The following is a 57,671-nucleotide window of genomic DNA, read 5'->3' as shown; positions in this document are numbered from 1 at the left end:
TACTCATGTATAGATTTTTCAGGCAGATTTTTTAGGTCTCGTCGTTCGTTTACGATTCCGTCAAGGGACGAATGTCAGCAATATCAAAGAGATTGCCCAATGATCTTTTCTGAACCTGAACGTATCTAAAAATTGATCTCAATTACCTCTGAAGAATAGGTTGTCCTGGAGACCTGTGTTTCCTCTTCGCCCATACTATCCGGATCGTTGATCGGGTCATACTTTTCGAGAGGAAGAAAGAACGAATTCACAACCTTTTCAGGAACGACTGCTGCTCCATTGATCGTCAGGGTACGAACAGTTTCAAATCCATGCAAAACCAACCGGAGATCTTTTAAATGAGTCTTGTATTTTCCTTCACTTTTATCAAGTGTAATCTTCCGTTGGGAAGGGGAGTAATGGACGTTTCGTCTTGCATATGAACCCGATTCATATTCAAATGTTGAACCGTCATCTTCATAGAATTCGAAAGTATTATCAGAAGTTCCATGATAAATATGCAGCACTAATTCGTCTACAATTTCTTTTGTGCTCTGAACCGGCTTTTGCATCGCTATGATCGCACTGCCTTTAATGAAAATTGGAAGTTTGTGAATCGGACTCTCAAGAATTACTTCCTGGTCTCCTTCATATTTCTTTCCATCAAACAAATAATACCATTCTCCTTTCGGAAAGAATACTTTAACGAAGTCCTGATTGCTTTCAACAGGTGCTACCATGATGGAAGGACCAAATAAATACTGATGCTGAAACTGCTTGTCGTATACACGCGGGTCATAGGAATGATCCAGAGCAAGTGACCGTTGCACCGGCATGCCTGTCTGTGACGCTTCATAAAACAAAGAGTATAAGTAGGGCATGAGTTGATAACGGAACCTGATGTAGTTTCTGGAAATTCCTTCTACCTCTTCACCATAAGACCACGGCTCTGAGTCTTTCGTGTTGATCATTGTATGTCCACGGAAGAATGGAGACAAGGCTCCGATGGAGATCCATCTGGCGAAAAGCTTTGTGCTTGCTTCACCAACAAATCCACCAACATCGTAACCGGTAAAAGCTACTCCAGTCAGTCCAAGACTATTCACCATCCGGATGCCCAGCATCATATGCTCATCGTAGGAGACATTATCTCCCGTCCATACCGCTGCATAGCGCTGAACCCCAGAATAACCTGAGCGGGTAAGATTGAATGGTCTGGTGCCCTTTAACAGGCCTTTGGTGGCCTCGTAAGTGCTCCTGGCCATCTGAAACCCATAGAGATTCCTTGCTTTGCGTGTGGTGGCCTTTTTTCCATCATAATCGAACTCCAGGTTTTCAGGAAGCATGTGACCCCAGGTGGCGATCTCATTCATGTCATTCCAATACCCCTGGACACCTAATTTTGAGTAGATTTTGAGCTTTTCTGCCCACCAGCTGCGGGTTTTTGGATTGGTAAAGTCAGGGAAGTGGCACCAGCCTGGCCATACCTGTCCTGAGTAGTTTTCTCCATCAGGATATTTGACAAAAACATCTTTCTTCAAACCGTCTTCATAAGGTTCATAACCCTTCTCGGACTTTATACCAGGATCGCACATGAGTACGACATCGAAGTTCTGATCTTTCAAAGTGTTGATGAGCTCTTGCGGATTTGAAAAGTTCTTTTCATCCCATGTGAAGATCTTGTACTTGTCCATGTAGTGGATATCCAATACGATGGCATCAGCAGGAATTTGTTTTTCACGAAAAGTGCGGGCAACACCTGACACTTCTTTATCAGGATAATAGCTGTAACGACACTGCTGATATCCAAGACTCCATTTGGGTGGGAGAGGGATACGACCAGTCAGCCATGTATAGTGTTGAACGATCTCAGCAACAGATGCGCCACCGATAAAATAATAATTCATCTCACCTGCATCAGCAGAGAAACTTGAGAAGCGATTAGTGGAAGCACCGAAGTTGAAGAATGATTTGTGAGAATTGTCAAGGAATATTCCATACTGAAGATTGCTATGAATACCAATGTAAAATGGCATTGTACAATATAACGGATCAGTACCTGAATTATATCCATATGAATCTGTATTCCAATTCTGATAACCGTGCCCTTTTCTGTCCAAAGGGCCTGTTTTCTCTCCTAAACCAATAAATCTCTCACCAGGCTGAAGACTCTTATAGGCTGTACATTGTTCTCCAATCCAGGAAGTCCCAAGACCCGGATCATCCTGGTTGAGAACTCTTCCTTCCTTGTCTTTGAATGTAAATGCAACAGGATTTTTTGTGATCGTTAATTCAAGTTCAGAGCTTTTTATCTGAATGCGATCTGTTGAATCATCAGTTGAAAGTGCTACAGCTTTGGGCTTTGCTGAAACAGCATATGAGAAGTCTTCAAATGCATCATCGGAAGAGATAGTGATTTGAAAAATTGATTCACTCCATGCTGTTACTTTGAAATTTCCGGTATCTGTTTTACCCAGAAAATAATTCTCTTTTTTGTTGAAAGACTTGAGAACTCCAAGGCGGCGACTTAAACTGGAATGCATGATGTTAGCTTAGAAAGTGCTGATTAAACACTGGCTTGAAAAACTTGTTTGAAAATTCAGAAAACGATTGCATCATTTCTTCTTCGCTGCTTTGCGAATAGAAGATTCTCTGATGATAAGCTTCGTCTTAAGGATCTTGGTTTCAGGTTGTGGGTCTCCCTGATCCTTGTCGCCAACTTCTATCTGACGAATGAGCAAGCGTGCTGCCTCCTGGCCCATTTCAAAGCCTGGCTGATCTACTGTCGTCAAGGATGGTTCGATAAGAGAGCCGTAAGACCAGTTGCTGAAGCCCACCAAACCTATGTCCTGAGGTATTTTTAGGCCTTTTTCCTTAATCGCCATCATTGCTCCTGTTGCAATAGGGTCACTGTGGGCAAAAATCGCATCAGGCGGATTTGGCAGAGAAAGAAGCTTTAAAGTAGCCGTTTTTCCATCTTCCTGGCTTCCTGAAGAGCATTCTTCGATGTAAGCCTCTTTTATTTCCATTTTGTGCTCTTTCAGGGCATCAATGTAGCCACGTTTCCTGTCCGCAGTGATCAAAAGGCCGGATGTGCCCTCTAAATGGGCTATTTGCTTGTAACCTTGTTCGATAAGGTGATCTACAGCCTCTTTTGCGCCTGTATAGTCATCCACGATCACCTTGCTGGTGTTGGGATTGTTGTACATCCGGTCGTAAAAAACCACTGGAACCCCCTTGGAAATGATGGATTCTATGTGATCGAAGTTTTTTGTTTCACGTGACAGCGAGATGAGCATACCGTCCACACGACTGTTAAAAAGGGCTTTAATGTCGGTTTTCTCCCTTTCATACGACTCGTTTGATTGCGCCAGAATGACGCTATAGCCAGCCTGATACGCAACATCTTCAATTCCACTGATAACGGTGGAGAAGAAGAAATGGACCAGTTCAGGGATGATTACACCGATTGTGTTGGTTTTCTTTTGGCGCAAGCTCAATGCAACAATGTTAGGTTGATAATTGAGCTTTTCAGCAAGTGCATGAACAGCCTTTTTTGTTTCCGAACTGATGTCTGGATGGTCTTTAAGTGCTCTCGAAACCGTTGACGGTGAAATGCCCAGTTCGCGGGCAATATCTTTGATGGTAACTTGGTTAAATCTCATTTTATTGACGCTGAAAGATTGAATTGTGACACATTTTTAGAGGCATTTGAACCATCGCAAACGATTGCGACTTCGATTCCATTAAAATTTATCGAATTAAATGGCCTAATCGCGTTGCTTAATCTTAATTTCAAAGTAATATTGATTCAAATATGTCCGTAAAATAGTTCTTTACACACGTTAAACCCAATTAGTAAACCCAAACTAAAACCTGTATGACCAAATTTTACTTGTTAGTGAAAAAGGTTCTGCCAGTTTTGTTCCTCGTTGCATGCTACGGCATGTCGATGGCTCAAGGCAGGACCGTTTCTGGTAAGGTGACATCATCTGATGATGGATCATCTGTACCTGGAGTAAACATCCTCGAAAAAGGAACCAGCAATGGTACTGTTTCGGATTCGGATGGTAATTATAAGATAAGCGTTGGCGAAAATGCTACGCTTGTATTCTCGTTTGTAGGTTATGCATCACAAGAAGTAGCTGTGGGAAGCCAGGCTGTCGTGAATGCAACACTACAATCAGATGTAACAGCCCTTTCAGAAGTGGTTGTTGTGGGTTACGGGTCTCAGGACAAGAAGGAGATCACTGGTTCTGTTGTGGCATTGAGCACAAAGGACTTTAACAGAGGAAATATCAACGATCCTACTCAGTTATTGCAAGGTAAAGTTGCAGGTTTGAGTATTTACAACAGAGGAGGTGACCCAAATACAAGCGCTATTGTTCGTTTGAGAGGTATCTCGACTGTAGGTGCTAACTCATCACCACTGGTTGTTATTGACGGAGTATTGGGAGCATCACTTGATAACGTGGACCCTAATGATATCGAGTCTATAAACGTATTGAAAGACGGATCTGCGGCAGCTATCTATGGTAGCCGTGCATCATCTGGTGTAATTCTGGTTACTACGAAAAGAGGTTCTAAGACAGGCGCTTTATCTGTTACATACAATGGTTACGTAGCTGCACAAACAGTTTACAATCAACAGCCTGTGATGACTGCATCACAATATGTTGCGGCAGGTGGTAATAACCTTGGTTCAGTTACTGACTGGCAAAAGGAAGTTACTCAGACAGGCGTTTCAAATGTTCATAACATTGCGATCTCTGGTGGTAACAAGAGCACTACATTCCGTTTATCAACCAATTTGAGAAATGTAAATGGTGTTCTTAAGAAATCTGGTTTCGATCAGATCAATGCTCGTGCAAACATTACACACTCAGCATTAAATGATAAGCTTAAGATTGACTTGAGCATGTCATTAACAACCAGAAATAGCAATTTCTCATTTAATGATGCGTTGCGTTATGCTGTGTTGTTTAACCCGACGGCTCCTGTTAAATTCCCTAATGGTAACTACTATCAGGCGATCTTGTTTGATAACTTCAATCCTGTAGCGATCATCGATCAAAACATTAACGAAGGAAAGAAGAAGACCATGAACTACAATGCAAAGGTTGATTATAGCATTACTGATAACATCACATTGACTGTTAATGCGGGTCAGCAAAATGAAACTGTATTGAATGGTGAATATTATTCAAGAGCTTCACTTTTCAGAGGATACAATCGTGGTGGTTTGGCAAGAAGATATACTTCAGACAGAACATTCTCATTGTTTGAGGGATATGGAACTTACTCCAAGACTTTTAACAAGATCAATTTTGACGCATCTATTGGATATTCATTCCAGGAAGACAAGTTCCAGGATATCTTCATTCAATTAGGAGATTTTCCAAATGATCTTCTTGGTTACAATGCGATTGGAAATTCAGGAGACAGAATTTCAGGTATTTTAGATAATACAAACGTTACTAGTAGCGTTTCTCCTAATAACCGTATCATCGCAACATTCGCAAGAGTAAACTTGACTTTTGACAATGCAATCTTCTTCAATGCTTCTATTAGAAGAGAAGGTTCAACTAAATTAGGTAAAGACAACCAGTACGGAATTTTTCCTGCTGTTGGTTTAGGAGTTGACCTGAATAAATATCTCCAATTTGAAAAATTTGATATGCTTAAATTGCGTGTTGGATATGGAGTAACAGGATCTCTTCCTAATGATGCAGGTTTAGCTCAGGATTTATACTCATATAGTTTTGCTAGTGGCGGTAGTATTTCAAAAACACGCGCAGCTAACAAAGACCTTAAGTGGGAGCAAAAGCAGGAAATCAATCTTGGAATAGATTTCAGTATTGGTGGAAAGCTTAGTGGTACATTAGATCTTTACACAAGAAATATCAATGACTTCATTCTTGAGAGAACTGTGGAAGTTGCAACTTATGGAGCTTCATTGCGCACAGAAAATGCCGGTTCTTTAAAGACAAATGGAGCTGAATTGTCTTTGAATTACAATAGCCTTCGCTTCGGAGAAATCAGCTGGACTCCTGGAATCGTATTGAGTAGCTATAAAACAACGCTTGAGTCATTCATTATCGATGAGCAGGTAAGAGCCAACTTAGGTGCACCAGGACAAAATGGTACAAACATCATCCGTGTTAAAGTGGGTGAAGAGATTGGTCAGATCTGGGGACCTGTATTTGCAGGTGTTGAAGGTAACGGAGCACCAAGATTTGCTGATTTGAATGGAGATGGAGTGGTGGTTTCTGACCAAGCTTCTTCTCTTCTAAAGACTGCAGATTTTAAACAACTTGGCTCAGGTATTCCTTCTCTGGAATTAGGATGGAAAAATCAATTGACTTATAGAAACTGGGATTTGAACGTATTCTTCCGCGGTGCATTTGGTCACAGCCTTGTGAACAACTTCCGCGCATTCTATGAGCCAATCGATCCAGGTGCGATCAACTCTTATAACAGAATTGCGACTAGCAAAGCTGTTGCAGGCCTTACTTCAGCACAGTTCAGTTCATTGTATGTTGAAAAAGCAGATTTCCTGAAACTTGATAACCTAACTCTTGGATATAATTTCAAAATGGGTTCTTCAAGCGCAGTTAAAAACGTAAGAGTGTACTTCAGCGGTCAAAACTTGTTTGTGATCACAAGTTATACTGGAATCGATCCAGAACCGGTTTTGGCTGATCCAGGTACTACTGATAATGGTGGTTTCCCTGTTACAACTCCTGCGGATGTATTATCTCCAGGTATTGATAGAAGGAATAACTACTTTACTTCTAGGACATTCACCTTTGGTTTGAACATTGGTCTATAATAACAAGTAAAAGGAAAAACAAATGAAACAATTTATAAAGTACACATCGATAACTGCACTCATGTTTGGTGTACTCTCGTGTACCAACTTGGATGAGCAGATCAAGAGTAATTTTACGACTGCGGCTCCCGTTCTTAACCCTGGTGTGGGTGTTAGAGATAATTTGAATAAGGGAACCCCTACAGACGGATTGTCTGGTGCGTTCACAAAGCTTGCTGATGGAACTGCTACAAATGGAGGTTTCTTCCAGGCTTCTGAGCTTGGAACGGATGAAGCAGTAATCGCTCAAAAAGGTGGCGACTGGTTTGACGGAGGTGTTTATATTGCGCTTCACAAACATCAGTTAAGCCCTGTTACAGCTTCTATCAATGATGCCTGGAATCAAGCTTATGCTGGTATCTTCCAATGCAATGATATCTTGCCAACGGTGGCAAGCGATCCTGCTAAGGTTGCTCAATTAAGATTCCTGCGTGCTTACTTCTACTGGAGGTTGTGTGATATGTTTGGTAACGTAAAACTTTCTACGCTACCTGGCAATACTGGTGCTCAAGTAAGTAGAACAACAATCTTCAATTTCATTGAAACTGAACTTCTTGCAGCGGTTCCTGATCTTCCAGCGGGTAAAGGTGATTATGCACGTGGAAACCAATCTGCGGCATGGGCACTTCTTTGCAGACTTTATTTGAATGCAGAGGTTTACACTGGTACTCCTCGTTATGCTGATGCGGTTACAATGGCTAATAACGTGATCAATCGTGCAGCTTTCAGCTTGTCTCCGGAGTATAAGGATATCTTCAGCTATAGAAACCTTGATAACGTTGAGCATATCTTCGTTGTTCCTTTTGATGAAACAACTCAAACAGGTATGAATATCGCTCAGATGACGCTTCACTATCCGAGCCAGTTGACTTACAACCTTGCAGAGCAACCATGGAACGGTTATGCTACTCTTGAAGAGTTTTATAATTCTTATGATCCTGCTGATAAGAGAAGAACTAACAACTTCATTGTAGGACCTCAGGTAGATGTTGCTGGTAACCCTATTCTTGACTTGGCTTTCGATAAAGCTGATGAGGATGGAGCTCCAATTAACTATACGCCTAAAATCAACGAGTTATTTCCTAATTCTTCACGTCAGGCGGGTGCCCGTCTAGGTAAATTCAGCTTCAAGTTGAAACAACGTCAAAGCATGGATAATGACTATCCATTATTGAGATGGAGTGAGGTTCTGTTGAACAAGGCAGAAGCATTGTTCAGAATGAATGGTTACGGAGATGCAACAGGACTGGCAACGGTTAACATCTTGCGTGCAAGAGCAGGGGTGACTCCTTTTGTATCACTTACTGCAGGTCAATTCCTGGCTGAACGCGGAAGAGAATTATTCATTGAAGGCTTAAGACGTTCAGATTTGATTCGTTTTGGAGCTTATGGTAATGCTTGGTGGGAAAAACCAGCGGTTAATAATCCTAATTTTAACCTAATGGCGATTCCATTGCAGCAAATGCAGGTTCCGGGTGCAGGTCTTACTCAAAACCCTGGTTACCCAACTAACTAAGCCTGTTTACTTTTTGTAATTTTGAATAGCGTCCAACTTAGTTGGGCGCTATTCTCTTTTTAAGCGATGAAATTTTTTAAGATTCTGGTGCTGGTTGTTTTGTGGGGCTGCTCAAATGATCATTCATCACCTCACACATTATTTTCAAATATTACCAAAGAGTCTGGAATTAACTTTCAGAACGATCTCACTTTTACAGATCAGTTCAATCCATATACTTATCGCAATTTTTTCAATGGTGCCGGCGTAGCCATTGGTGACATCAATAATGATGGATTACTGGATGTTTATCTAGCCGGAAACCAGGTAGATAACAAGCTATATCTGAACCAAGGAGGTTTAACATTTAAAGATATTACAGATCAGGCGGGAGTGGCCTGTAAGGGTGTTTGGTCGACCGGAGTGACCTTTGCCGATATTAACTCTGATGGATTGCTTGATATCTACGTGTGCAAGTCAGGAAACCCCGTTGGAGAACATAGGAATAATGAACTGTTCATCAATAATGGGGACTTAACATTCAGTGAAAAATCGAAAGAGTACGGCCTGGATATTACCGGACTTTCTGTTCAGGCATCATTCTTTGATTACGACAAGGATGGTGACCTTGATTGCTATCTTTTAACCAATTCAATCAAGTCTGTTGGTGCTTATGACCTTGTTAAGGATCATCGGAATATTCCGGATACTTTGGGTGGTAACAGGTTCTTTATTAATGATAACGGAAAGTTCAAAGACCATTCTGAACAGGCAAAAATATACAGAAGTGATATTGGATTTGGATTGGGAATTACGTTGGGAGATTTTAATGATGATACATGGATCGACATTTTCGTTTCGAATGATTTCTTTGAACGTGATTACCTGTACATCAATGATCAGCACGGCGCATTTAAGGAATCCCTAACAGATTATTTTGAATCCATCAGTATGGGATCCATGGGAGCAGACTTTGCAGATCTTGATAACGATGGTGATCCTGAACTTTTTGTAACGGAGATGCTTCCGGATTCTTTAAACCGAAAGAAAACAAAAACCATTTTCGAGAGCTGGAATAAATATCAATTGAATCTTGAAAACGGGTATTATCACCAGTTTCCAAGAAATGTTCTGCATAAAAAGACTGGATCTGATAACTATGTAGAAGTCGGAAGATTGGCCGGGATATCAGCAACGGAGTGGAGCTGGGGAGCATTGCTGTTTGATATGGACAATGATGGTAAGAGGGATATTTTCATAGCTAATGGCATTTATAAGGATTTATTGGATCGGGATTACCTCACCTACACAGGTGAAAAGGATAATGTGAGAGAAATAATAAAACAGGAGAAGCATGCAATCCTGAAGCTGATTGATTTAATGCCATCTTCTACCTTTCCTAACTATGCTTTCAGAAATGAAGGCGATCTGAATTTCGAAAATTCTGCTGTTGCCTGGGGACTGGGAGACCCCATGTTTTCAAGCGGGAGCGCGTACGGAGATTTTGATAATGATGGCGACCTGGATCTTGTTGTAAGCAATATCAATGCATCAGCCGTGCTATATCGGAATAATTCCGACTCTTCTAAGTATAAAAGTATTACGGTTTCACTGTCGTCAAAAGGTAAAAATACTTTTGAAACGGGAGCGAATATTAAAGTTTATTGCGGGACTAATGAGTTTGTAGGTGACATTACGTTACCAGGGGATTTCAAAGTTGTGTGCAATCAAATATTACAATTGGACTCGGAACGGATATAAAACACATTGATTCCCTTGTGATCAACTGGACTGATAATACTTATTCGACAGTTTATAATTTGCCGGTGAATAGAAAGGTCTCTATCATAAAGGAGCAAAGTAATCCTCATGATTATAATGCTCTGAAGAAGAAAAATACCAATTTCCATCTGGAGTTGGTCCATAGATCGGTTTTCAAGCATGTAAGTAGCAATGTGGTTGATTTCAATCGTGACAGATTGTTGCCAATGATGTACAGCAATGAAACCCCTTCATTGGCAAAAGGAGATATTGACGGAGATGGCATTAAAGAGCTGTATGTAGGCGGTGGAAGGGATCAGGGTGGATTGCTCATTAACTTTAAAGATCAAAAACTAAAGACGTCGCTTCCTAAATCATTTGCAAAATATTCCGCGTCTGAAGAAACGAAAGCACTTTTTCTGGATGTTGACAAGGACGGTGACCTTGATTTTATAATGGCAGTAGGGGGAAGATCTTTTTCCCAGGGATCCGATGCCTTGCTCAACAAACTTTTCCTGAATGACGGACATGGAAATTTTGCGGAAGCACCTGTTTCACTTCCTTCCATTGGATTTATTTCCACCAGCGCAGTTGCCTCTATTGACTTCGACAAGGATGGCGATGAAGATATTTTGGTTGGAGAAAGATTTGATCCGTTCGTTTATGGTATCGGTGGAAAGGTTTTCCTATTGGAGAATGATGGGAATGGAGCATTTAAAGATGTTACAAAAGATTTTGCCTCCTGTCTTCAGAAAATTGGAATGGTAACGGATATTGAAGTTCAGGATTTTAATGGCGATGGATGGAGTGATATTGTAATTGCCGGTGATTGGATGCCAATCACATTTCTTCAGAACAAGAATAAAACCTTTGTGGACGTTTCTGCTGAATTTGATTTAACGAATACCCAGGGCTGGTGGCACGATATAGAATCAGGTGATTTCAACAAGGACGGGAAGATTGATTTTGTTTTTGGAAATCATGGACTCAACACATTTTTCAAAAACGGAGATAGAATGTATGTCAGTGATTTTGATAAGAATGGTTCTTTGGAGCAAATCTACTGCACCAGCATCAACGGAAAGTATTTTCCATTGGTTGATAAGGATGAGTTCTTATCCCAGATGCCGTCGTTAAAAAAGAAACTGCTCTATTATAAGGATTATGGTAAGAAATCAATAGATGAGATTTTTCCAAAAGCAGTACTTGACGAAGCCCGGGTTTTTGAGGTAAAGGTGCTAGCGTCAACGTTATTGCTTTCAGGGGCAAAAGGGTATTCGCGAATGGCACTTCCATTGGAAGCTCAGTATTCTCCAATTTACAGTTTATCCGTGTCAGACTTTGACAATGATGGGGTGGAAGACGTAATTGCGGGTGGAAATCAGTACCAGGTAAAACCCCAATTTGGACGTTATGATGCCTCCAATGGATGGTTCTTTAAAGGGGTATTAAAGGATGGTCAGTTCACATTTAATCGGGGTATCGATTTGAATGTAAAAGGCCAGATAAGAGACATAGAATTTGTAGAAGTAAAAGGAACGAAATACATTTTATTCGCTAAACATAATGATGACCTGGAAGTTTTTAAAGTATCCCACTAGCCTGATATTATTAGCGCTGGCATTGACAAGCTGTTTTCAATCAGATTATACCAAATTGGTCAAAAGAGAATTGGCCAAAGGTGTAAGGTATGATTCGATTTTGCTAGGTATACCATTCGGCTTCACCCGCCAGGAATTTTATGGAAGGTGCTTTGATTTAAATGCGGCTCATCTGGTGATGGAGGGTCCTAATGGCCAATCAGTGCAGTATCTTTTTGTTGACTCTTTAGTTCACTCCGAGCCGACGAAACTTAGATTGCTTTTCATGCCGGGGTATGATTCAACTGATAGGATAGCAGAGATGAGGATGGAATTGAGTTATGAGTTATGGGCTCCATGGGCGAAAGGAATGCAGACTGATAGTTTGGAGGGAAAGACAAAGCAACTTTTGATGAAATGGTATAATGGTAACGAATTCATCACCACTAAAGTAGGAGAAAAGGATATTCTCGTTAAACTAGATGGTAACAGGAGAATCCTTCTTCAAAAAATCGATAAACAGAGCATGGCTATTGAAGTTCAGGATATCCTGAATCATAGATTTGTTCATACCGGTGTGAAATAACATAGAATTGAGAAAAGGTAGAATGAATTTTCGTTTTAGAGTTGCCGCATTTTACTTCCTGGCGCTTGCTTGTTTCGGTTGTTCTAATCCAGATAAAGACAAGCCACTGCAGACTTTGTTCACAAGTCTGCCGCCTGACTCAAGTGGAATCAATTTCGTTAACAAACTATCATTTGATCGTGATTTTAATATTTACACCTATCGCAATTTCTACAATGGCGGGGGAGTAGGACTTGCCGATATCAATAATGATGGTCTACTTGATGTATATCTTACAGCAAATCAGGAGAAGAACAAACTCTATCTTAATAAGGGAAACTTTAAATTCGAAGACATCACTGAAAAAGCAGGAGTCGCAGGCACACGCGCCTGGTCAACAGGTGTAAGTCTTGCAGATGTAAATGGTGACGGTTGGACAGACATTTATGTTTGTAACTCCGGTGATGTAAAAGGTGACGACCGTGAAAATGAACTATTCATCAACAACGGTGATCTGACGTTCTCCGAACGAGCTGAAGAATATGGTGTAGCGGACAAGGGTTTCTCCACCCACGCAGTCTTTTTTGATTATGACAGAGATGGAGATCTGGATTTATACATTCTCAACAATTCATACCAATCTATCGGAAGCTTCAACTTGCGCAAAAATGAAAGAGGAAAGCGTGATGTGTTAGGTGGCCATAAATTATTAAGAAATGACAAAGGACATTTTTCAGATGTCAGTGAATCAGCTGGAATATTTGGAAGTGTCATTGCCTTCGGACTGGGAGTTACAGTAGGCGATATTAACAAAGACGGCTGGCAGGACATCTATGTTTCGAATGACTTCTTCGAACGTGATTATTTATACATCAATAATCAAAATGGAACTTTTAAGGAATGTCTTCCGGCCACGATGAAAAGCATCAGTGCAGCTTCTATGGGAGCCGATCTTGCAGATGTCAATAACGATGCATTTCCGGATCTGTTTGTCACAGAGATGTTGCCAAATGAAAACTCAAGAATAAAGACTGTCACCACTTTTGATAACTGGAACCGTTATCAGTATGGAGTTACAAATGATTACTTCCACCAGTTCACAAGAAATATGCTGCAGGTAAGCAACCAGGGTCAATCATTCAGTGAAATTGGAAGATTTGCAGGTGTCGAAGCAACTGATTGGAGTTGGGGAGCTTTGATGTTTGATGCTGACAACGATGGATTGAAAGACATCTTCGTTGCCAATGGTATTTATCAGGATCTTACCAACCAGGACTTTCTTTCCTATGCAAGCAGCGAGGAATTCGTTAAAATGATAGTGAGCGGTGATAAGGTGGATTACAGAAAATTGATTGACGTTATGCCATCCAATCCAATACCTAACCATTTCTTCAGGAACAAAGGAAATCTTGGTTTTGAGAATATGTCTTCTGCCTGGATCGGTAAGGAAGCCGGATTTTCAAATGGCAGTGCCTATGGCGATCTGGATAACGATGGTGATCTCGACTTTATCGTTAACAATGTTAACATGCCATCATACTTGTACAGGAATAACGCAGAGAAATTAGTACCTCAGAATCATTATTTGAAATTTATACTAAAGGGTTCTGGTGGAAATTTACAGGCACTCGGAACAAAGATTACAGCTGAGCATCAGGGTAAAAAATTCTATCTGGAACAGATGCCAATGCGCGGATTTGAAAGCACAGTCGATTTCCGTCCCAACCTCGGATTGGGCTCCCTTACTTCTGTAGATAAGATTACTATAGAATGGCCAGATGGTACGATTACTCAATTGGATTCTGTCAAAACCAATCAAACACTCACGTTGGAATCATCTGCGGGAAAACCTTTTGTTTCAGGAAAAGGTGTTGAAGGTAATGGTCTATTTAAAGAGGTAAACTCAAATAAACTAGGTGTTGATTTTAAACAAACTGAAAATGAATTTGTTGATTTTGACCGCGACCGCTTAATCTATCACATGGTAAGCACCGAAGGTCCGAAGATAAGTGTCGCTGATATAAACAAAGACGGACTCGATGATCTTTTTATCGGTGCTCCGAAAGAACAATCAAGCGTTCTTTACACTCAATCTGCAAAGGGAACCTTCAAAAAAGTAAATGAAAAAATTTTAGAAGAAGATAAAGGATCGGAAGACATTGAAAGTACATTCTTTGATGCAGATGGCGATGGTGATCTTGATCTCTATGTCTGCAGTGGTGGAAATGAATTCTCTTCAGGATCCAGCGCTCTGTTTGATCGGTTATATTTTAACGACGGTCGTGGAGTATTTGAAAAATCAAAGCAGATATTGCCAGTAGCAGAGTTTCAAAGTAAATCAACTGTTACATCAACTGACATTGATGGAGACGGAGACATGGATCTGTTTGTGGGTGTCAGATTAAAGCTCTTTAGTTACGGCATGCCAGTGAACGGCTATATCCTTATCAATGATGGAAAAGGTAATTTCTCAGATCAAACAGACAAACTTGCACCGGGACTAAAGAATATTGGTCTCATCACTGATTCGTCCTGGGCTGACATCGACGGAGACAAGGATGAGGACTTGCTGATTGTAGGCGAGTGGATGAATGTCAAAGTGTTCCTCAATAACAAAGGAAACTTCTCTGAGCAAAAAGAGAATGGATTAGATCTTTCACAAGGCTGGTGGAACTGCATTGAATCAGCAGATGTAGACCATGACGGAGATATTGATTTTGTGGTCGGTAATCTTGGCTTGAATTCCAGATTCAGAGCAAGTGTGGAAAAACCCGTGAGTATGTTCGTGGGTGATTTTGATCAGAATGGAACTATTGAACAGATACTCTGTGCCTATAGCGGGGATAAAAGTTATCCTGTTGTTCTAAGGCATGATCTGATCTCTCAAATACCTTCTTTGAAGAAGAAGTTCTTGAAGTATGATAGCTATAAGGATGCAACGATTGATAAAATATTTACACCTGAGCAAATGGCTAAGTCAATTGAACTTAAAGCAAATACGTTTGCAACTTCATTACTGTTAAATGATGGGAAGGGGAAATTTACAATCGAAGCGCTTCCTATGGAAGCACAGTTGTCAATTGTGTTTGCAATTCTTATTGATGATTTGGACAAGGATGGAAATAGCGATATACTCCTTGGCGGAAATCTTTACAAAACAAAGCCAGAGGTAGGGCGCTATGATGCGAGCTATGGAACTTTTCTTAAGGGTGATGGAAAAGGAAAATTCACTACTGTTCCGAATCATGAATCAGGGCTGCTGATTGACGGAGAGGTGAGGGACATTAAAAAAATAAAAGTTGGCAAGGATGACATGCTCGTCATCAGCAGAAATAATGACACTCCTGTTTTCCTCAAAATCAAATGATAAGATTTTTCCGCTACGGATGCTCTTTGCTTTTTGTCAGCTTGCTTCTGGTGGCTTGCAAGGAAAACAGTAGCGATTCCAAAAGATTTTCTCTCGTTCCTGCCAGTACTTCCGGAGTAGAGTTCAGCAACGATCTTCTGGAAGATGAAAATTTTAACATTGTTGAATATCTCTATTTCTATAATGGAGGTGGTGTTGCCTGTGGTGATATCAATAATGATGGCCTGATTGACCTTTACTTTTCTTCCAATCAAAACTCCAATAAGCTCTATTTGAACAAGGGCAACTTCAAGTTTGAGGACATTACGGATAAGGCCGGAGTTATCGGCCTGGGAAACTGGAAGACTGGTGTAACCATGGCAGACGTTAATGGCGACGGATTTGTAGATATTTATGTATGTGGCGTTGGAAAGTACAAGGGATTCAATTCAACCAATCAATTATTGATCAATAATGGTGATCTCACCTTTACAGACCGGACGGAAGAGTATGGCTTGAGTTTTACAGGTCGATCCACGCAGGCAATATTTTTTGACTATGATCTCGACGGTGATCTTGATTGCTATCTTTTAAATCACTCTGTACACAGTGCGGGATCCTACGTAACAATTTCCCATAGATTGGATACAGATTCTTTAAGTGGCGACATCCTGTTCAGGAATGATCTGACAACCAATGATTCCCAAAAGCCATCAGCGAAGTTCACCAATGTCACCAGTAAAGCTGGGATTTTTAGTAGCCGTCTTGGGTATGGTCTAGGTATTGGCGTTTCAGACATCAACCTCGATGGCTACCCTGATATCTATGTGTCAAATGATTTTCAGGAGAATGATTACCTCTACATCAATAAAAAGGATGGGACTTTCAAACAGGTTCTGGAAAAATCGATGCCTCATACCAGCAGATTTTCCATGGGTGTGGATATTGCTGATTTTAATAATGACGGAAGGTCAGACATCGTTAGTCTCGATATGCTACCAAGAGATGAATCCATTATAAAAACATCGGCTGGAGAGGATGGTTATGAAATTTACAAGTTCAAATTAAAGTATGGATATCACTATCAGGTAGCCAGGAATTGCCTTCAGGTTAATAGAAGCATTTCAGATACTTCTGTATTTTTTAACGATATCGCGCCTCAATCAGGAGTTGATGCAACGGACTGGAGTTGGTCTCCTTTGCTTGCCGACTTTGATAATGATGGATTGAAAGATATGTTCATAACAAATGGAATTCTGCGCAGACCTAACGATATGGACTATATCAACTTTATTTCCAATCAGGCCATTCAGGATTCTCTGAAAACAATGGACAAAGGTGATATGGATATTTTGGATGCCATGCCTAAGAGCAAAGTATCAAATTTCATTTTTAAGAATGGTGATGGAATGAAGTTTGCGGACTCCACTTCGAACTGGGGGCTTGACAGATTTTCAATATCCAATGGCTCAGCATATGCCGACCTTGACAACGATGGCGATCTCGACCTGATCGTGAACAACTTAAATGAGAAGGCTTATTTGTATGTAAATAATTCAAATGATTCATCATACTTGAAAGTGAATTTTCAGGGATCAAGGGCCAACAAGCAAGGGCTGGGAAGTAAACTTATTGCTTACTCACAAGGCAACATTACTTATCAGGAGGTTTCTTCTTCACGCGGATTCTGCTCATCATCTGACACAAGACTCAATGTGGGTTTAGGTCACGTGAAGTCTATTGATTCACTCTTTATCATCTGGCCCGGTGGAGCCTTTCAAAAGATGATCAATGTCAGGAGTAACCAGATGATCACGGTTGATGAAAAGCAAGCTTCCGGTAATTTTAACTATCAATCACTCCGGTCAACGAGGACCTTACTGCAACCTCTTTCCCTAAATGAAACACCATCATTTGCTCACAAAGAGGATGACGTTAATGCTTTCAATAATGAAGGACTTATCCCTCACATGTTAACAACTCAGGGGCCACCGCTCGCAAAAGGTGATGTTAATGGCGACGGACTGGTAGATATATTTATTGGTGGTGGAAGAGATCAGTCTGCGGGACTCTTCATTCAAACAAAATCAGGAGCGTGGACGAATTTTAATAATGAAGCGTTTAAATCAGGTGCCCAGTGTGAAGACATTGCCGCGGAGTTCTTTGATGCTGATGGTGATGGCGATCTCGATTTAATGGTTGCGTCAGGAGGACAAAATCCACAATCAAGCCCTGAAGATCTTAAGCCAAGATTCTACCGTAATAATGGAAAAGGGATTTTCAAGAATGAAGAATCAGCCCTGCCAAGATTTATAGTCAATGCATCCTGCATCAAGGCCAGTGACTTCGATCAGGATGGCGATATGGATGTTTTCATCGGAGCAAGCGTCATCCCTTTTCTTTATGGGATGAGCCCAACTAGTTTTTTGCTAAGCAATGATGGAACAGGAAGTTTTTCAATGATCAACAACTGGTTAGGGAACAGTCGTTTTGATAATCCTACGATGGTGAAACCAGGTATGATTAAGGATGCGATCTGGACTGATGTTAACCTTGATAAAAAACCTGATCTAATCCTGGTAGGAGAGTGGATGCCAATTACTGTATTAATTCAGAACGATCTTCATCAGTTTGAAAATCGGACAGAAGAATTTGGAATGAAACAAACCAATGGCTGGTGGAACGTGATCATTGCATCGGATTTTGATAAGGATGGTGATGATGATTTTATTGTTGGAAACCTCGGTCTCAATTCGAGATTAAAAGCATCACCAGAGAAGCCAGTAAAAATGTATCTGGGCGACTTTGACAGCAACGGTGGATCCGATCATATTCTGGTTTACTATAATGGGGATAAAAGCTATCCATTTGCTTCGCGTGATCAATTGGTCAAGCAGATACCGATGTTAAAAAAGAAGTTCCTGAAATACACCGACTATCGAAATGTAATTCTTGAAAGTATCATCACGCCTCAACAAAAGGGAAACTCTGCGGAAATGCATGTTGATGTTTTCGCCTCATCCTATATTGAAAACAGAAATGGTAAGCTAATTCGGTCTGATTTGCCAGGAGAAGCACAGAGCTCACCGGTTTATGCCATTGACGCTGGAGATTTTAACAACGATGGACGGTTGGATATCATACTCGGAGGAAATCTTATTGCTACCCAACCTGATTTTGGTCCCTATGATGGCAGTATTGGGCTGGTCATGACCGGAGATGGCACTGGAAGATGGAAGTCCGTTGATCCTATGTTGTCGGGATTACTGATTACTGGTGAAGTGCGTGATATTCAAATAGTTAATAATTTCAAGAAAGAGAAAATTGTGCTAGTTTCAAGGAACAATCAAGCCATCGTCGGGTTTAAAAATATTGTAAAATGAAGAACATCTTTATACTTCCATTGCTATTGATCGCCTGCCTGAGTTTTTCACAAAACACCAATCCATGGCAGGTTGAGGCTAAGGGAATTGACCCAGCAAATTATTATGGAGTCACCGTAGCAAATGGGATGATTGGATTGGTATCCTCACCAGAGCCAATGAAGGTTCGTGATATTGTGCTGAACGGTGTATATGATTATTATCAGAGAGGACGCGTTTCCAATATTCTTAAAACCTTCAATTCTGTGAATATGAATCTTGAGGTCGACGGCCGCAGAATTGGTATTAAGGATATTTCAAATTACCGGCAGGTTCTGGATATGAAGAAGGCATCATTGGAAACAACCTTTGATGTGGGAGATAAAGTTACTGTTAAACATTCTATGATGGCCTTGCGTCATTTACCCTATACAGCTTTGTCGATTGTTGAGATAAAAGCAAAAAAAGATGTGGCACTCACCCCCATGAGTGTTATTGAATCTCCTAACCATCTTGTAGATGTTCGAAATGTTTACAGTGAGATTGACAGACCTCATGTTAAAATTCCTTTGATGACTTCTGTTGGGAAAAGCCCTTCCGGCAAGCACACAGTTGCAGCAAGCAATAGCATCATTTTTAATGAGCCACATGGTAAAGAGCCGGTGATTATCCATGAAGATTGGGATTACAACATGCACCTTGCAAAATTCAACAAGTCTTTGAAGGCAGGTGAATCTTACTCATTTAGCGTCGTTTCATCATTGACATCGACAGAGCAGTATAATGATCCAATGAATGAAGCTGAAAGGCTGACAATTTTTGCAAGACTCGAAGGAACGCAGAGATTGTTGAACCGGCACAATGCAGAGTGGGAGAAGTTATGGAAAAGTGACATCGTAATTGATGGAGATGTTCAAATGCAGAAGGATGTTCGCTTTGCATTGTATCACTTGTATTCATTTGTGCGGGAAGGTACTGGGTACAGTTTGTCACCAATGGGTCTCTCAGGATTAGGATATAATGGCCATGTGTTCTGGGATACTGAACTATGGATGTATCCACCAATACTTTTGTTGCAGCCTGAGATTGCAAAATCAATCCTCGAATACAGATTTAACAGATTGGAGGCTGCGAAAAAGAATGCCTTCTCTCATGGATTTAAAGGTGCTATGTTTCCCTGGGAATCATCTGACGAAGGAACAGAGGATACTCCTGTATGGGCATTGACGGGTCCATTTCAACATCATATCAGCGGATGCGTATCATGGGCGTTCTGGAAATATTATCAGGTAACAAAGGATAAGCAGTGGCTTCGTGATCGTGGTTATCCTGTCTTAAAGGAAGTTGCTGACTTCTGGGCAAGCAGGGTAGAGCGAAAAGGACCTGGCCGCTATGAGATTAACAATGTGATCGGTGCGAATGAGTGGCAGGAGAATATTGATAACAATGCTTTTACAAATGCAATGGCAATTACCGCATTACGTTATGCAACTCAGGCTTCAAAAGAATTAGGTCTGGTACCCAATCCGGATTGGGAGATTGTAGCTCAGAATATTCCCATTCTTAAGTTTCCCGATGGCGTGACTAAAGAGAACGAAACATATGATGGTGTCATGATCAAGCAGGCGGATGTAAATCTGCTGGCTTATCCGCTTGACTTCATATCTGATAAAGCTCAAATTGAAAAGGATCTCAAGTATTACGAACCCAGATATTCTCCTGAAGGTCCGGCTATGGGCATCTCCGCACTGTCAACCCTTTACTCCAGATTGGGTAATCTTGATAAAGCCACAGAACTTTTTGCCAGATCATATAAGCCGAATGAAGTTCCACCTTTTGGTGTGATCGCAGAAACAGCGGGCGGTACTAATCCATATTTTGCAACAGGCGCGGGAGGTTTTCTTCAGGCAGTTTTGAATGGGTTTGGTGGATTGACGATCAGTGATGCAGGTATTACTCAGATTAAAACGAAAATTCCTAAAGGATGGAAGTCGCTTGAAGTAAGGGGAGTAGGGGTAAATAAAACCACCTATTCTGTTAAGTGATATACAAATCGTTCTATTTTTGAAGTATGAATCGTCCTCTAGCCTTAGTTTTATTACTTCTTGTACTCTTTGGATGCTCAACAGAGAAAGTTGAATACGATAAGAAAGTAAATGACCCTGAATTTCTTCACAGAGCAATCAAGCAGGTTACTGACAGGATTGTTTATGATATATTTTCCCCTCCAGTAGCCAGTCGTATCTATGCCTATACGAGTGTAGCAGCATACGAAGCCGGGCGACACGCTGACCCCCAATTTATATCGTTGTCAGGTCAACTGAACGGCTTGGATTCTATCCCTCAACCTGAAGCAGGAAAAGAGTATTGCTATCCGCTTGCTTCCGTTCATGCTGCATTGATCATCGGAAAGACTCTTGTATTTTCTGAGGATAAGATGGAAGAGTTCTATCAGAAAATGATGACCGATTTTAAGGACGCAGGATTGCCAGACGAGGTTTTTGATAATTCAATTGAGTATGGTGGTAAAGTGGCTACCCGCATTCTCAAATGGTCTTCAAAAGACAACTATAAACAATCGCGTTCCTTTCCAAAGTATACTATTCAAAGTGATGCCGGTTCATGGAAACCAACGCCACCCGGATATATCGACGCCGTAGAGCCACATTGGAACAAGATCAGAACATTTGTGATTGATTCTGCTGCTCAGTTCAGGCCAGCACCTGCAGTAACATTCTCTTTCGACAAGAAAAGTCAGTTTTTTATAGAGGCCAGTGAAGTTTATAACATTGGCGTTAATCTATCTGATGAGCAAAGACAAATTGCAAGTTTCTGGGATTGTAATCCTTTTGTAATGAATGTCAGAGGTCATGTTATGTTCTCCAATAAAAAGATTTCCCCGGGAGGTCACTGGATGAACATCACCCGTGTTACCTGTACGATGGCAAAAAAAGACTTTGTTAATTCCGCGGAAGCATATGTGCGTGTTGCTCTTTCTCTGGTAGATGGATTTATCGTATGCTGGGATGAAAAATATCGCAGTAAAGTAATCCGCCCTGAAACCTATATCAATCAGTATCTTGATGAGAATTGGGTACCGTTGCTGCAGACTCCTCCCTTTCCTGAATACACTTCTGGTCATAGCGTAATTTCTATGTCCGCAGCAACTACTCTGACAGGGTTATTGGGTGATAACTTTGCCTACACAGACTCTACTGAAACTGAGTTTGGTCTGACAGCCCGCAACTTCGCATCGTTTAACCAGGCAGCTCAGGAAGCCTCTGTGAGCAGGATCTATGGCGGAATCCATTATCGTGCGGCAATTGAAAACGGCATGAAGCAGGGGAAGAATGTAGGAGACTTCATTATCAGTCATGTAAAGACGCGTAAGTAGCTGATTTTCAATAAATAGTAACGCATTTTAAGAATGAATTATTAAGGATTCATTTGTAGAATGAATGCATCTTTCGAGTAAATTAGAAGGCAGATTCTGAGCTGAAATTTACTCATGGAACAAACCAAACCGCAGCTCACCTTTTCCCCGATCATCGACATGATTATTGGATTCTTCGGAATTCAATACAGATCAGGATTTCAGTCATCCGAAGTTGACCCTCTCTATGCTTTTCCTCATGCAAACTCTGTTGATGCAACGAATGTGATTACGTTTGCAGAAGCCTTGCTTTTGATTGCTTCTATTGCAACATTGAGACTGAAAATAACAAATACAGAAAGTGAATTAATCCTGTTTCCCCAGGGACATTAAAATCTCTTACTATGAACGTTTATTTAGCTGAATTTTTTGGAACAATGATCCTCATCATACTTGGCGATGGGGTGGTGGCAGGGTCGGTCTTAAAAGGTACCAAATCAGAAAAAGATGGATGGCTCACGATCGTTTTAGGTTGGGGTCTTGCCGTAACGCTTGCTATCTATGCTGTAGGATCTATCAGTGGAGCTCATTTGAATCCTGCGTTGACCATTGCTTTTGCCGTTCAAGGTAGTTTCCCATGGAGCGATGTAGCAGGGTACATCGCTGCTCAAATGGCAGGAGCGTTTGTAGGTGCAATCATTGTGTGGGTTCAGTTTCTGCCTCATTGGAAAAAAACAGAAGACCCGGGATTAAAACTTGCAGTCTTCAGTACCGGACCGGCAATCCGAAATTCTTTCTACAATGTATTAAGTGAAATCATAGCCACATCTGTTCTAGTGATAGCACTGTTGTTCATCGGTACAAATGAATTTACTCAAGGATTGAAGCCTATCATTGTTGGAATGCTGATCATATCCATTGGATTGAGTCTGGGAGGTACCACAGGATTTGCACTTAATCCAGCACGTGATTTAGGACCTCGTATCGCTCATGCTATTCTGCCGATTTCAGGAAAAGGTTCTTCCGATTGGGGATATGCATGGATACCTATCGTTGGGCCAATCGTCGGGGGCTTAGCAGGAGTTTATATCTATCAAATTTTCTTTTCATAATGGCAGCAAAGTATATTATCGCTCTTGATCAGGGAACAACAAGTTCCCGTGCAGTTCTGTTTGATGAAAAAGGTCAGATAAAAGGAATCGCTCAGCAGGAGTTCAGACAAATATTTCCTCAATCTGGTTGGGTCGAACATGATCCGGAAGAGATATGGCAAACTCAATTGGGAGTTCTATTGAAATTGATTCAGGACAATAAGATAAAACCCGATTCAATTGCGGCCATTGGAATTACAAATCAGCGCGAAACCACTGTTATCTGGGATCGAAAGACAGGAGTGCCGGTTTATAATGCAATTGTCTGGCAGGATAAACGAACAGCTCCCATTTGTGAAGAATTGAAATCGAAAGGTCTTACAGATCATGTCCGCAATACTACCGGACTGGTCATCGATTCATATTTTTCAGCAACCAAGATCAAATGGATTCTGGAATCAATAGATGGCGTAAAAGCCCGCGCTGAAAAAGGCGAACTTGCCTTTGGTACAATTGACACATGGCTCATCTGGAAACTGACAGGCGGGAAGGTGCATGTTACTGATTATTCAAATGCATCCAGAACGATGCTTTATAATATTCGTGACCTGAAGTGGGATGAAAGAATGTTAAAGGAATTATCCATTCCATCATCGTTGTTGCCTGAGGTAAAACCATCCTCACATCTTTTTGGATCATGGTCAATGGATGGTATTAACATTCCGATTGCAGGTGTTGCGGGAGATCAGCAGGCCGCTTTATTTGGTCAGGCATGCTTTGAACCGGGCATGGCGAAGAATACTTATGGTACAGGATGCTTCATGTTGATGAATACAGGTAACAAGATTCAGCTTTCAAAGAATGGTCTCATTACAACGATCGCATGGGGACTCGATGGTAAAGTTGAATATGCATTGGAGGGCAGTGTGTTCATTGCAGGTGCCGCTGTTCAATGGCTGCGTGATAGCATGCATCTTATCGACCAGTCAAAGGATTCAGAATACTTCGCTGCAAAAGCGCTGGGATCAAATGAGGTTTATGTTGTTCCTGCTTTCGCGGGATTGGGAGCTCCTTATTGGGACATGTATGCCAGAGGTGCGATCTTCGGATTAACCAGAGATACTGGCAAAGACCATATTATAAAAGCAACTCTGGAATCACTTGCATTTCAGACAAAGGACATTCTCAATGCAATGCAGGAAGATGCGGGTTTGAAGCTCGCAAGTTTGAAAGTAGATGGAGGTGCCTGTGCAAACAATATACTCATGCAATTTCAGGCAGATATTCTGGATACAAAAGTTGAACGACCGGAAGTGATAGAGTCAACAGCAATGGGTGCTGCTTTCCTTGCGGGGATCCAGATTGGTCTGTGGAAAAAGGAAACCATCATCAGCAATCGTAAGATTCAAAAAACTTTTATGCCTGCAATGGAAGGTTCTGTTCGTGATAAGCTTTACAGAGGATGGCAGAAGGCGGTGGAGAGAACCATGAAATGGGTTGACTGATTCTTAGTTAGTAAAAAATGAAAAATCCGGAATGAGCTTTTCAGCATTAGATAGGGAGAAGACAATCAACACACTTAAATCAGAGTCGTTTGATTTGCTGGTGATCGGAGGTGGGATCACAGGTGCTGGAATTGCATTGGATGCCGCATCACGCGGATTGAAAACTGCATTGGTAGAGAAGAATGATTTCGCTTTTGGAACCAGCAGTCGTTCAACAAAGCTTATTCATGGTGGACTCCGCTATTTAAAGCAACTGGAATTCGCATTGGTAAAAGAAGTTGGAAGCGAACGCGCCATTGTACACAGGCTTGCAGCGCATCTGGTAGTTCCGGAGAAGATGTTGCTCCCTTTGTATGAAAAAAGAGGATTGGGGTATTGGCTGACTTCTATTGGATTGAAGATCTATGACTGGCTTGCTGGAGTAAAGCCTGAAGATCAGCGTAAAATGCTCACCAAGCTTCAGACGATCAATCATGAACCGTTGCTAAAGAATGATGATATTAAAGGTGGGGCTATCTATGCTGAGTATCGCACGGATGACGCAAGACTGACAATAGAAATTGCAAAGGCTGCCAGCGCGAAAGGAGCGTTGATGGTAAATTACATGCGCGTCACAGATTTTGAGTATCAGGATGAGCATGTAACTGGAGTTAATTTGAAGGATGAATTATCCGGTGCGGTTATGAATTTAAAAGCACGGACAATCATCAATGCTGCCGGTCCCTGGGTAGATGAATTGCGTGAATTGAATCATTCAAAACAAAATAAGCATCTGCATCTTACAAAGGGTGTGCATATTGTTGTTCCTTATCACCGGTTGCCGGTGCGTCAGGCAATCTATTTTGATGTGCCAGATGGTCGGATGATCTTCGCTATTCCCAGAGGCCGGATCACCTATATTGGAACAACGGATACTGATTATAGTGGAGACAAGGAAAATGTATTCACGACAAAGGAGGACGCACGCTATCTTGTTGATGCAGTCAACGAAACGTTCCCTTCTACACATCTTACACTGGCTGACATTGAATCCTGCTGGGCCGGTCTCCGTCCATTGATACATGAAGAAGGTAAATCTGCATCAGAGCTTTCACGCAAAGATGAAATATTTGAATCATCTTCCGGATTGATTTCAATCGCTGGCGGAAAGCTGACAGGGTACAGAAAGATGGCGGAAAGAGTTGTGGATCTTATCGCCAAAAAGAAATTCGAGGAGAGAATGCTTCCGGAATGTACAACGGATTCGATTCTGCTGGCAGGTGGTGGCCTGAAGAACATCAGCGATGTAGCAAAATACAATCGTGAAATCGCCGCTCGTGTAGAGACCCTTGGGCTGAAGGGAGATCATGCAGCATATTTGGTTCACCTGTATGGAAAGCAATCTGACACGATCATTAATTACGCACTGGACCATAAGCTTGAGGATCCTGAAATCACTCTGGCGCTTGCTGAGCTCTGGTATGGAGTCAATAATGAAATGGTTGTAAAGGCTACCGATTTTTATGTAAGAAGAACAGGGCTTTTGTATTTTAATATTCATCGAATGAATAAGATCAAAGAACCTGTATTGTTGGCTTTGAAAAGCTATTTCAGATGGGATGACAGCAGACTGAAAAAAGAACAGGAAGAAATTGAACTATTGACAACACAAACATTGAATTTCAAGAACTAGTATGAAAGTAATTTTATTGATCATCGGATTTTTACTCCTGATTTCAGTGGAGATTTTAAGAGTTTATTTTATTATGCCTTTCCCCGGAAGCCAGGAAGAAGAGACCATCACTCTCGCTTATTGGCTTCACAGCAATATTATCTTCGTTCGCATCATTGGTCTTGCGATCATAGCGTATCCTTTCTTTTACTATTTCAGGAATAAGGGACAAATGGTCAAGGTGTTCCTTGCAGTGATCCTCGGCTTTTATGTAATGGTATTTTACATGTTTAATTTCCGCTACCTGGCGGATCAGATGTTCCTCCAGCCAAAGAACAAAGTATTTCTTGATTCGGCTGCCAATAAGGTTCTTCTTAAACAGCTTATTGTTGGTGTTACAATTAACAATGAAAGCAAAGCATATCCGATTGAGGTGATCGGTTATCATCATCAGGTACGCGACATCGTTGGTGGTGAACCGATCATGGTTACGTATTGCACGGTTTGTCGTTCCGGGCGCATCTTTAAGCCTGTGGTCGATGGTCATGATGAAACTTTCAGATTGGTGGGTATGGATCATTACAACGCCATGTTTGAAGATAAGAGCACCAATAGCTGGTGGCGTCAGATCAATGGAGAAGCAATTATGGGACCTTCAAAAGGAAAATCCCTGGAGGAAATTCCCTCAGCACAAATGAGCTTGTCAGAGTGGATGAAACTGCATCCGAAAACTACTGTCATGCAGCCTGATACAACTTTTTCGGAAGCATATAAAGGACTCTCGGATTATGATGAAGGAAAAAGAAAGGGGAGACTGGAGCGAAAAGATTCTCTTTCCTGGATGGAAAAATCATGGGTGGTGGGTCTTCAGATTGGAATGGATGCAAGAGCGTATGATTGGATAGAACTTCAGAATGCCCGGATCGTCAATGATGTGGTGGGTGGAATGCCTGTACTGATTGCAGTCACACCGGATTCAATCTCTTTCCATTCATTCAGTCGCGTTTCAGATGCTGATACTCTTTCATTTGAATTAAGCAGCAATGCAAAGAATCTGATTGATTCCAAAACCAATTCACTTTGGAACTGGAACGGACAATGCGTCTCAGGAGATCTTCAGGGTAAATCTTTAAAGCCTGTTCAATCTTATCAGGAGTATTGGCATTCATGGAAGACTTTCAGACCACAAACCAAACAGTACATCGTGAAAAAATGACCTATAAAATAGCATGAGCGATACAAAGAAACATTTGTGGGGAATTGATCTGGGAGGCACGAAAGCAGAAGGAGTTGTGCTGGGCTCTGGCGGGCTTAGCGATATTCTCTTTCGTGACAGAGTTCCGACAGGCGCTGAGAATGGATATGATCACATCCTTTCGCAGATCGATAAGCTTGTAAGGATGATGGAATCCAAAATGGGTTATCGTCCGGAAAGTTTAGGCATCTGCACACCCGGAACTCTTGATCCGGCAACGGGTACCATGAAGGGTTGCAATTCAGAATGTATGAATGGCCAGCCGATGAAGGACGATTTGAAAAAGTTATTGAAGATGAATGTCTTCATTGCAAATGATGCAAATTGTTTCGCTCTCGCAGAAGCAAGGATGGGTGTTGTAAAAGAAAAGTATCCCAATGCCACAGTAGTATTTGGTGTTATCATGGGTACTGGTGTGGGCGGTGGATTGGTGGTGGATGGAAGAGTGATCAATGGATTGCATGGCATAGGAGGAGAGTGGGGCCACAACTTCCTGGATGAGTCAGGTGGTCCTTGCTATTGCGGCAAAAGTGGTTGTGTCGAAAAAGTATTGTCAGGCCCATCGCTGGAACGATATTACTTTTCAGTGACAGGTGAAAAGAAATCCTTAAAAGAAATTTATACTTTATACAAGCAGGGTGACAAGATTGGAACCCAGACTATCCAGCGGATGTCATTCTTCTTTGGAAAAGCAATAAGCGTCATTACGAATATTATTGACCCGGATGTAATAGTGATCGGAGGTGGCGTTGGAAACATTGATGAGATCTACACAGACGGAGTTGCATCGCTGAAAAACTTCATCTTCAATGATAAAGTTGTCAGCACGCCAATCGTCAAGCCAATGCTGGGCGACAGTGCAGGAGTTTTTGGGGCAGCGTATTTAACGATCTAAATTATAAATGCTATGAAACGCATTGCTATACTCGGACCGATTCCAAGAGATCATATCGTCACACACAATGGTGACCTGATTCAAAAATGGGGTTGCGTTACACATCCCGTCATTGCCTTATCTGTTCTTGGGGGTGATAAGAATGAGATCATTCCGGTTTCACACCTTCGCTCTGTGGATCTCGACAACGTTAAAGAAGTGTTTCATGGCTATAAGGGTATCAACCTGAAGCACATGACCACCAAAAATGATCAGGGTGATATCATAAGCCTTCGTTTTCTGGATATGAATAACCGCCTTGAGCGCCAGACAGGTTTCATGGATCCCATCATGCCGGAGGATATGACACGACTGCTTGATTGCAAAGTGTTTGTATTTATACCGATCAGCGACTACGAAATATCGCTCGACACACTGAAATTCCTTAAAAAGAAAAGTGATGGCATTATTGTATTTGATGCACATGGACCCACAACTGCTTGCCTGGTCACCGGCGAGCGTCAACGCAAATTCTGGATCGATCGTGACCAGTGGCTTCCTTATATAGATGTGTTAAAAATGAATCTTGAGGAAGCGCAGGCATCATGGTTCAAAAAGGAATATGAGTCGACTGATTTTGCCACCAGCGAAGAGCTGGATAGAGACAACCTCCGTGCCTTTGCAGAGCATTGTCTTTCGAAGGGAGTGAAGTGCGTCTATATCACCGTCGATTCAAGAGGATGTCTGGTGTACTATAAAGAGCGCGGAAAGATCAAAGAGGAAATGGTTCCAGCTATTAAGGTCAGTAATGTAATTGATACTACCGGTTGTGGTGACTCTTTTGCAGGAGGCGTCGGTTATGGATTAATGCTGAAGCCTAAGGACTACGTAGGTGCAGCAAAGTTTGGCAACACCTTAGGAGCATTGCGCACACAAGGAAAGACTTTTGGTGTATTCAAGAATCTTGCGGAAACAAAAAAAATCATGGAACAGGGTTATATTCGCCCGAATTAAAATAAAACAGAGTGATCAAAGCTTGTATTTTCGATTTAGACGGTGTGATTGTTGACAGCGCGCACTACCATTTTCTTGCATGGCAGCGACTTGCAAAAGAACTGAATGTCCCATTTAACATTAATGACAACGAGCGACTCAAAGGAGTAAGCCGTATGGAATCCCTGGACATTATCCTTGAATTGGGTAAGCTCAAAATGGACGATGCAACAAAAGAGAAGCTTGCCTCTAAAAAGAATGCCTGGTTTGTAGAGTATATCAATACAATGAAGCCGGAAGAAATTTATCCGGGTGTTAAAGAACTTCTGCAAAAAATTCGTGCAAAGGGTTTGAAGACTGCGCTTGCTTCCAGTAGCAAGAATGCTAAAACCGTCATACAACTGATTAAGATTGAGAATGAGTTTGACGCAATTGTGGATGGTACCATGATTGTCAATACCAAACCTGATCCTGAAATATTTTTGATGGCGGCTTCTCTCTTAAAACTAAAACCTGAAGAGTGTCTCGTATTTGAAGATGCAGAAGCGGGAGTGGAAGCAGCCGTAAGAGGCGGAATGAAGTGCATTGGTATCGGCTCAGAGAAGCAACTGGGCAAAGCGAATCTTGTCATTCCACGAACCGGAGACTTCAAAGTAGAACAATTGGATTCTTTATAATCATAACATCCTAATCTTTCAGATCCAGTATGAAGAATTATATCAAGCATCACGAGTGGCAGATTATTGAAGAGGGATTTGACCCTCATTTAAATAGAATTTCTGAAAGTCTCTTTAGTTTGGGAAATGGTCGCATGGGCCAGCGCGCAAACTTTGAAGAAGAATATTCAGGTGAGACTCATCAGGGAAATTATGTCGCAGGAGTTTACTATCCGGACAAGACGCGTGTAGGATGGTGGAAGAATGGATATCCTGAATACTTTGCTAAAGTTCTGAATGCTCCAAGCTGGATCGGCATTCACATTAAGATAGGAAGGATCAGTCTTGATCTTGCCAAATGTAAGGTCTCTGACTTCAGGAGAGTGCTGGATATGAAGCAGGGACTTCTTCACCGAAGCTTTACTGCGACATTGTCAGGAGGAAAGAAGTTGAAGATTGATGCGAAACGCTTTTGCTCCATGGCCGACGGCGAAGTAGGTGCCATCCGTTACTCCATCACGCCTGTCAACTTTTCTTCTGCCGCTACCATCACGCTTGCAGTGGATGCGGATGTTGTGAACAAGGATTCTAATTATGATGAGAAATTCTGGAATGAGATTTCAAAAGAATCTTCCAGTGGATTAGCCCTTGTAACAGCTGAAACAAAAAAGACTGGCTTTCATGTTTCGACAGGAATGGCGTATGCTATCACCACCGATGGGAAGCCTGTAAAGGGTATTGTTAAAGCAAGTCGTAAAGAGAAGTATGCAGACAATACTGTAGGAATAAAACTGAAGATGGGAGCAGAGACCGTAATTTATAAGTACGGAGTAATACTTTCATCTGAAAATCATCCTAAGCCAAAGATGAATCAGCTTGCTAAAAAGAAATTAAAAGAGGCACGTGTAAAAGGCTATGATAAACTCTTTGCTTCTCATAAGTCTGTGTGGGCAAGCACCTGGGAGAAATGTGATATCACCATTGAAGGGGACGCAGCAGCACAGCAGGGAATTCGTTTCAATATTTTTCAACTGATGCAAACCTATACCGGTGCTGATGAAAGACTGAATATCGGACCGAAAGGATTTACCGGAGAGAAATATGGTGGCAGCACTTATTGGGATACAGAAGCGTACTGCCTGCCATTCTACTTAGGCACCTCTGATCCAAAAGTAGCCCGTAATCTATTGGTTTACAGGTATAAGCACCTGCCTCGTGCCATTGAAAATGGTGGAAAGCTCGGCTTCACCAATGGAGCTGCACTCTATCCCATGGTGACCATGAACGGTGAAGAGTGTCACAATGAGTGGGAGATCACCTTTGAAGAGATACATCGCAATGGTGCAATAGCTTTCGCGATCTTCGATTACATAAGATACACCGGTGATGAGGAATATCTTTCTGAATACGGACTGGAAGTATTAATTGGCATTTCCCGCTTCTGGGCTCAGCGTGTTAACTGGTCCGAGAATCAACAGAAGTATGTCATGCTGGGAGTTACCGGCCCAAATGAATACGAGAATAACTCCAATAACAACTGGTATACTAATATGTTCGCTGCATGGACATTGAATTATACCCTGAAAGCAGTTGAGCAGGTGAGAAAAAGAAGTACTGGCCGTTATGATAAGATCCTCGCAAAGACCAGGCTTAACGAAAAGTCTGAGCTAACAAAGTGGAAGGATATTGCAGACAAGATGTATTATCCGGAAGATAAACAACGTGGTGTTTACCTGCAGCAGGATGGATTCCTGGATAAGCAATTACTGACCGTGAAAGATCTTCGCCCTGAGGACCGACCTCTCAATCAAAAATGGTCATGGGATAGGATCCTTCGTTCCTGCTTCATCAAGCAGGCAGATGTATTACAAGGCTTTTACTTCTTTGAAGATAAATTCGATAACGCAACACTCAAACGTAATTTTGATTTCTATGAACCGATGACCGTTCATGAATCATCTCTTTCTCCCTGTGTGCACGTGATCCTCGCATCAAAGCTTGGTTATAAGGAGAAGGCTTATGAAATGTATCTGAGAACTTCCCGACTGGATCTTGATGATTACAATAACGATACAGAAGATGGATGTCATATCACTTCCATGGCGGGTACATGGATGAGTGTCGTAAAAGGTTTTGGTGGTATGCGCGTGAACGATGGGAAAATTCATCTGACGCCCTACATTCCAGATCAATGGAAGTCATATTCCTTCCGGCTTGAATTCAGAGGAAGGGTCATAAAAGTCAAGGTATCAAAGGATAAAACAGAGACCATTCTTGAATCCGGAGAACCTATGGACATTATGTTGAATGACAAGAGCATTCAATTGAAGAAGTAATTTATTCCCTGACGCTATCGGATGCAATCAAACGGTTATTTATTAGGGATCGATGTGGGGAGTTCCTCGGTGAAGGCCTCTTTGGTTGAGGTTAAAACCGGTAAGACTTTCGCTTCAGCACAATCACCAGCGGAAGAAATGCCGATGCTGTCCCTTCAGCCTGGATGGGCCGAACAGGATCCTGAAATGTGGTGGGAACATGTCATTAAAAGTGTAAAAGCTGCTTTCACAAAATCTGAAATTGATGCATCTCATATTCTCGCAATAGGAATTTCCTATCAGATGCATGGACTTGTCGTTGTTGATAAATATCTCAAGCCCCTTCGACCTTCTATCATCTGGTGTGACAGCCGTGCGGTGGGAATGGGAGAGAAAGCTTTCAATAGTCTTGGAGAAAACTTTTGCCTCAACCATTATCTCAACTCACCGGGAAACTTTACCGCTGCCAAGCTTAAGTGGGTGAAAGAAATGGAGCCTGCTCTTTATAATTCTATTTATAAAGTAATGCTGCCGGGTGATTACATCGCTATGAAAATGAGCGGTGAAACATTTACGACAGATACCGGATTGTCGGAAGGAATTTTCTGGGATTATAAAGAGAACAGAATTGCCTTTGATCTCCTCATGAATTTTGAGATCAATGAAGCGCTCCTCTCAACGGTCGTTCCGGTTTTCTCCAAACAGGGAACTCTGAATGAAAAGGCCTCGCGGGAACTGGGATTAAAAAAAGGAACGGTAATTTCTTACCGCGCAGGAGATCAGCCGAACAATGCCTTCTCCCTGAATGTTTTAAATCCAGGTGAGACAGCAGCAACAGCCGGAACATCAGGTGTCATTTACAGTGTGACCGACCAGAATGTTTTTGATATTCATTCCCGTGTGAACACTTTCATTCATGTAAACAATGAACTCAGCAGAAAGAGAAATGGTGTGTTGCTTTGTGTGAATGGCACGGGCATCCTCAACAGCTGGATGCGCAAGAATATAAAGGGTATGGGTGCCTCATTTGATTATACTCAAATGAATGATATCGCCGCGGTGGCGCCCATCGGTGCAGGAGGATTGAGTTTCCTTCCTTTTGGAAACGGTGTAGAACGCATTCTGCAAAACAGATCTGTTCAATCTTCTATTCATGGACTGGATTTCAACAATCATACACAGTCTCACTTCTTAAGAGCTGCCCAGGAGGGAATTGTCTTTGCTTTGAAGTATGGATTCGAAATTCTACAGGATATGGGATTGAAGTCCAACGTCATTCGTGCAGGATATTCAAACATGTTTTTAAGTCCGTTGTTTCGTGAAGCATTTGTCAACACAACAGGCGCAACGTTGGAACTATATGACACTGATGGAGCCAAAGGTGCTGCATTGGGTGCTGGTATCGGCGCAGGGATCTATGGATCTTTTGAGGAAGCTTTTCAGGGCCTCCATATGATTGAGTCCAGAAAGCCTGAGTCTGCTTTATCAGAACAATATTCAAAATCGTATGATCATTGGAAGCAAATTCTAAATACTCAGCTATGAAGGTTGTCAGTGGTGACAGGGAATATTTCAAAGGTATAGGTGCTATCCGATTTGAAGGAAAAGGATCTGATAATCCGTTAGCTTTCAAATACTATGATGCAAAAAAGAAAGTAGGAAAGAAGACAATGGAGGATCACTTCCGATTTGCCATCGCCTACTGGCATACATTCTGTGGAACGGGTGGAGATCCCTTCGGTTTACCAACCAAGAACTTCCCATGGTTGACAAAATCAGATCCGATTCAAAGAGCAAAAGATAAAATGGATGCTGCTTTTGAATTCATTACCAAGATCGGCGCTCCGTTCTATTGCTTTCACGACTACGATCTGGTGGATGAAGGACCTACACTTACTGATTCTGAGAAAAGACTGCAGACTCTTGTTGCCTATGCAAAACAGAAACAGAAAGCTTCCGGTGTAAAGTTATTGTGGGGAACGTCAAGCTTGTTCACTAATCCGAGGTATATGAACGGAGGTGCAACCAATCCCAATTTCGATGTCGTTTGCTATGCAGGAAGTCAGGTAAAGAATGCTATTGATGCAACCATTGAATTGGGTGGAGCAAATTATGTTTTCTGGGGTGGAAGGGAAGGCTATATGTCATTGCTGAATACAGACATGAAGCGCGAGCAGGAACACATGGCTCAGTTCCTTCACATGGCAAGGGATTATGGCAGGAAGAATGGCTTCAAAGGAAAGTTTCTCATTGAGCCAAAGCCCATGGAACCCACCAAGCATCAGTATGATTTTGATTCCGCAACGGTGATCTCTTTTCTCAGGCAATATGATCTGATGGATGACTTTGCGTTAAATCTTGAAGTCAATCATGCGACAATGGCTCATCATACCTTTCAGCATGAACTGCAGGTAGCGGCGGATGCTGGAATGTTGGGAAGCATGGATGCCAACCGTGGTGACTATCAGAATGGCTGGGATACAGATCAGTTTCCCAACAATGTCTATGAGCTGACAGAATCTATGCTTGTAGTTTTAGAAGCTGGTGGTTTTAGAAGTGGCGGCGTAAACTTTGATGCAAAGACCCGCAGAAACTCTACCGACCTGGAAGATATTTTTTATGCTCACATAGGTGGGATGGATACTTTCGCACGTGCATTGATTGCTGCGCAGGCAATTCTGGATGATGGAGAATATTCAAAGCTCAGAAAGCAGCGCTATGCTTCATTTGATTCCGGAAAAGGAAAGCAGTTTGAACAAGGCAAGCTCACGCTGGAGGATCTTCGCTCATTGGCACATAAGAATGGTGAGCCTGAGCAGATCAGTGGTCGTCAGGAATATTTTGAGAATATTTTATCCAGATTTGTATAAAGATTGATGACGGATCAAAAGAAAAAGAAAGTAGTTGTTTTACAGTCCAACTATATTCCCTGGAAAGGATATTTTGATCTCATTCGTCGTGCAGATGAATTTGTATTTTATGATGATGTTCAGTTTACGAAGAATGACTGGCGCAATAGAAATAAAATTAAGACTCCCCGTGGAACAGAGTGGGTCAGCATTCCCTGCGGAACCGATCTCAAACGACTGATCAACGAGGTAACTATTACCAAACACGATTGGCAAAAGGATCATTGGAACAGGATCAAGCTCAATTATTCAAAAGCAGAACACTTTAATCTTTACCATGATTTCTTTGAAGATTTTTATCTGAATAAAACGTGGACGAATCTTTCAGAGTTGAATCAGTATCTCATTACCAGTATTTCCAAACAGTTCCTGAACATCAATACAGTGTTCACCAATTCCGTTGCATATGCGCCGCAGGGGAACAGGATGGATCGCCTTATCGATGTTTTGAAGAAGGCCGGAGCTACCGAGTATATTTCTGGTCCCGCAGCCAAAGATTATATAGTTGAGGAAGATTTTTCAAGGGCGAATATTCAGCTGACCTGGATGGATTATGGAAATTATCCTGAATATCGCCAGCAGTTTCCGCCTTTTGTTCACAATGTGAGCATTATTGACCTCTTGTTTAATGAGGGGCCGGAAGCAATCCGCTATCTTAGCACGTCCATTACGAAATAGTGATATGAAAATATCGGTACTGACCACCCTCTATCATTCCTCTGCATACATCCATGAATTTTATAACCGTTCTCTTGCTTCGGTAAAGAAAACAGGACTCGACTACGAATTCATTTTTGTGAACGATGGTTCTCCTGACGATTCAACGGAAAAGGTGCTGGCATTGACGAAGTCAGATCCAAAAGTGGTTCTGGTGGATCTCTCCAGAAACTTTGGGCATGCAAAGGCGATCATGACCGGACTCCAGCATTGTACCGGTGATTTCGTATATCTCATTGACTGTGACCTCGAAGAAGATCCTGAATTATTTGAGCCTTTCTGGGAAAAACTTCAGGGAGATACATCACTTGATGTCGTATATGGAATTCAGGTCAAGCGCAAAGGAGGTTGGTTTGAACGCACCAGCGGATGGCTATTCTATAAATTCATTTCTTCACTGACCTCCGTTGATTATCCTTCCAATAGTTTGACTGCCAGGATCATGACACGTCGTTATGTTGAGTCCGTTATTCAGTATAAAGAACGTGAATTGGAGATCTGGGGGATTTTTGTTCTCAGCGGATTTAAACAATTGGCGGTTCCTGCCAGTAAAAAATCAAAGGGTTCTACAACTTATACTTTCTCAAGAAAACTGGCAGTCGCCATTGATGCGATCACCTCATTAAGCAACCGGCCTCTGTACTTTACTTTTGTCCTGGGATTTCTGTCCTTCTTCTTTGCCATTATTTATGTTGGCGTGATCGTATACAAGAAAATGGTTCTTGGCGTTGACATAGAAGGATGGGCCAGTACAGTCGCGAGTATCTGGCTTGTAGGAGGGATGATCTTATTCGTTTTGGGAATTTTCGGGATCTACCTTTCTAAAATGTTTAATGAAATAAAAGCAAGACCTTTGAGCATTGTAAGAAAAAAGTACGATAAGAATGCTGAATAAATCCGAGATCAATGATTTCTACCGTGAAAGACTTCATGAGCACGGCGCTTCCGCGGAAGGAGTGGGATGGAGGGATCAGTCAGCTCAGGAAATTCGTTTCAGGCAATTATTAAAAGTGATTGATACCGACAAACCTTTCACCATCAATGACCTTGGTTGTGGAACAGGCGATCTCATAAAACTTCTGGATTCATGGTACCGTGAGCAATATACTTATACCGGCTATGATACCCTGGATGAAATGGTGTTCCTCGCCCGTCAGCAATTCAAGAAAAGTAAATCGGCTGAATTCCATCTTCTCACAGATTATAAGCAACTGACACCTAAGGATTATTCCGTTGCAAGTGGAATTTTTAATGTTAGAAATTCTATCAGCAATGATGAGTGGCAGGCTTACATCATGAAGACAATTCATGCTTTGAATGATTGCAGTGAAAAAGGCTTTGCCTTCAATGCTCTGACAAAGTACTCGGATGCAGATAAGATGCGACCGGAATTGTATTACTCTGATCCGCTATTTCTTTTTGACTATTGCAAGAAAAATTTCTCAAAGAATGTGGCACTATTTCATGACTATACGATCTATGACTTTACCATCGTTGTCAGAAAAAGTTGAGACTTGAATTCATTCATTAGTTCAATAAAAAAACCTATCTGGAATCGAACCCAGTTATCCTCTTTTTCGTTTTTTGTCCCGAACCTGGAGACATCAGAAGCTGGACATTTTGACATTCTGATGGGTTCCCAATAGGGCAAATTGAAAAGTAAAAAAGCTAATAATTTGCTCAGGTGCACACTTTTTTGAGCGTGCACCAGCGTTTCCAGCATCAATTCATAGAAAATCAGCTAAAAGCACGGTCGACCCACGGTCACCCCATGGTCACCCCACGGTCAACCCCCCTGTTTTATCCGATAAGACTCTGAGAAGTCACAGAGAAGAGCCAGACGAAACACTGGAAAAGATTGGTCCAAACCCCAAAAAACCCTGTTTTAATGACTTAAGAGAGTGCCAGTTGTAGAGGATGAAGATTCATGTTAACACAAACTACGGATGTCAGGATGTCAGAAAAACGATAATGATAGGCTCCCTGAAAACTCCAGTGGAAAAAGTTAGCCCCATCTGAAAATCCCGGCTCGTACGCATAAGTTTTATCTAACTTTACCCCGTTAATTCTGAGAATGCTTGGCTTCAATAAACCTTATCTGACTGGTAAGGAATTAGATTATATCCGCGATGCTGTTGAGAGAGAAAAGCTTTCAGGCAATGGCTTCTATACCCAGCAATGCCAGCAGTTCTTTACAAGCCGCTATGGATTCAAAAAGACTCTCTTAACGCAATCCTGTACAGACGCTCTCGAGATGTCTGCATTGCTGATGGACATCGGTCCAGGTGATGAGGTGATCCTGCCATCATTCACTTTTGTTTCTTCTGCCAATGCTTTCGTACTGCGTGGAGCGACTTTAGTCTTTGCTGACTCTGAAAAGACTAATCCTAATATTGATATCAATCATGTTCGTCAGCTGATCACTCCAAAAACCAAAGCGGTGGTTGCTGTGCACTATGCCGGCGTGGCGTGTGACATGGATCCATTGATGGAGCTTGCACAGAAGCATAATTTCTTTGTGGTGGAAGATGCGGCTCAGGCAATTGACTCATTTTATAAGGGCAAGCCTTTGGGTTCTATCGGGCATCTTGCTTGCTTTTCTTTTCATGAAACAAAAAACATAATCTCGGGAGAAGGAGGTATGCTGGTTGTCAATGACGATCGGTTCGTGGAACGTTCAGAAGTGCTGTGGGAAAAAGGAACCAATCGTTCTGCATTTTCAAGAGGTGAGGTGAGCAAGTACAACTGGATTGATGTTGGCTCTTCATTTTTACCTTCCGAAATGACGGCTGCCTTCTTGTGGGCACAGCTTCAGGAACTTGATGAGATTCAGAAACTAAGAATTGCAGTATGGAAAAAGTATCATGACGGATTGAAATCAAGTACCGATCATTTTTCAGTTCCGTACATACCCGACTATGCTACCAACAATGCTCACATGTTCTATATTCTCTGTAAAACTGCAGACGAAAGAACAAAGCTGATGGCATATTTGAAGAATCAGGACATACAGGCAATCTTCCATTATCTGCCTCTTCACAGTAGTCCATATTTCCTCTCAAAATACAAGGGGCGAGTCCTTTCTGAGGCCAGGCGGTTCTCAGAATGTATCGTTCGATTACCCTTCCACACAAGGCTTACCGACGCTGAAATTAATCGCGTAATTACTGCAATAAACAAGTTTTATAATTCCTGAATTTTAGACATTTTAGAAGTCTGAGGTGTAACTTTAAACCCAACGACTTCTTATGATGAAAAGAAAACTTCGGATGGGCATGATTGGCGGCAGCCTGGATGCTTTTATTGGCGGTGTGCATAGAAAGGCTGCCAATCTTGATGGACAAATTGAATTAGTGTGTGGTGCTTTCAGCAGCAGTCCTGAGAAATCCAAAGCAACCGGTGAAGCTCTCTACCTCAATCCCCATCGTGTGTATGGAAGCTTTGAGGAGATGATCAAAAAGGAAAAAGAACTTCCCGGAGATTTAAGAATGGACTTTGTATCCATCGTCACTCCGAACCACATGCATTTCGCGCCAGCCAAGATGGCACTTGAAAACGGCTTCCATGTGATCATCGATAAGCCGATGGCTTTCGATATCGCTGAAGCAAAGAGCCTTAAGAAGATAGTCGATAAAACTCAACTGGTTTTTGCGTTAACACATACTTACACGGGTTATCCCATGGTGAAAGAGGCGCGCAATCTCATCACAACGGGTGAGATTGGTAGTGTCAGGAAAGTTTATGTCGAATATCCGCAAGGATGGCTTGCAACCTTCCTGGAGAATACCGGAAACAAACAGGCAGGTTGGAGAACGGATCCATCCAAGTCAGGTGCAGGTGGTGCCATCGGAGATATTGGTACGCACGCAGCCAATCTTGCTGAATACATTACCGGATCCGACATCACAGAAATATGTGCAGCCCTCAACATCGTAGTAAAGGGTCGCAGGCTTGATGATGATAGTGCAATGTTATTGAAATTTGATAACGGTGCTACCGGAACTCTTTTAGCCACACAAGTAGCTGCCGGAGATGAGAACAATCTTAACATCAGAATTTACGGAGAGAAAGGTGGAATTGAATGGAGGCAAGAAGAGCCTAATTCTCTTGTTGTAAAATGGCTCGACAAGCCTAAAGAAATTTACAGGGCAGGAGGCGGATATCTTTCCGAGACTGCAAAGAAAAATATAAGAACCCCAAGCGGACATCCTGAAGGTTATCTTGAAGCGTTTGCAAACATTTATATGAACTTTGCAAAGGCCGTTCGTGATTATAAACCGGGTAAGAAAATCGATCCCAATAAGTACGACTTTCCTGACGTGAATGATGGCGTCAAAGGACTTGCCTTTGTTGACACCGTCATCAAATCATCAAAGTCTGCACAAAAGTGGACCAAAGTGAAATATTAACCACTGACTCATAACTATTCTTTCCTCACGATGAAGAACATTCAAGGCCCTGCAATATTTCTCGCACAATTCATGGGCGATAAGCCTCCATTCAATAGTCTTAAATCAATTTGTAAATGGGCAGCTTCTCTGGGATATGCCGGTGTACAGATTCCAACCTGGGACAGTCGTTGCATTGATCTGAAGAAAGCAGCAGAGAGTAAAGACTATTGTGATGAGTTAAGAGGCACGGTAGAATCCTTCGGCCTTAAGATCACGGAATTGTCAACTCACCTTCAGGGACAATTGGTAGCAGTTCATCCTGCATACAATGAAATGTTTGATGGCTTTGCGCCAAAATCTGTTCAGGGCAAACCAAAGGAACGCACTGCCTGGGCTGTTGATCAATTGAAGTATGCTGCTAAGGCAAGCAAGAATCTTGGATTGAAAGCACACGCAACGTTTTCCGGTGCGTTGATGTGGCATACGGTTTATCCCTGGCCTCAGCGCCCCGCAGGACTTGTGGAAGATGGATTCAAAGAGCTGGCAAAGCGCTGGCTTCCGATCCTGAATACTTTCGACAAGAGTGGTATTGACCTTTGTTATGAGATACATCCCGGTGAAGACCTTCATGATGGAATTACCTTTGAAAGATTTTATGAAGCGACGGGCAAGCATTCACGTTGCAACATACTCTATGATCCAAGTCATTTTGTTCTGCAGCAGCTTGACTATCTGCAGTACATAGATTTTTATCATTCATTCATAAAGATGTTTCATGTGAAGGATGCTGAATTCAATCCAACAGGAAAAAGCGGTGTATACGGAGGTTATCAGGGATGGATTGATCGCCCCGGAAGATTCCGGTCACTGGGAGATGGTCAGGTTGATTTCAAATCCATATTCTCAAAGCTGGCTCAGTACGATTATTCCGGCTGGGCGGTGCTGGAATGGGAGTGCTGCATCAAGTCTCCGGAGCAGGGAGCAGCAGAAGGAGCGCCATTCATAAAAAATCATATGATCCAGGTAACAGAAAAGGCATTCGATGACTTTGCAGGAACCGGAAAGAACAATTCCTTGAATAAAAAAGTGTTAGGTTTATAGAAGATTTAAAAATTAAGAAGATGAATAAAACTATTTATTTCCTGATCGTGATTGTGATGTTCGCCCTCGTTGCAGCCTGTGGTGGAAAGACAGAAAGCAATACAAATACCGAAGAGTATGTGGCGAATGAGACAGCAGAAAAGAAAGAGGCAGGTGTGGATGTCATTGCTCAGGGTGAAGCGCTCGTTAAATCGAGTGACTGCAAGACGTGTCATCATCCTATCAATAAGATAATTGGTCCTGCACACAAAGACGTTGCTTTGAAGTATGATTTTACCACTGCTAATGTGAAGATGCTTGCCGGAAAGATCATTAACGGAGGCACCGGAGTGTGGGGAGAAGTTCCCATGAATGCACACGCTGACCTTACTCAGGCAGATGCAGAAAAAATGGCACGCTACGTGTTGTCATTGGATGGGGAGAAAGAACATTAATAATCACTCGATTAAAAAATCACTATGAAGAGAAGAGATTTTATTCAGACCAGCGCATTGGCTATTGCGGGTTCTGCTATTGTATTTCCTGCATTGTCAGCAGCAACTCCTAAGCTGCCGGTAGGTATTCAACTATATACTTTGAGGGATGTTATAATGAAGGATCCGAAAGGCGTTGTCAAGATGCTGGCAGATCTTGGTTATAAAGATCTGGAAACCTATGGATATGGCGATGGGAAGTTATTCGGAATGCCGAGCAAGGAGTTTAGTGATTATGTCAAGAGTCTTGGTATGCGCATCACGAGTGGACATTATGGTTTGGGAAAAGCCGGTGTAGGGCCTATGGGAAGTATTCGCAATGGCTGGGAAAGTGCGGTAGTGGATGCTAAGGAAGCAGGGCAGGAGTATATGGTATTGGCATACCTTACAAAAGAGGAGCGTGCGTCAATGGATTCTTACAAAGGAATCTGTGATGAGGTCAACAAAGCTGCCGAAGTATGCAAGAAGTATGGAGTTCGGATGAACTATCACAATCATGATTTTGAATTCGAGAAATTTGATGGCGAGGTTGCTTATGATATGATGCTGAAGCGACTGGATCCGAAGCTGGTGGATATGGAGCTTGATCTCTACTGGACAATCTTTGCAGGGGTTAATCCGGTAGATCTTTTTGCGAAACATCCCGGTCGGTTTGTGCAATGGCATGTTAAAGACATGGACAAGACCGATAACAAGAAGAATGCAATCAGTGGTACAGGTTCGATCGACTTTAAATCTTTGATGAAAAGTGCAAAACAGTCGGGCTTAAAGCACTGGTATATGGAGTATGATAACCACCCGGTGAGTTCAACAGAAAGTGTTAAGGAGAGTATCGGGTATCTGAAGACGCTTTAAGATTTTATTGAAGTATTCATTTGTAACCCCGGTCTGAAAAGATCGGGGTTATTTTTTAAACAGATTATAAAAAAGGATTTCTACTTCAACAGATCTTTAATCCCAGGATGTTTTTGCGATGCCAGGAATTCAGTGATCGTAAACTCTGCCAGCTTGTGTGTGAAGAAGGGATCTTCCCCAAGAATTTCTTCAATCTCGGCTTTTGACTTTGCCTGAGCGATGATAATTCCGCCGGTCCTTGGGACCTTTCTACCGGACATTATAAACACATCTTTCTTATAATACTTCTGCAGATACTTTACGTGCGCTGTCATGTGAGCATCCAGTTGCTCAAGTGGAACGATATAATGCAGACTGATAACAAACATAAGTGCTTTCTTATTTCTAAACAGAGGGTTCCTGCTGACTTAAACAATGAAAGCTTCCGAGCCCCCAGATAATGTCTACCGAATCAATTCCAACCACCTCATGCGCTGGAAATGCTTTCTGAAGGATCTCCAATGCCTTGTGATCATTCTTACACCGGAAGGTGGGTACGATCACGAACTTATTTGAAATGTAAAAGTTTGCGTACGAAGCCGGAAGTCTCTGGCCTTCGTGTTCAACCGGAGTAGGCATAGGCAATTCAATGATGTTAAGAGATTTGCCATTCACCAGCTTCATTTTCTTAAGCTCTTTCAGATTCTCCTGAAGCGGATGATAATTTTCGTCTGACTTATTATCTTCAATAACAGTCACCACGGTATCAGCATTGGTGAATCTTGTAATGTCATCAATGTGCCCGTCTGTATCATCACCGACAATTCCATCGCCGATCCACAATACCTGCTCGACACCGTAGTAATTGATCAGATACTCTTCGATCTGCTTCTGATTCAGATGAGGATTTCTGTTTTTGTTCAGCAAACATGCGGTGGTGGTCATGAGTGTTCCGGTTCCATTGAATTCAACCGACCCACCTTCCATTACAATTCCAGGATTGAATACCTTCAATCCCATATCTTTTCCGATTCGTGTAGGAACGACATCATCCAGATCAAACGGAGGATATTTTCCACCCCAGGCATTGTATCCCCAATCAACGATAGCTTTCTTCTTTTCTTTCCTGTTCACAAGAAATGCTGGACCGTGATCACGGCACCATGCGTCATTCGTAGGATTGAAATGAAGCTGTACCTGGGCGAGATTGACATTGGCATTCGACAGGTGCTCCAGTACTTTTGCCTTCATGCTTTCATCCGCAATGTTGATATTGACTTTCTCGGATTGTGCCAGTGTCTTAATAAAAAAGGAATAAGCAGGATAGATTGTTTCAATCTTTCCAGGCCACGAAGCCTCTTTATGCGGCCAGCTTAACCAGGTTGAATCATGCTTTTCAAACTCGGCAGGAAAATGAAAGCCAAGCTGCTTAGGGTTCTGCTCCATCAGGATATATGAATTCTCTTATTACTCTCTACTGTTCATCAATATACCTGCTGGTGATCGGCTGATAAGAGTCGATTCTCCTGTCCCTCAGGAAAGGCCAATGGGTTCTGTAACGATCACTCTTTTCAAGGTCGAGCTCTTCAACATGAGTAGTCTCCTGATCATGTGGTGCTTTGTATAAAAGTTTTCCGAAAGGATTAGAGATGAATGAACCTCCCCAGAATTTCATCGGGCCTTCTGTTCCAACCCGGTTTACGGAAACCACATGCACACCATTCGCCACTGAATGTGAGCGTTGAATTACCTGCCATGCATCATACTGCTCATTGTTGGTATCTGCATCCTGACTTTCTGCCCAGCCAATGGCGGTAGGGTAGAAGAGTACTTCTGCACCCATCAATGCAGTGATGCGTGCTGCTTCCGGATACCATTGATCCCAGCAGATCAATACTCCAAGGGTAACATATTTTGTTTTGAAAACTTTATAACCAAGATCGCCCGGAGTAAAGTAGAATTTCTCATAATAACCAGGATCATCAGGGATGTGCATCTTACGATACTTTCCAAGATAGCTTCCATCAGCATCGATAACGGCAGTTGTATTGTGATAAAGTCCTTCGGCACGTTTTTCAAAGAGAGAAGCAATGATCACAACTTTGTATTCCTTGGCAATGGGTGTAAGGAAATCTGTTGACGGACCAGGTATGGATTCCGCCAGCTTAAAATTGTCATGATCCTCAACATCACAAAAATATAATGATGTGAAAAGCTCTTGAAGACAAATGACCTGAGCTCCCTTCTTGGCAAGTTCAATGATCTTTGGCTTTACCTTTTCAAGATTCTCTGCAGGCTTTGCACTGCACGACATCTGTACCAGTCCGACTTTTAGTTTTCTACCCACGTTTGAGATTAATTTTTTTGCAAATATAAATCCTTCTCAAACAAAACTGTTATCACCTCATTTCCAGGCCCATGCTATTTTATGATTGCCATAAGCTTCGATTTTGCCAAAGAAATCCCCTCTCTGATTACTGAATCCTTTTGCTTCCCAATAGTCTCAACGCAATCGATTGAAACATTTCATTTTGCCCATTTCTCTATGTATTTTTGCGTCCTCAAAACACGTATTATTCCCCAGATATGGCAGAAGTCAAGATTTCAAGTACCTACCTAATTAACCACACCGAACTTTTGGAGTGGGTAAAGCAAACAACAGATTTATGTAAGCCCGACGCAGTGCGTTGGTGCGACGGATCCACAGCAGAGTACAATGAACTGTGTGATCAGCTTGTTCAGAAAGGAACTTTTATCCGCTTAAATGAAAAGAAACGTCCCAATAGTTACGCATGCTTTTCAGATCCCAGTGACGTAGCCAGGGTTGAAGACAGGACGTTCATCTGCAGTCGCTGGAAAGAAGATGCAGGCCCAACCAACAACTGGGAGGATCCAAGAGAAATGAAGCCGAAGCTTAAAAAGCTTTTTGAAGGTTGCATGAAAGGTCGTACGCTTTATGTCATTCCATTTAGCATGGGACCTGTCGGCTCACCACTATCACATATTGGTGTTCAGATATCAGATTCAGAATATGTTGTTGTCAACATGCACATCATGACACGTGTTGGAAAGAAAGTGATGGATGTTCTCGATAAGGATGGAGAATATGTGAAATGTCTGCATTCGGTAGGAGCTCCATTGGCTACAGGTCAGGAAGATTCCAAATGGCCAACCAATCCAACCGTTAAGTATATTGTTCACTATCCGGAAGACCGTGCAATCGTGTCATATGGTTCAGGCTACGGTGGAAATGCACTGCTTGGCAAGAAATGCTTTGCCTTGCGCATCGCTTCTTCCATGGCCCGTGAAGAGGGCTGGCTTGCTGAGCACATGTTGATCCTGGGAGTAGAAGATCCTCAGGGTGAAAAGACTTATGTAGCAGCAGCATTCCCAAGTGCCTGTGGTAAAACAAATTTTGCCATGCTCATTGCCCCTGAAGAGTTGAAGGGCTGGAAGGTCACAACGGTGGGAGATGATATTGCCTGGATCAAACCAGGTAAAGACGGTAAGCTTTATGCAATCAATCCGGAAGCAGGATATTTTGGAGTGGCACCTGGAACGAATGTGAAGACCAATCCGAATGCGATGGCTTCCATCTCAAAGAATACGATCTTCACCAACGTAGGTGTGACACCCGATGGTGATGTGTGGTGGGAAGGCATGAGCAAGGAAGCACCAAAAGATCTGATCGATTGGCGTGGACAGAAATGGGATCCGGCCAGCGGCAAACCTTGTGCTCATCCCAACGCGCGTTTCACAGCTCCGGCATCACAGAATCCTGTGCTGGATAGTTCATGGGAAGACCCTAACGGTGTTCCGGTAGGTGCATTTGTTTTTGGTGGAAGAAGAAGCACAACCATACCATTGATCTATCAGGCACATAACTGGAACTCAGGGGTTTACCTGGCTGCAACCATGGGCTCTGAAACAACTGCAGCAGCCTTTGGTGAAGTTGGCAAAGTGCGCCGTGATCCATTTGCCATGCTGCCGTTCTGTGGATATCACATGGGTGAATACTTCAATCACTGGCTTCAGTTTGGTCGTAACATTCCAAACCCTCCAAGAATTTTTGGTGTCAACTGGTTTAGAAAAGATGAGAATGGAAACTTTCAATGGCCGGGCTTCAGCGATAACACACGCATCCTGAAATGGATCGTTGAAAAGATTCATGGAAAGTCCAACGCTGTGGAAAGTCCGATCGGATGGATGCCACACTATGAAGATATTGACTGGAGCGGATCAGATTTCACCAAGCAGCAGTTTGACGAGATCATGAACATTGATCGTGAGGCATGGAAAAAAGAATTGCTTGATCATGCGGAGCTTTTTGAACGCATGTATGACAAGCTTCCTAAAGAATTCATCTTTATGCGTGAACTACTGCTTTCCAGCTTATGGAGATCACCAGAGAATTGGAGACTGGAGCTTGAGGCGTCGGTTGATTAAATCCTAAAGCCGGAGTTTATCCGGAGTTTATATGAAGACCTGTTGTTAAGTGCCCATCTTAGCAACAGGTCTTTTGTTTTGGCCTTTATCTTCTGATCTTTCCACCTTTTATCTTTCAACATTTCGGCCTATTTTGACAAACCTATTCTAATCTATGAGTCTACAAGACCGTGTCACTGCCTTAAAAACTGGATTTGCTCCGACCTTTTGGGTGGCAAATTCACTTGAACTTTTCGAGCGTCTTGCATTCTATGGAATGAAGGCAGTTCTCACGGTTTTTCTTGCCAATAAAGTGGGATTGAAAGAGGAAGCGGGCACGCTGGCCGGGATTTTCTCAGGGGTTATCTATTCTCTTCCTATTGTAGCGGGAGTCATCGTCGATCGATATGGTTTCAGGAAGACCCTCATGGCATGCTTTGCTATCTTCTGTGTGGGATATTTTCTCATCGGCATGGCGGGCATGGCATGGAGTCAGGAGATCGTTAGTGCCGTTGGTGTAAAGCCTTATACCATAACGGTACTCATGCTGACGGCTGTCGGAGGTTCTCTCATCAAGCCCTGCATTGTAGGGACCGTAGCGACGACTTCGAAAGAAGAAACACGAGCACTCGGTTTTTCAATTTACTATTCACTTGTAAACTTTGGCGGAGCAATAGGACCGATGGTTGCATTGCTGGTGCGCCAGGATCTTGGGATCGAATTTGTTCTTGTGATGTCTTCGTTTACATCTCTTTTACTTTTTATCGGAACCTACTTCTTCTTTAAGGAACCCGAAGCTGTAAGGTCAGAACAACGCACCTTCGGAAAGGTCTTTACGGATATGCTTCTGGTGTTTCGCAATTTCAAATTCATTGGCTTCCTGATCATCTTTTCAGGATTCTGGATCATGTTCTGGCAGATATTCTATCTTCTTCCTTTCTATGCGACTGATGTTCTTCATTTTGAACAATTCGAAATTCTGGAAACAGTAGACGCCTGGTGCATTATCTTTTTCAGTCTCATCATGGCTTCTCTTTTCAAGAAATGGAAACCTTTTACGGCGATGACGGTCGGATTTATATTCGCAAGCCTGTCATGGATTGTCATTGGAGTATTCGGGACATTAACGGCAGTAGTATTGGGTGTTGCTCTTTTCGCGATCGGAGAATCAACCCAGGCGCCACGCTTTTACGAGTATGTAAGTACACTGGCGCCAAAAGATCAGGTTGGAACTTATATGGGATTTGCATTCCTGCCGGTAGCCATTGGTTCATTTGGTGCAGGTCCTGTTGCCGATTGGTTACGACTTTCATATTTGCAGCAAAACCCTTCCATGATGTGGTACATCCTTGCTGCTATCGGATTCCTTTCAACATTACTGATGATTCTTTACAACTTCTTTCTGGTTAAGAAGGAAGCTTAGACACTGACTTATGGAAAAATTCAAACCCTATGTTGCCCCTGAAGAAAATGTAGCCGAGTTTACCATCAAGGCTATCGTTCTGGGAATGTTCTTTGGAATAGTCTTCGGTTGTTCAACGGTGTATCTGGCACTCAGAGCTGGCTTGACAGTCACAGCCTCCATACCCATTGCAGTAATCGCTATTACCCTTGGAAAGAAATTATTCAAGACAACGATCCTTGAAAACAATATCATCCAAACAACTGGCTCTGCGGGTGAAAGTATTGCAGGAGGAGTTGCTTTTACGCTGCCAGGATTTATGTTCCTGTCTATGGGTGAGGATGGAAAGAGTGTTGGCGAAGATTACTTCAACTATATAACGATCCTTACGCTTGCCGCATTAGGTGGGATGCTTGGAACGATCATGATGATACCTTTGAGAAGGTCGCTGATTGTTAAGGAACATGAAACCCTTCCATTCCCGGAAGGAACAGCCTGTGCTTCCGTATTAGTGGCAGGTGAGAAGGGTGGCGTATTTGCCCAAACAGCTTTTGTTGGTATGGGTGTAGCATTTGTTTATGCCCTCATGCAAAAGGTGTTCTTTGTGATTTCGGAAACACCAGCATTCTTTACCCGTCAGGCAAATAAATTCTGGCCTTCCGCGACCATCAATGCAGACATAACACCTGAGTATCTTGGTCTTGGTTATATCATTGGCCCCAGAATTTCAGGAGTGCTCGTGGCGGGTTCAGTATTGGTATGGTGGGCGTTGATTCCGCTTCTATCAACGTTGGTCGATCCAACGCTTATTGCAACACAGCTTAATAAGATCGGATACTTACCCTCATTGCTGGTCGCAGGAGGAAAAGGTGACTGGGATCCTGTAACCAAGACTTTTGCCAATCCTGCATCTGCAATTTATTTCGCGTACATACGTCAGATCGGAGCGGGGGCTGTTGCTGCCGGCGGATTCATTACACTTTTAAAAACATTGCCAACGATCATCGGATCATTCCGTGATAGCATGACATCATTGAAAGAGAAAGGTGAGACAGGAATTCTTCGTACCGAAAGAGATCTTTCTTTTAAAGTTGTCATCATCGGAAGCATTGTGCTTGTCCTGGTGATCGTATTGCTTCCATCAAGTTATATTCCGGGAGACAGCATTTTCAAGAAACTCTTTATTGGTGTGCTGATTGTTGTCTTTGGTTTCTTCTTCGTTACCGTTGCCAGCAGAATTGTCGGACTTGTTGGAACGAGCAACAGTCCCATTTCAGGCATGACCATCGCAACACTGATGGGTACATGTCTCATCTTCACTTCGGTAGGATGGACCGGAAGATTTTTTGAACCACTGGCATTGGTGGTCGGAGGAATGATCTGTATCGCTGCTGCTAATGCTGGTGGGACGTCGCAAGATCTTAAAACGGGATTTATAATAGGAGCTACCCCCAAGTATCAACAGCTCGCTTTGTTCATTGGAGCAATCGTATCTGCTTTTGCGATCGGATTGATCGTTCAGATCCTGGACACTCCAACGCAGGAGATGAAAGCTGCAGGAATTTTTCATGCTATCGGACAGGAAGATTTTCCAGCACCTCAGGCAACACTGATGGCCACGCTAACAAAAGGCATTCTTTCATTTAACCTTGACTGGCAGTATATTATTGTTGGAGTCTTTATTGCGATCACGCTGGAGCTCTGTAATATCAAGGCACTTGCATTTGCCATCGGACTTTATCTTCCACTTTCAACAACGCTTCCGATTTTTATTGGCGGTGCTGTGAAAGCATTTATTGATTGGAGAAAAGGAGATAAGAAAGCAGATGAATCGGATCTTAGCAGAGGCAATCTCTTTGCCACAGGACTTGTCGCGGGAGGAGCCATTACGGGAGTAATAGCAGCGGTACTGACTGTCTTCCTTGCTGATTCATTGGAAAAAGTGAGTATGGAACCCGGACTTGTTGGAATGATGGGGCAGGGTGGATACTATGTATTTTCAGTGGCATGCTTTGTAGGAATGATCCTGTTGCTATATAGAATAGCAAGAAAAGATTAGCCTACCAGCCATCCTTTAAAAAGGTGTAATGCTTTGGTCTCCTCAGCATTGATCCTGCCGTTTGCGTTTATGATGTCAAACAGGGCACTATAGATCTCCTTTTTCTTTTCGGAGTCAACTCCTGAGAATTTGGGAAAGCTTGCTTTGAGCAATGCTTCCGCGCGAACATCTCCGAGCTTAGAATATTGAGATTCCATGGCCAGAAGCTTTCCATTGATGGATTCATCTCCTGGGAACAGAGCTTTCATTCTTTCAAGGATTGTATCGCGTTCATTGGGATGGAGGGAACCATCCGTGTGTGCCATATGAAAAAACAAAAGAAGAGTGAATTCTTCGATTGTATTGAGTTCAGTGATCATTGCTTGAGCTATTGACAGGATGAAGTTACTGAAATACCATTAATGTGCTATTGATCGTGAATTGATAATGCTTACTCAAAAAAAGAGCCCCGACTTTCGTCAGAGCTCTCTTTGAAATATATGGTTCAGATTACATCATTCCACCCATACCACCGCCTCCTGGCATTTGTGGCATTTCTTTCTCTTCCTGGATCTCAGAAACGACTGCTTCAGTTGTAAGCAATAAGCCTGCAATAGATGCTGCGTTCTCAAGAGCAAGACGAGATACCTTAGTTGGATCGATGATACCTGCTGCGAAGAAATCTTCGTATTTGTTATCACGTGCATTGAAGCCCATGTCTTTCTTGCCATCACGAACCTTGTTAACAACAACAGAACCTTCCTGGCCTGCGTTCTCAGCAATTGTTCTCAATGGAGACTCAAGAGCAAGACGGATGATATTCACACCAGTAGCCTGATCTTCGTTATCACCAACCAATGTCTTAAGAGCGTCGATGGCACGAATGTAAGCGACACCACCACCAGGGATAATACCTTCCTGAACGGCAGCACGGGTTGCATGCAATGCATCATCAACACGGTCTTTCTTTTCTTTCATTTCAACTTCAGTTGCTGCACCGATATAAAGGATTGCAACACCACCGGAAAGCTTGGCAAGACGTTCCTGCAATTTTTCACGATCGTAGTCTGAAGTAGTTGATTCAATCTGAGCGCGGATTTGTGCAATACGGCCATTGATCTCAGCCTTCTTGCCAGCACCGTTAACAATCGTTGTGTTGTCTTTGTCGATGTTGATCTTCTCAGCACGACCCAGCATATCCAACTTAGCATCTTCCAGTTTCATACCTGTCTCATCAGAGATCACTTTACCACCGGTAAGAACTGCGATATCTTCAAGCATTGCTTTTCTTCTGTCTCCAAATCCTGGAGCCTTAACTGCTGCTACACGTAGAATTCCGCGAATCTTGTTTACTACCAAAGTAGCAAGAGCTTCACCTTCTACTTCTTCAGCGATGATCAAAAGTGGCTTGCCGGTCTGGTTAGTGATTTCAAGAATTGGAAGAAGTTCTTTCATAGAAGAGATCTTCTTGTCATAGATAAGAATGAAGGGAGACTCAAGATCTGCTTCCATCTTTTCTGTATTGGTTACAAAGTAAGGAGAAAGATATCCGCGATCGAACTGCATACCTTCTACAGTCTTCACTTCAGTTTCTGTTCCCTTCGCTTCTTCAACAGTGATAACACCGTCTTTACCAACTTTTTCCATTGCAGTTGCAATCATCTTTCCGATCTCATGATCATTGTTGGAAGAGATAGTAGCAACCTGAGTGATTTCCTTAGAACCCTTGATATCTTTTGATTGCTTGCGCAAGTGCTCAACAACGGCTTCAACAGCCTTGTCGATACCACGCTTCAGATCCATTGGATTGGCACCTGCTGCAACGTTCTTGATTCCATGTGAGTAGATTGATTGCGCCAATACCGTTGCAGTAGTAGTACCGTCACCGGCAGCATCTGCAGTCTTGGAAGCAACTTCCTTCACGAGTTGTGCACCCATGTTTTCGATAGGATCTTTCAACTCAATTTCTTTCGCTACAGATACACCGTCTTTTGTAACGGTTGGAGCACCGAATTTTTTATCGAGGATGACATTACGGCCCTTAGGTCCTAATGTAACTTTAACAGCGTTCGCTAATTTGTCAACGCCTTTCTTAATCCGGTCGCGTGCTGCGGTATCGAATGTTATTTCTTTTGCCATGATTATTAATAGTTGAGTTATGTTTGATTAGATCGTTCCGAAAATATCGGAGTTACGCATAATGAGATAATCTTTTCCATCGATGGTGATCTCTGTTCCGGCATATTTGCCATACAGGATACTTTCACCAACTTTCACAGTGACTGGCTTGTCTTTGATGCCTTCACCCACTGCTATTACTTTTCCTTTTTGTGGTTTTTCTTTAGCGGTATCCGGGATGATAATTCCTGAAGTTGTCTTGTCATCTGCAGCGGCTGGTTCTACCAACACGCGGTCTTCATTAGGTTTGAAATTGATTTTGGCCATATGGATTTAAGAGTTTAAAAATTAGTTGTCAACTGACCCGCTTATGTCCATTTCCATGCCAATTTGGGCATTTAAGACGTTTTCGGTCAAATTGCGTGCAAAGATACGCCCAACTGGCAAACTTTCGTTTTATAGACTGACACACTGTCTAAAAATCTACCTGCTGTTACAAAACACCGTTTTTTCGTATTATTAACTGGCAAACAAACGTTTCGCACTCTGATGGCCAACCTTAAAGACAACTGGCTTACCGACGGGCTCATCGATCTCGAATACAAGAAGTACGTTCTGCTGGCCTATCTCAAAAACGTCAAAGAGTCTTTCAGCAGGGTAGAGCTATATCCTCATTTATCAGACCTCGTTTTTCACTATCGGAATCTTATCGCATTGCAAGAGAATAAGACCCTCATCTATGAAGCTTTCCCAAAAGAACTTTCTCTTGAAAATCTAAAGACGCTTGAGCTCAATTATAAAAAAATGATCGAGGATGATGCCGTCATGAAAGAAATTGAATCGATCATGGAGTTTGCACTTCCACAGATCAAAGATTCCATGAAGGAAGGTTCTTCCATTTATGAACTGGTAGAATCCAAATGTGAATTGTCTCCAATAGGAGTCAGACCTCTCTATGCAAGCGAAGGTTATTTGTTCATCACACAGCCTCCTGAAAAAGAAACGTATGTCTATCGCTATCAGGTGACCGTCTATCAGAACAGCACTGAGCCCATGAGAGGATTGCAGACGCAGCTGATGTATTCCACTCAGTATAACCTGACCAATACCTATGAGCAGATGAAGCTGACGCTTATACGGCAATATGCAGACCTTCCGAATCCTGCTACCTTCCTGATCTTATCAAAGATGAAATTTCCCCACGTGCAGACGCTCATGCCCGTTGCTAAAAGACTTTTAGTAAAGCATCTTTCCGATACTTCTCAGGCATAAAAAAATCAGTAAGACCTGAGGCCTTACTGATCGCTATAATGTTTTTACAGATTACTTCTTGGTAGTAGAATCAGCCTTCTTCAGGGTTGGTGCAACCTGAACTCCCTGCTGCTCCTTAGCACGCTCAAGAAGTTCATCATTAGGTCCACCTGGATTAGGAGTGGCGAAGTTCGTAGCCAGGGTAAATACCATCATTGTGATCGCAAGACCCCAGGTAAGACGCTCCAGCAAATCACCAGTCTTTTTTACGCCCATAATGTTTGATGCTCCGCTTCCGCCGACCATATTAGACAAGCCGCCACCCTTTGAATTCTGGGCCAACACCACCAGTACCAACAACACACCTGCGAAAAGGGTAAGTCCAATGTATAAAGTGTACATAAGTTAATTTTTCAGATTCTCAATTTGAGCCGCAAAGTAAGCCTTTTTCTGTGGAAACTTCCAAATCAGCTTCTTAAGAACTTCTATGGCTTTTTCCTTTTTGCCCTGTTTTAATAAAATTCCCACAAGCGTTTCTGATACAATATTGTCGCTGAACATTCCTGAATCCTCTGAAAGATCCTTTGGTTCAGTGATAGGTTTTGGCTTCGGAATGATAGGAGAGGTCTTTATAAACTGATCGATGATCTCATTCTGTTCTTTCTGCTTAGGATTATCAATCTTGAGCTTCTTTTTCGTGGACTGAATTTCTTCAAGCAGCGGATCGGAGCTGGGTTCCTTAGGAATGGAAGTTTTCGATTCCACGTAAGTGCCTGACTTTTGGAAATCTTCAAAGCTTACCGCAAAATCATGCTTGAGCTTTTGAAGCCTGTTCAGTTCCTGCATGAGGTCTGATCTGAGTGCGTCGCCGGTCAACGTAATATCATCAATAGGATGAATTTCGGGTTCAGGTTCCTTGAGTTTAGGAGTCTGCTTAACTTCTGAATGCAGCGGCTCGATTACAGCTACGGCTACCGGTACTACTTCTTTCGGTTTTGAAACTTCTTTGACTACCGGAGGTGGAACGAGTGCCTGGATCTTTTCCTTTTTGGGACTCGTCAGGATGTCTTTAAGCACTACACGATCCGTTGAGTATACTGCACTTTCGTGTAACAGATCAGCCTGATTGGGGAGGCTCAGATCTTTCGCGATTCTGGCTTTCAATAAGTGTAATATCTGGCTGTAGGGATATTCTGAAGATAGCCTGTCAATCTCTTTTGCTTCTTCCGCAGTTAGGTTCGTGAAGTTTTTGACCGCTAAGTAGAAGCCGGAAGAATCCATTCAGTAGGTAAGGTTGAATAGTAAAACTAACAGAAAATATCACAGTGCGCAACTCGCTGTGAATTACCAGTTTGCTACCGTAGCATTAAAGATTAGAATCAGGATCTGATCGATTACTCTTTTTTCAAGATCCTCCTGAATGGCAGTGAAGTTCGCCGAGTTATCAAAGTCCCGGTAGAAGCTGAAGCTCTGATCTTTAAAGTTGTTGGTGGGCTCAGTTGTATCTTCATACGTCACCTTCACGACGATGGTGAGTCTGGACAATGCAGCATAATTTGGTTCGTTCGGATTTCCGGTGCTGACGGGAGCCACGTTTGAGAATCTATATTCAGCAATGATGCCTTCAACATGAAGCTCTCCATTTTCGGAGACGATCTTAAGCTGTGAATTCTGTTGGTAATAATCCCTCAACCGGTTCGTGAAAGTAGGGCCAAGGTTTGCCGGCCCCAGATCAGTATTATTGAAAAACTGATCGATCTCAATGGTCTTTGCTTTAGTAGAAGCACCTGAAAGGGAATAGACGCCACAACCCTGGACAATGAATAACAGCAGTACGAAGGAGATGGAAGTCCTAATCTTCAAGTTCATATTCTTTGATCTTACGATAAAGCGTGCGTTCTGATATTCCCAAATCCCGTGCCGCGTATTTTCTCTTGTTGTTGTTCTTTCGCAATGCCCGCATGATCAACTCCTTTTCCTTCTTTTCAATAGACAAGGAATCATCTTCGGCCTCATGGCTGATATCCTGAAATTCTTCAGAGACTTCTGCTGAGGGTGTTGAATTGCCGTTGAGGTTTAGCACAACAGAATCCTGCTGCATGGATCTATCTGTTGAAGCCTCTGCAAACAGCGCGGGATTTTCTTTAATGATCTGCGCTGCGCTGGAAGGATTTGATACGCTCTCTAAAACAATGCGCTTCAGATCATTCATATCCTTACGCATATCGAACAATACTTTGTATAGAATCTCACGCTCAGAAATATCCTGAGCAGCTCCGTCTTTATATAACGTTGGAAGACTGCTCTGTCCTGGTAAATATCCCTGCAGTACTTCTGATGTTATTTCCTTTGTATCGGTAGACAACACAGAGATCTGATCCACAAGATTTTTAAGCTGACGTATGTTTCCAGGGAAGCGATACTTGATCAGAACATCTTTAGCATCATCCGTGAGCGATACAGGTTTTACTTTATAGCGTTCTGCAAAATCAGAAGCAAATTTTCTAAATAACAATTCAACATCTTTTCCGCGATCGCGAAGAGGTGGAACGTAGATCGGGACGCTGTTGAGTCGGTAGTAAAGATCTTCACGGAACTTTCCGTTCTCAACCTTATGCATGAGGTTTACATTCGTGGCCGCTACCACACGAACATCTGTCTTTAATACTTTTGAAGAACCCACTTTAATGAACTCACCATTTTCAAGCACACGCAATAGTCTTGCTTGCGTACCCAAAGGCATCTCACCGATTTCATCCAGGAAGATGGTTCCTCCATTCGTTACTTCGAAATACCCCTTACGTGCTTCATGTGCTCCAGTAAAAGATCCCTTTTCATGACCGAAAAGCTCTGAATCTATCGTTCCTTCCGGAATAGATCCACAGTTGATTGCAATGAATTGTCCATGCTTTCTTGGACTTAAGGAGTGAATAATCTTTGAAAATGATTCTTTACCGCTTCCACTTTCGCCTGTGATCAATACAGACATATCAGTAGGAGCTACCTGCATTGCCACTCTCACAGCATTGTTCAGCATCGGGGCATTACCAATAATGCCGAATCTTTGCTTTACAGTTTGTATCTCGTTTTCTGTTATTGCCATCTTTTCTATACAAGTTTGCCAAACAATGTTCCTTTGGTACATCGCTCAATTAATACATTGACGTATTGGCCTTTCATTTTATTTTCTTTTGGAAACAGAACGACTTTATTGTTGGAAGTCCTTCCCAATAAGAAGTCATCAGAACGTTTTGAGAAACCTTCAATCAGAACTTTGCGTGTCTTTCCAATTTCAGGAAGATTACGCTCCAGTGAATGTCTGTTCTCACGTTGAATGATC

At 42.3% G+C, this 57,671-nt stretch carries 45 protein-coding genes; 32 read left to right on the top strand and 13 right to left on the bottom strand.

Features of this window, described 5'->3' with window-relative positions:
* Window positions 1-125: 125 nt before the first annotated feature.
* Both HOP08_00225 and HOP08_00220 read right to left on the bottom strand, forming a co-directional pair.
* Entirely contained in the window at window positions 126-2,522 is a 2,397-nt protein-coding gene (locus HOP08_00225; GenBank protein NOT73319.1) for a glycoside hydrolase family 31 protein, read from the bottom strand.
* A 72-nt stretch (window positions 2,523-2,594) separates the two neighbouring features.
* Window positions 2,595-3,644: a LacI family DNA-binding transcriptional regulator gene (locus tag HOP08_00220; GenBank protein NOT73318.1), complete on the bottom strand. Its 1,050-nt coding sequence runs from the start codon at window positions 3,642-3,644 to the stop codon at window positions 2,595-2,597.
* 215 nt (window positions 3,645-3,859) lie between these two features.
* Here HOP08_00220 and HOP08_00215 point away from each other — a divergent pair, with 215 nt between their 5' ends.
* The 28 genes from HOP08_00215 to HOP08_00080 all read left to right on the top strand — a co-directional run bounded on the left by HOP08_00215 (window position 3,860) and on the right by HOP08_00080 (window position 43,118).
* Window positions 3,860-6,811 (top strand): SusC/RagA family TonB-linked outer membrane protein, encoded by a 2,952-nt coding sequence (locus tag HOP08_00215; protein NOT73317.1) that lies wholly within the window; start codon window positions 3,860-3,862, stop codon window positions 6,809-6,811.
* 22 nt (window positions 6,812-6,833) lie between these two features.
* Entirely contained in the window at window positions 6,834-8,366 is a 1,533-nt protein-coding gene (locus HOP08_00210) for a RagB/SusD family nutrient uptake outer membrane protein (protein ID NOT73316.1), read from the top strand.
* Window positions 8,367-8,432: 66 nt separating this feature from the next.
* On the top strand, window positions 8,433-10,106 hold the full coding sequence (locus HOP08_00205) for a VCBS repeat-containing protein (protein NOT73315.1): 1,674 nt from the start codon (window positions 8,433-8,435) through the stop codon (window positions 10,104-10,106).
* On the top strand, window positions 10,067-11,707 hold the full coding sequence (locus tag HOP08_00200; GenBank protein NOT73314.1) for a hypothetical protein: 1,641 nt from the start codon (window positions 10,067-10,069) through the stop codon (window positions 11,705-11,707). Before HOP08_00205 ends, HOP08_00200 begins: the two co-directional genes overlap by 40 nt.
* Window positions 11,676-12,272, top strand: coding sequence for a hypothetical protein (locus HOP08_00195; GenBank protein ID NOT73313.1), 597 nt, complete (start codon window positions 11,676-11,678; stop codon window positions 12,270-12,272). The genes HOP08_00200 and HOP08_00195 overlap by 32 nt, the downstream gene beginning before the upstream one ends.
* A 22-nt stretch (window positions 12,273-12,294) precedes the next feature.
* Complete coding sequence (locus HOP08_00190) at window positions 12,295-15,618, top strand: VCBS repeat-containing protein (GenBank protein ID NOT73312.1); 3,324 nt, start codon at window positions 12,295-12,297, stop codon at window positions 15,616-15,618.
* On the top strand, window positions 15,615-18,980 hold the full coding sequence (locus tag HOP08_00185; GenBank protein NOT73311.1) for a CRTAC1 family protein: 3,366 nt from the start codon (window positions 15,615-15,617) through the stop codon (window positions 18,978-18,980). Before HOP08_00190 ends, HOP08_00185 begins: the two co-directional genes overlap by 4 nt.
* Complete coding sequence (locus tag HOP08_00180; protein ID NOT73310.1) at window positions 18,977-21,004, top strand: glycoside hydrolase family 65 protein; 2,028 nt, start codon at window positions 18,977-18,979, stop codon at window positions 21,002-21,004. Before HOP08_00185 ends, HOP08_00180 begins: the two co-directional genes overlap by 4 nt.
* A gap of 26 nt (window positions 21,005-21,030) precedes the next feature.
* Entirely contained in the window at window positions 21,031-22,353 is a 1,323-nt protein-coding gene (locus tag HOP08_00175; protein NOT73309.1) for a vanadium-dependent haloperoxidase, read from the top strand.
* 114 nt (window positions 22,354-22,467) lie between these two features.
* Window positions 22,468-22,725 carry a hypothetical protein gene (locus HOP08_00170; GenBank protein NOT73308.1) on the top strand — a complete coding sequence of 86 codons (258 nt, stop codon included), beginning with the start codon at window positions 22,468-22,470 and terminating at the stop codon, window positions 22,723-22,725.
* Window positions 22,726-22,736: 11 nt separating this feature from the next.
* Window positions 22,737-23,444: an aquaporin family protein gene (locus tag HOP08_00165; protein ID NOT73307.1), complete on the top strand. Its 708-nt coding sequence runs from the start codon at window positions 22,737-22,739 to the stop codon at window positions 23,442-23,444.
* Complete coding sequence (glpK, locus tag HOP08_00160; protein ID NOT73306.1) at window positions 23,444-24,928, top strand: glycerol kinase GlpK; 1,485 nt, start codon at window positions 23,444-23,446, stop codon at window positions 24,926-24,928. Before HOP08_00165 ends, glpK begins: the two co-directional genes overlap by 1 nt.
* Before the next feature lie 31 nt (window positions 24,929-24,959).
* Window positions 24,960-26,600, top strand: coding sequence for a glycerol-3-phosphate dehydrogenase/oxidase (locus tag HOP08_00155; protein ID NOT73305.1), 1,641 nt, complete (start codon window positions 24,960-24,962; stop codon window positions 26,598-26,600).
* 1 nt (window position 26,601) lies between these two features.
* Entirely contained in the window at window positions 26,602-27,795 is a 1,194-nt protein-coding gene (locus tag HOP08_00150; protein ID NOT73304.1) for a DUF3179 domain-containing protein, read from the top strand.
* A 13-nt stretch (window positions 27,796-27,808) separates the two neighbouring features.
* Window positions 27,809-28,729: an ROK family protein gene (locus HOP08_00145; GenBank protein NOT73303.1), complete on the top strand. Its 921-nt coding sequence runs from the start codon at window positions 27,809-27,811 to the stop codon at window positions 28,727-28,729.
* 12 nt (window positions 28,730-28,741) lie between these two features.
* Window positions 28,742-29,722 (top strand): carbohydrate kinase family protein, encoded by a 981-nt coding sequence (locus HOP08_00140; protein NOT73302.1) that lies wholly within the window; start codon window positions 28,742-28,744, stop codon window positions 29,720-29,722.
* Window positions 29,723-29,733: 11 nt separating this feature from the next.
* A complete protein-coding gene (pgmB, locus tag HOP08_00135) occupies window positions 29,734-30,378 on the top strand; it encodes a beta-phosphoglucomutase (protein ID NOT73301.1) in 645 nt (214 codons plus the stop codon).
* Between the two features lie 29 nt (window positions 30,379-30,407).
* Window positions 30,408-32,693 (top strand): glycoside hydrolase family 65 protein, encoded by a 2,286-nt coding sequence (locus HOP08_00130; protein ID NOT73300.1) that lies wholly within the window; start codon window positions 30,408-30,410, stop codon window positions 32,691-32,693.
* Window positions 32,694-32,714: 21 nt separating this feature from the next.
* Window positions 32,715-34,217 carry a carbohydrate kinase gene (locus HOP08_00125; protein ID NOT73299.1) on the top strand — a complete coding sequence of 501 codons (1,503 nt, stop codon included), beginning with the start codon at window positions 32,715-32,717 and terminating at the stop codon, window positions 34,215-34,217.
* Window positions 34,214-35,542, top strand: coding sequence for a xylose isomerase (gene xylA, locus HOP08_00120; protein ID NOT73298.1), 1,329 nt, complete (start codon window positions 34,214-34,216; stop codon window positions 35,540-35,542). The genes HOP08_00125 and xylA overlap by 4 nt, the downstream gene beginning before the upstream one ends.
* A 6-nt stretch (window positions 35,543-35,548) precedes the next feature.
* The gene (locus HOP08_00115; GenBank protein NOT73297.1) at window positions 35,549-36,259 is read left to right on the top strand and encodes a WbqC family protein; all 711 of its coding nucleotides are present in this window, start codon (window positions 35,549-35,551) and stop codon (window positions 36,257-36,259) included.
* 4 nt (window positions 36,260-36,263) lie between these two features.
* Complete coding sequence (locus HOP08_00110; protein NOT73296.1) at window positions 36,264-37,193, top strand: glycosyltransferase family 2 protein; 930 nt, start codon at window positions 36,264-36,266, stop codon at window positions 37,191-37,193.
* Entirely contained in the window at window positions 37,183-37,809 is a 627-nt protein-coding gene (locus tag HOP08_00105; GenBank protein ID NOT73295.1) for a methyltransferase domain-containing protein, read from the top strand. The genes HOP08_00110 and HOP08_00105 overlap by 11 nt, the downstream gene beginning before the upstream one ends.
* 563 nt (window positions 37,810-38,372) lie before the next feature.
* Window positions 38,373-39,494: a dTDP-4-amino-4,6-dideoxygalactose transaminase gene (gene rffA, locus HOP08_00100; protein ID NOT73294.1), complete on the top strand. Its 1,122-nt coding sequence runs from the start codon at window positions 38,373-38,375 to the stop codon at window positions 39,492-39,494.
* Between the two features lie 52 nt (window positions 39,495-39,546).
* Window positions 39,547-40,707: a Gfo/Idh/MocA family oxidoreductase gene (locus HOP08_00095; GenBank protein NOT73293.1), complete on the top strand. Its 1,161-nt coding sequence runs from the start codon at window positions 39,547-39,549 to the stop codon at window positions 40,705-40,707.
* 30 nt (window positions 40,708-40,737) lie between these two features.
* Window positions 40,738-41,790 carry a sugar phosphate isomerase/epimerase gene (locus tag HOP08_00090; protein ID NOT73292.1) on the top strand — a complete coding sequence of 351 codons (1,053 nt, stop codon included), beginning with the start codon at window positions 40,738-40,740 and terminating at the stop codon, window positions 41,788-41,790.
* A gap of 20 nt (window positions 41,791-41,810) precedes the next feature.
* Window positions 41,811-42,224 carry a cytochrome C gene (locus HOP08_00085; protein ID NOT73291.1) on the top strand — a complete coding sequence of 138 codons (414 nt, stop codon included), beginning with the start codon at window positions 41,811-41,813 and terminating at the stop codon, window positions 42,222-42,224.
* Between the two features lie 24 nt (window positions 42,225-42,248).
* Window positions 42,249-43,118, top strand: coding sequence for a sugar phosphate isomerase/epimerase (locus HOP08_00080; protein ID NOT73290.1), 870 nt, complete (start codon window positions 42,249-42,251; stop codon window positions 43,116-43,118).
* An 80-nt stretch (window positions 43,119-43,198) separates the two neighbouring features.
* On the opposite strand, the gene HOP08_00075 is transcribed toward HOP08_00080, so the two are convergent.
* The 3 genes from HOP08_00075 to HOP08_00065 are packed head-to-tail and all read right to left on the bottom strand — an operon-like array spanning window position 43,199 to window position 45,453.
* Window positions 43,199-43,486 (bottom strand): GTP cyclohydrolase, encoded by a 288-nt coding sequence (locus tag HOP08_00075; protein ID NOT73289.1) that lies wholly within the window; start codon window positions 43,484-43,486, stop codon window positions 43,199-43,201.
* A 16-nt stretch (window positions 43,487-43,502) separates the two neighbouring features.
* A complete protein-coding gene (locus tag HOP08_00070) occupies window positions 43,503-44,543 on the bottom strand; it encodes an agmatine deiminase family protein (protein ID NOT73288.1) in 1,041 nt (346 codons plus the stop codon).
* Window positions 44,544-44,571: 28 nt separating this feature from the next.
* Window positions 44,572-45,453: a carbon-nitrogen hydrolase gene (locus HOP08_00065; GenBank protein NOT73287.1), complete on the bottom strand. Its 882-nt coding sequence runs from the start codon at window positions 45,451-45,453 to the stop codon at window positions 44,572-44,574.
* Window positions 45,454-45,683: 230 nt separating this feature from the next.
* On the opposite strand from HOP08_00065, the gene HOP08_00060 reads away from it, so the two are divergent.
* The 3 genes from HOP08_00060 to HOP08_00050 all read left to right on the top strand — a co-directional run bounded on the left by HOP08_00060 (window position 45,684) and on the right by HOP08_00050 (window position 50,983).
* Complete coding sequence (locus HOP08_00060) at window positions 45,684-47,543, top strand: phosphoenolpyruvate carboxykinase (GTP) (GenBank protein NOT73286.1); 1,860 nt, start codon at window positions 45,684-45,686, stop codon at window positions 47,541-47,543.
* Window positions 47,544-47,697: 154 nt separating this feature from the next.
* Window positions 47,698-48,945: an MFS transporter gene (locus HOP08_00055; GenBank protein NOT73285.1), complete on the top strand. Its 1,248-nt coding sequence runs from the start codon at window positions 47,698-47,700 to the stop codon at window positions 48,943-48,945.
* 10 nt (window positions 48,946-48,955) lie between these two features.
* Window positions 48,956-50,983 (top strand): oligopeptide transporter, OPT family, encoded by a 2,028-nt coding sequence (locus HOP08_00050; GenBank protein ID NOT73284.1) that lies wholly within the window; start codon window positions 48,956-48,958, stop codon window positions 50,981-50,983.
* Here the strand turns inward: HOP08_00050 and HOP08_00045 are convergent.
* From HOP08_00045 to HOP08_00035, 3 genes are all read right to left on the bottom strand, one after another.
* A complete protein-coding gene (locus tag HOP08_00045) occupies window positions 50,980-51,342 on the bottom strand; it encodes a TerB family tellurite resistance protein (GenBank protein NOT73283.1) in 363 nt (120 codons plus the stop codon). The genes HOP08_00050 and HOP08_00045 overlap by 4 nt on opposite strands.
* 130 nt (window positions 51,343-51,472) lie before the next feature.
* Window positions 51,473-53,101: a chaperonin GroEL gene (gene groL / locus HOP08_00040; protein NOT73282.1), complete on the bottom strand. Its 1,629-nt coding sequence runs from the start codon at window positions 53,099-53,101 to the stop codon at window positions 51,473-51,475.
* A gap of 27 nt (window positions 53,102-53,128) precedes the next feature.
* Entirely contained in the window at window positions 53,129-53,407 is a 279-nt protein-coding gene (locus tag HOP08_00035) for a co-chaperone GroES (GenBank protein NOT73281.1), read from the bottom strand.
* A 222-nt stretch (window positions 53,408-53,629) separates the two neighbouring features.
* Here HOP08_00035 and HOP08_00030 point away from each other — a divergent pair, with 222 nt between their 5' ends.
* Entirely contained in the window at window positions 53,630-54,352 is a 723-nt protein-coding gene (locus HOP08_00030; GenBank protein ID NOT73280.1) for a hypothetical protein, read from the top strand.
* 51 nt (window positions 54,353-54,403) lie between these two features.
* Here HOP08_00030 and secG read toward each other — a convergent pair whose 3' ends face one another.
* The 5 genes from secG to HOP08_00005 form a co-directional block, all read right to left on the bottom strand.
* Window positions 54,404-54,733, bottom strand: coding sequence for a preprotein translocase subunit SecG (gene secG, locus HOP08_00025; GenBank protein NOT73279.1), 330 nt, complete (start codon window positions 54,731-54,733; stop codon window positions 54,404-54,406).
* A gap of 3 nt (window positions 54,734-54,736) precedes the next feature.
* Window positions 54,737-55,612, bottom strand: a complete 876-nt coding sequence (locus HOP08_00020) for a hypothetical protein (GenBank protein NOT73278.1) — start codon at window positions 55,610-55,612, stop codon at window positions 54,737-54,739.
* A gap of 63 nt (window positions 55,613-55,675) precedes the next feature.
* On the bottom strand, window positions 55,676-56,200 hold the full coding sequence (locus tag HOP08_00015; GenBank protein NOT73277.1) for an LptE family protein: 525 nt from the start codon (window positions 56,198-56,200) through the stop codon (window positions 55,676-55,678).
* The gene (locus HOP08_00010) at window positions 56,184-57,434 is read right to left on the bottom strand and encodes a sigma-54-dependent Fis family transcriptional regulator (protein NOT73276.1); all 1,251 of its coding nucleotides are present in this window, start codon (window positions 57,432-57,434) and stop codon (window positions 56,184-56,186) included. Before HOP08_00010 ends, HOP08_00015 begins: the two co-directional genes overlap by 17 nt.
* Before the next feature lie 5 nt (window positions 57,435-57,439).
* On the bottom strand, window positions 57,440-57,671 hold a 232-nt coding region (locus HOP08_00005), incomplete at its 5' end, for a TRAM domain-containing protein (GenBank protein ID NOT73275.1).

It is taken from the genome of Cyclobacteriaceae bacterium, assembly GCA_013141055.1.
In the GTDB taxonomy this organism is placed as follows: Bacteria; Bacteroidota; Bacteroidia; order Cytophagales; family Cyclobacteriaceae; genus ELB16-189.
Note: the sequence above shows the minus strand (reverse complement) of the source record. Positions and strands in the feature narration are given on the sequence as shown.

Bases quoted from the DNA above. Each gene is read 5' to 3' on its own strand.
- HOP08_00225 (NOT73319.1), bottom strand. From the start codon at position 2,522: ATGCATTCCAGTTTAAGTCGCCGCCTTGGAGTTCTCAAGTCTTTCAAC.
- HOP08_00220 (NOT73318.1), bottom strand. From the start codon at position 3,644: ATGAGATTTAACCAAGTTACCATCAAAGATATTGCCCGCGAACTGGGC.
- HOP08_00215 (NOT73317.1), top strand. From the start codon at position 3,860: ATGACCAAATTTTACTTGTTAGTGAAAAAGGTTCTGCCAGTTTTGTTC.
- HOP08_00210 (NOT73316.1), top strand. From the start codon at position 6,834: ATGAAACAATTTATAAAGTACACATCGATAACTGCACTCATGTTTGGT.
- HOP08_00205 (NOT73315.1), top strand. From the start codon at position 8,433: ATGAAATTTTTTAAGATTCTGGTGCTGGTTGTTTTGTGGGGCTGCTCA.
- HOP08_00195 (NOT73313.1), top strand. From the start codon at position 11,676: ATGACCTGGAAGTTTTTAAAGTATCCCACTAGCCTGATATTATTAGCG.
- HOP08_00190 (NOT73312.1), top strand. From the start codon at position 12,295: ATGAATTTTCGTTTTAGAGTTGCCGCATTTTACTTCCTGGCGCTTGCT.
- HOP08_00185 (NOT73311.1), top strand. From the start codon at position 15,615: ATGATAAGATTTTTCCGCTACGGATGCTCTTTGCTTTTTGTCAGCTTG.
- HOP08_00180 (NOT73310.1), top strand. From the start codon at position 18,977: ATGAAGAACATCTTTATACTTCCATTGCTATTGATCGCCTGCCTGAGT.
- HOP08_00175 (NOT73309.1), top strand. From the start codon at position 21,031: ATGAATCGTCCTCTAGCCTTAGTTTTATTACTTCTTGTACTCTTTGGA.
- HOP08_00170 (NOT73308.1), top strand. From the start codon at position 22,468: ATGGAACAAACCAAACCGCAGCTCACCTTTTCCCCGATCATCGACATG.
- HOP08_00165 (NOT73307.1), top strand. From the start codon at position 22,737: ATGAACGTTTATTTAGCTGAATTTTTTGGAACAATGATCCTCATCATA.
- glpK (NOT73306.1), top strand. From the start codon at position 23,444: ATGGCAGCAAAGTATATTATCGCTCTTGATCAGGGAACAACAAGTTCC.
- HOP08_00155 (NOT73305.1), top strand. From the start codon at position 24,960: ATGAGCTTTTCAGCATTAGATAGGGAGAAGACAATCAACACACTTAAA.
- HOP08_00150 (NOT73304.1), top strand. From the start codon at position 26,602: ATGAAAGTAATTTTATTGATCATCGGATTTTTACTCCTGATTTCAGTG.
- HOP08_00145 (NOT73303.1), top strand. From the start codon at position 27,809: ATGAGCGATACAAAGAAACATTTGTGGGGAATTGATCTGGGAGGCACG.
- HOP08_00140 (NOT73302.1), top strand. From the start codon at position 28,742: ATGAAACGCATTGCTATACTCGGACCGATTCCAAGAGATCATATCGTC.
- HOP08_00130 (NOT73300.1), top strand. From the start codon at position 30,408: ATGAAGAATTATATCAAGCATCACGAGTGGCAGATTATTGAAGAGGGA.
- HOP08_00125 (NOT73299.1), top strand. From the start codon at position 32,715: ATGCAATCAAACGGTTATTTATTAGGGATCGATGTGGGGAGTTCCTCG.
- xylA (NOT73298.1), top strand. From the start codon at position 34,214: ATGAAGGTTGTCAGTGGTGACAGGGAATATTTCAAAGGTATAGGTGCT.
- HOP08_00115 (NOT73297.1), top strand. From the start codon at position 35,549: ATGACGGATCAAAAGAAAAAGAAAGTAGTTGTTTTACAGTCCAACTAT.
- HOP08_00110 (NOT73296.1), top strand. From the start codon at position 36,264: ATGAAAATATCGGTACTGACCACCCTCTATCATTCCTCTGCATACATC.
- HOP08_00105 (NOT73295.1), top strand. From the start codon at position 37,183: ATGCTGAATAAATCCGAGATCAATGATTTCTACCGTGAAAGACTTCAT.
- rffA (NOT73294.1), top strand. From the start codon at position 38,373: ATGCTTGGCTTCAATAAACCTTATCTGACTGGTAAGGAATTAGATTAT.
- HOP08_00095 (NOT73293.1), top strand. From the start codon at position 39,547: ATGATGAAAAGAAAACTTCGGATGGGCATGATTGGCGGCAGCCTGGAT.
- HOP08_00090 (NOT73292.1), top strand. From the start codon at position 40,738: ATGAAGAACATTCAAGGCCCTGCAATATTTCTCGCACAATTCATGGGC.
- HOP08_00085 (NOT73291.1), top strand. From the start codon at position 41,811: ATGAATAAAACTATTTATTTCCTGATCGTGATTGTGATGTTCGCCCTC.
- HOP08_00080 (NOT73290.1), top strand. From the start codon at position 42,249: ATGAAGAGAAGAGATTTTATTCAGACCAGCGCATTGGCTATTGCGGGT.
- HOP08_00075 (NOT73289.1), bottom strand. From the start codon at position 43,486: ATGTTTGTTATCAGTCTGCATTATATCGTTCCACTTGAGCAACTGGAT.
- HOP08_00070 (NOT73288.1), bottom strand. From the start codon at position 44,543: ATGGAGCAGAACCCTAAGCAGCTTGGCTTTCATTTTCCTGCCGAGTTT.
- HOP08_00060 (NOT73286.1), top strand. From the start codon at position 45,684: ATGGCAGAAGTCAAGATTTCAAGTACCTACCTAATTAACCACACCGAA.
- HOP08_00055 (NOT73285.1), top strand. From the start codon at position 47,698: ATGAGTCTACAAGACCGTGTCACTGCCTTAAAAACTGGATTTGCTCCG.
- HOP08_00050 (NOT73284.1), top strand. From the start codon at position 48,956: ATGGAAAAATTCAAACCCTATGTTGCCCCTGAAGAAAATGTAGCCGAG.
- HOP08_00045 (NOT73283.1), bottom strand. From the start codon at position 51,342: ATGATCACTGAACTCAATACAATCGAAGAATTCACTCTTCTTTTGTTT.
- groL (NOT73282.1), bottom strand. From the start codon at position 53,101: ATGGCAAAAGAAATAACATTCGATACCGCAGCACGCGACCGGATTAAG.
- HOP08_00035 (NOT73281.1), bottom strand. From the start codon at position 53,407: ATGGCCAAAATCAATTTCAAACCTAATGAAGACCGCGTGTTGGTAGAA.
- HOP08_00030 (NOT73280.1), top strand. From the start codon at position 53,630: ATGGCCAACCTTAAAGACAACTGGCTTACCGACGGGCTCATCGATCTC.
- secG (NOT73279.1), bottom strand. From the start codon at position 54,733: ATGTACACTTTATACATTGGACTTACCCTTTTCGCAGGTGTGTTGTTG.
- HOP08_00020 (NOT73278.1), bottom strand. From the start codon at position 55,612: ATGGATTCTTCCGGCTTCTACTTAGCGGTCAAAAACTTCACGAACCTA.
- HOP08_00015 (NOT73277.1), bottom strand. From the start codon at position 56,200: ATGAACTTGAAGATTAGGACTTCCATCTCCTTCGTACTGCTGTTATTC.
- HOP08_00010 (NOT73276.1), bottom strand. From the start codon at position 57,434: ATGGCAATAACAGAAAACGAGATACAAACTGTAAAGCAAAGATTCGGC.